47 protein-coding genes and 1 tRNA gene (2 of these 48 cut by a window edge) are annotated in these 57671 nt (G+C 66.7%); 13 read left to right on the top strand and 35 right to left on the bottom strand.

What is annotated here, in order from left to right; all coding sequences use genetic code 11:
* From ACP7AR_RS06725 to ACP7AR_RS06770, 10 genes are all read right to left on the bottom strand, one after another.
* On the bottom strand, nt 1-116 hold the beginning of the coding sequence (locus tag ACP7AR_RS06725; protein ID WP_426184005.1) for a hypothetical protein. Its footprint begins 1369 nt before the window's first position; only the first 116 of its 1485 coding nucleotides appear in the window; the start codon lies at nt 114-116; its stop codon lies beyond the left edge, outside the window.
* Nucleotides 86-784 carry a cytidylyltransferase domain-containing protein gene (locus ACP7AR_RS06730; protein WP_426184007.1) on the bottom strand — a complete coding sequence of 233 codons (699 nt, stop codon included), beginning with the start codon at nt 782-784 and terminating at the stop codon, nt 86-88. The genes ACP7AR_RS06725 and ACP7AR_RS06730 overlap by 31 nt, the downstream gene beginning before the upstream one ends.
* Nucleotides 781-1827 (bottom strand): nucleotidyltransferase family protein, encoded by a 1047-nt coding sequence (locus ACP7AR_RS06735; RefSeq protein WP_426184009.1) that lies wholly within the window; start codon nt 1825-1827, stop codon nt 781-783. Before ACP7AR_RS06735 ends, ACP7AR_RS06730 begins: the two co-directional genes overlap by 4 nt.
* On the bottom strand, nt 1820-2467 hold the full coding sequence (locus ACP7AR_RS06740) for an acetyltransferase (RefSeq protein ID WP_426184011.1): 648 nt from the start codon (nt 2465-2467) through the stop codon (nt 1820-1822). The genes ACP7AR_RS06735 and ACP7AR_RS06740 overlap by 8 nt, the downstream gene beginning before the upstream one ends.
* Nucleotides 2460-3554 carry an N-acetylneuraminate synthase gene (neuB, locus tag ACP7AR_RS06745; RefSeq protein ID WP_426184012.1) on the bottom strand — a complete coding sequence of 365 codons (1095 nt, stop codon included), beginning with the start codon at nt 3552-3554 and terminating at the stop codon, nt 2460-2462. The genes ACP7AR_RS06740 and neuB overlap by 8 nt, the downstream gene beginning before the upstream one ends.
* Nucleotides 3551-4714, bottom strand: coding sequence for a UDP-N-acetylglucosamine 2-epimerase (gene neuC / locus ACP7AR_RS06750; RefSeq protein ID WP_426184014.1), 1164 nt, complete (start codon nt 4712-4714; stop codon nt 3551-3553). Before neuC ends, neuB begins: the two co-directional genes overlap by 4 nt.
* On the bottom strand, nt 4711-5868 hold the full coding sequence (locus tag ACP7AR_RS06755; protein WP_426184016.1) for a LegC family aminotransferase: 1158 nt from the start codon (nt 5866-5868) through the stop codon (nt 4711-4713). The genes neuC and ACP7AR_RS06755 overlap by 4 nt, the downstream gene beginning before the upstream one ends.
* Nucleotides 5865-6860: a GDP-mannose 4,6-dehydratase gene (locus ACP7AR_RS06760; protein ID WP_426184018.1), complete on the bottom strand. Its 996-nt coding sequence runs from the start codon at nt 6858-6860 to the stop codon at nt 5865-5867. The genes ACP7AR_RS06755 and ACP7AR_RS06760 overlap by 4 nt, the downstream gene beginning before the upstream one ends.
* 30 nt (nt 6861-6890) lie before the next feature.
* Complete coding sequence (locus tag ACP7AR_RS06765) at nt 6891-9602, bottom strand: LGFP repeat-containing protein (protein ID WP_426184020.1); 2712 nt, start codon at nt 9600-9602, stop codon at nt 6891-6893.
* 123 nt (nt 9603-9725) lie between these two features.
* On the bottom strand, nt 9726-10799 hold the full coding sequence (locus tag ACP7AR_RS06770) for a glycosyltransferase (protein ID WP_426184022.1): 1074 nt from the start codon (nt 10797-10799) through the stop codon (nt 9726-9728).
* A gap of 66 nt (nt 10800-10865) precedes the next feature.
* On the opposite strand from ACP7AR_RS06770, the gene ACP7AR_RS06775 reads away from it, so the two are divergent.
* Nucleotides 10866-12626 carry a DUF4012 domain-containing protein gene (locus tag ACP7AR_RS06775; RefSeq protein ID WP_426184024.1) on the top strand — a complete coding sequence of 587 codons (1761 nt, stop codon included), beginning with the start codon at nt 10866-10868 and terminating at the stop codon, nt 12624-12626.
* Nucleotides 12627-12775: 149 nt separating this feature from the next.
* Nucleotides 12776-13345, top strand: coding sequence for a hypothetical protein (locus ACP7AR_RS06780; protein ID WP_426184026.1), 570 nt, complete (start codon nt 12776-12778; stop codon nt 13343-13345).
* A 172-nt stretch (nt 13346-13517) separates the two neighbouring features.
* Here the strand turns inward: ACP7AR_RS06780 and ACP7AR_RS06785 are convergent, their stop codons facing one another.
* The 6 genes from ACP7AR_RS06785 to ACP7AR_RS06810 all read right to left on the bottom strand — a co-directional run bounded on the left by ACP7AR_RS06785 (nt 13518) and on the right by ACP7AR_RS06810 (nt 19525).
* Nucleotides 13518-14969 (bottom strand): LCP family protein, encoded by a 1452-nt coding sequence (locus ACP7AR_RS06785; RefSeq protein ID WP_426184028.1) that lies wholly within the window; start codon nt 14967-14969, stop codon nt 13518-13520.
* Nucleotides 14966-15433, bottom strand: a complete 468-nt coding sequence (purE, locus tag ACP7AR_RS06790; protein WP_426187668.1) for a 5-(carboxyamino)imidazole ribonucleotide mutase — start codon at nt 15431-15433, stop codon at nt 14966-14968. The genes ACP7AR_RS06785 and purE overlap by 4 nt, the downstream gene beginning before the upstream one ends.
* 155 nt (nt 15434-15588) lie before the next feature.
* A complete protein-coding gene (locus ACP7AR_RS06795) occupies nt 15589-16728 on the bottom strand; it encodes a 5-(carboxyamino)imidazole ribonucleotide synthase (protein ID WP_426184030.1) in 1140 nt (379 codons plus the stop codon).
* Nucleotides 16729-16795: 67 nt separating this feature from the next.
* Nucleotides 16796-17350, bottom strand: coding sequence for a PH domain-containing protein (locus tag ACP7AR_RS06800; RefSeq protein ID WP_426184032.1), 555 nt, complete (start codon nt 17348-17350; stop codon nt 16796-16798).
* Nucleotides 17351-17436: 86 nt separating this feature from the next.
* The gene (locus ACP7AR_RS06805; protein WP_426184034.1) at nt 17437-18201 is read right to left on the bottom strand and encodes a biotin--[acetyl-CoA-carboxylase] ligase; all 765 of its coding nucleotides are present in this window, start codon (nt 18199-18201) and stop codon (nt 17437-17439) included.
* A 34-nt stretch (nt 18202-18235) separates the two neighbouring features.
* Nucleotides 18236-19525: a CDP-glycerol glycerophosphotransferase family protein gene (locus ACP7AR_RS06810; protein ID WP_426184036.1), complete on the bottom strand. Its 1290-nt coding sequence runs from the start codon at nt 19523-19525 to the stop codon at nt 18236-18238.
* A 97-nt stretch (nt 19526-19622) separates the two neighbouring features.
* Here ACP7AR_RS06810 and ACP7AR_RS06815 point away from each other — a divergent pair, with 97 nt between their 5' ends.
* On the top strand, nt 19623-20648 hold the full coding sequence (locus ACP7AR_RS06815; RefSeq protein WP_426187670.1) for a glycosyltransferase family 2 protein: 1026 nt from the start codon (nt 19623-19625) through the stop codon (nt 20646-20648).
* A gap of 10 nt (nt 20649-20658) precedes the next feature.
* Here ACP7AR_RS06815 and ACP7AR_RS06820 read toward each other — a convergent pair whose 3' ends face one another.
* From ACP7AR_RS06820 to ACP7AR_RS06830, 3 genes are all read right to left on the bottom strand, one after another.
* On the bottom strand, nt 20659-22095 hold the full coding sequence (locus tag ACP7AR_RS06820) for a CDP-glycerol glycerophosphotransferase family protein (RefSeq protein ID WP_426184038.1): 1437 nt from the start codon (nt 22093-22095) through the stop codon (nt 20659-20661).
* A complete protein-coding gene (locus tag ACP7AR_RS06825; RefSeq protein ID WP_426184040.1) occupies nt 22092-23345 on the bottom strand; it encodes a CDP-glycerol glycerophosphotransferase family protein in 1254 nt (417 codons plus the stop codon). Before ACP7AR_RS06825 ends, ACP7AR_RS06820 begins: the two co-directional genes overlap by 4 nt.
* 70 nt (nt 23346-23415) lie before the next feature.
* The gene (locus tag ACP7AR_RS06830; protein ID WP_426184042.1) at nt 23416-24981 is read right to left on the bottom strand and encodes a S1C family serine protease; all 1566 of its coding nucleotides are present in this window, start codon (nt 24979-24981) and stop codon (nt 23416-23418) included.
* A 93-nt stretch (nt 24982-25074) separates the two neighbouring features.
* On the opposite strand from ACP7AR_RS06830, the gene ACP7AR_RS06835 reads away from it, so the two are divergent.
* Together ACP7AR_RS06835 and ACP7AR_RS06840 are read left to right on the top strand one after the other, a co-directional pair.
* On the top strand, nt 25075-26277 hold the full coding sequence (locus ACP7AR_RS06835; protein ID WP_426184044.1) for an aminotransferase class I/II-fold pyridoxal phosphate-dependent enzyme: 1203 nt from the start codon (nt 25075-25077) through the stop codon (nt 26275-26277).
* Nucleotides 26278-26528: 251 nt separating this feature from the next.
* Nucleotides 26529-27455, top strand: coding sequence for a hypothetical protein (locus ACP7AR_RS06840; protein WP_426184046.1), 927 nt, complete (start codon nt 26529-26531; stop codon nt 27453-27455).
* A gap of 116 nt (nt 27456-27571) precedes the next feature.
* On the opposite strand, the gene ACP7AR_RS06845 is transcribed toward ACP7AR_RS06840, so the two are convergent.
* Nucleotides 27572-28375: a carbon-nitrogen hydrolase family protein gene (locus ACP7AR_RS06845; protein WP_426184048.1), complete on the bottom strand. Its 804-nt coding sequence runs from the start codon at nt 28373-28375 to the stop codon at nt 27572-27574.
* A gap of 69 nt (nt 28376-28444) precedes the next feature.
* On the opposite strand from ACP7AR_RS06845, the gene ACP7AR_RS06850 reads away from it, so the two are divergent.
* Nucleotides 28445-28518: transfer RNA gene (locus tag ACP7AR_RS06850), tRNA-Met, on the top strand.
* An 89-nt stretch (nt 28519-28607) separates the two neighbouring features.
* Here ACP7AR_RS06850 and ACP7AR_RS06855 read toward each other — a convergent pair.
* From ACP7AR_RS06855 to ACP7AR_RS06870, 4 genes are all read right to left on the bottom strand, one after another.
* Nucleotides 28608-30272: an alpha-amylase family protein gene (locus ACP7AR_RS06855; RefSeq protein ID WP_426184050.1), complete on the bottom strand. Its 1665-nt coding sequence runs from the start codon at nt 30270-30272 to the stop codon at nt 28608-28610.
* Nucleotides 30269-31234: a TIGR03885 family FMN-dependent LLM class oxidoreductase gene (locus tag ACP7AR_RS06860; RefSeq protein WP_426184052.1), complete on the bottom strand. Its 966-nt coding sequence runs from the start codon at nt 31232-31234 to the stop codon at nt 30269-30271. The genes ACP7AR_RS06855 and ACP7AR_RS06860 overlap by 4 nt, the downstream gene beginning before the upstream one ends.
* Before the next feature lie 151 nt (nt 31235-31385).
* Complete coding sequence (locus ACP7AR_RS06865) at nt 31386-34289, bottom strand: UPF0182 family protein (RefSeq protein WP_426184054.1); 2904 nt, start codon at nt 34287-34289, stop codon at nt 31386-31388.
* Between the two features lie 80 nt (nt 34290-34369).
* A complete protein-coding gene (locus tag ACP7AR_RS06870) occupies nt 34370-35464 on the bottom strand; it encodes a YlbL family protein (protein WP_426184056.1) in 1095 nt (364 codons plus the stop codon).
* 117 nt (nt 35465-35581) lie between these two features.
* Between ACP7AR_RS06870 and ACP7AR_RS06875 the strand changes: the two genes are divergently transcribed.
* The gene (locus tag ACP7AR_RS06875; protein ID WP_426184058.1) at nt 35582-37066 is read left to right on the top strand and encodes a zinc-dependent metalloprotease; all 1485 of its coding nucleotides are present in this window, start codon (nt 35582-35584) and stop codon (nt 37064-37066) included.
* Nucleotides 37067-37924: 858 nt separating this feature from the next.
* Here ACP7AR_RS06875 and ACP7AR_RS06880 read toward each other — a convergent pair.
* Nucleotides 37925-39646 (bottom strand): ATP-dependent helicase, encoded by a 1722-nt coding sequence (locus ACP7AR_RS06880; protein WP_426184060.1) that lies wholly within the window; start codon nt 39644-39646, stop codon nt 37925-37927.
* Nucleotides 39643-40524 (bottom strand): NAD(+) diphosphatase, encoded by an 882-nt coding sequence (nudC, locus tag ACP7AR_RS06885; protein WP_426184062.1) that lies wholly within the window; start codon nt 40522-40524, stop codon nt 39643-39645. The genes ACP7AR_RS06880 and nudC overlap by 4 nt, the downstream gene beginning before the upstream one ends.
* Before the next feature lie 64 nt (nt 40525-40588).
* Here nudC and ACP7AR_RS06890 point away from each other — a divergent pair, with 64 nt between their 5' ends.
* Nucleotides 40589-41905 (top strand): hypothetical protein, encoded by a 1317-nt coding sequence (locus ACP7AR_RS06890; protein WP_426184064.1) that lies wholly within the window; start codon nt 40589-40591, stop codon nt 41903-41905.
* Here the strand turns inward: ACP7AR_RS06890 and ACP7AR_RS06895 are convergent.
* Together ACP7AR_RS06895 and ACP7AR_RS06900 are read right to left on the bottom strand one after the other, a co-directional pair.
* Nucleotides 41851-45312, bottom strand: coding sequence for a UvrD-helicase domain-containing protein (locus tag ACP7AR_RS06895; RefSeq protein ID WP_426184066.1), 3462 nt, complete (start codon nt 45310-45312; stop codon nt 41851-41853). The two genes, ACP7AR_RS06890 and ACP7AR_RS06895, sit on opposite strands and share 55 nt — an antisense overlap.
* Complete coding sequence (locus ACP7AR_RS06900) at nt 45309-48581, bottom strand: ATP-dependent helicase (RefSeq protein WP_426184068.1); 3273 nt, start codon at nt 48579-48581, stop codon at nt 45309-45311. The genes ACP7AR_RS06895 and ACP7AR_RS06900 overlap by 4 nt, the downstream gene beginning before the upstream one ends.
* Before the next feature lie 161 nt (nt 48582-48742).
* Between ACP7AR_RS06900 and ACP7AR_RS06905 the strand changes: the two genes are divergently transcribed.
* Nucleotides 48743-48967 (top strand): DUF3107 domain-containing protein, encoded by a 225-nt coding sequence (locus ACP7AR_RS06905; RefSeq protein WP_426184070.1) that lies wholly within the window; start codon nt 48743-48745, stop codon nt 48965-48967.
* 6 nt (nt 48968-48973) lie between these two features.
* Complete coding sequence (locus tag ACP7AR_RS06910; protein ID WP_426184072.1) at nt 48974-49261, top strand: hypothetical protein; 288 nt, start codon at nt 48974-48976, stop codon at nt 49259-49261.
* Nucleotides 49262-49288: 27 nt separating this feature from the next.
* Here ACP7AR_RS06910 and ACP7AR_RS06915 read toward each other — a convergent pair whose 3' ends face one another.
* The 5 genes from ACP7AR_RS06915 to ACP7AR_RS06935 form a co-directional block, all read right to left on the bottom strand.
* Nucleotides 49289-50044, bottom strand: coding sequence for an ABC transporter permease (locus tag ACP7AR_RS06915; protein ID WP_426184074.1), 756 nt, complete (start codon nt 50042-50044; stop codon nt 49289-49291).
* A gap of 28 nt (nt 50045-50072) precedes the next feature.
* Nucleotides 50073-50822 (bottom strand): ABC transporter ATP-binding protein, encoded by a 750-nt coding sequence (locus ACP7AR_RS06920; protein WP_426184076.1) that lies wholly within the window; start codon nt 50820-50822, stop codon nt 50073-50075.
* Nucleotides 50823-50913: 91 nt separating this feature from the next.
* Nucleotides 50914-51633: a hypothetical protein gene (locus tag ACP7AR_RS06925; RefSeq protein WP_426184078.1), complete on the bottom strand. Its 720-nt coding sequence runs from the start codon at nt 51631-51633 to the stop codon at nt 50914-50916.
* Nucleotides 51630-52091 (bottom strand): hypothetical protein, encoded by a 462-nt coding sequence (locus tag ACP7AR_RS06930; RefSeq protein ID WP_426184080.1) that lies wholly within the window; start codon nt 52089-52091, stop codon nt 51630-51632. The genes ACP7AR_RS06925 and ACP7AR_RS06930 overlap by 4 nt, the downstream gene beginning before the upstream one ends.
* 84 nt (nt 52092-52175) lie before the next feature.
* On the bottom strand, nt 52176-52886 hold the full coding sequence (locus ACP7AR_RS06935) for a ferritin-like fold-containing protein (RefSeq protein WP_426184082.1): 711 nt from the start codon (nt 52884-52886) through the stop codon (nt 52176-52178).
* Nucleotides 52887-53071: 185 nt separating this feature from the next.
* Between ACP7AR_RS06935 and ACP7AR_RS06940 the strand changes: the two genes are divergently transcribed.
* Nucleotides 53072-54586: a DEAD/DEAH box helicase gene (locus ACP7AR_RS06940; RefSeq protein WP_426184084.1), complete on the top strand. Its 1515-nt coding sequence runs from the start codon at nt 53072-53074 to the stop codon at nt 54584-54586.
* A 62-nt stretch (nt 54587-54648) separates the two neighbouring features.
* On the opposite strand, the gene ACP7AR_RS06945 is transcribed toward ACP7AR_RS06940, so the two are convergent.
* Nucleotides 54649-55539, bottom strand: a complete 891-nt coding sequence (locus tag ACP7AR_RS06945; protein WP_426184086.1) for a PHP domain-containing protein — start codon at nt 55537-55539, stop codon at nt 54649-54651.
* Nucleotides 55540-55650: 111 nt separating this feature from the next.
* On the opposite strand from ACP7AR_RS06945, the gene ACP7AR_RS06950 reads away from it, so the two are divergent.
* Nucleotides 55651-56667, top strand: a complete 1017-nt coding sequence (locus ACP7AR_RS06950; RefSeq protein ID WP_426184088.1) for an endonuclease/exonuclease/phosphatase family protein — start codon at nt 55651-55653, stop codon at nt 56665-56667.
* Nucleotides 56668-56765: 98 nt separating this feature from the next.
* Here the strand turns inward: ACP7AR_RS06950 and ACP7AR_RS06955 are convergent, their stop codons facing one another.
* Complete coding sequence (locus ACP7AR_RS06955) at nt 56766-57155, bottom strand: DUF3054 domain-containing protein (RefSeq protein WP_426184090.1); 390 nt, start codon at nt 57153-57155, stop codon at nt 56766-56768.
* A gap of 36 nt (nt 57156-57191) precedes the next feature.
* Between ACP7AR_RS06955 and ACP7AR_RS06960 the strand changes: the two genes are divergently transcribed.
* Nucleotides 57192-57671, top strand: the 5' portion of a protein-coding gene (locus tag ACP7AR_RS06960) for an aminopeptidase P family protein (RefSeq protein ID WP_426184092.1). The gene runs 918 nt beyond the window's last position; only the first 480 of its 1398 coding nucleotides appear in the window; it begins with the start codon at nt 57192-57194; the stop codon falls past the right edge of the window.

A 57671-nucleotide genomic window follows, 5' to 3' on the forward strand; every position in this document is an offset into this window, starting at 1 on the left:
AGAGAGTCGGGCGCCTCATCTTCGAACTCTAGGATCGCCTTAACCGCCTCGGAGGTGCGACCATCGAGGTCTCTGGCGTCACGGTTCACAGATCCTCCCGCTGATTCATCAGCCACTCCACGATGCGGAAGTCGAACTCGCTGTCAACGTCGATCGAGCGATCGGACGGCATCTCGTAGAGAATCGTGGACGGGAAGAAGACGATCTGATCTTCGAGCAGAGCGTCGCGACGCCATACGTAGATCGAGCCGTTCATATCGAAGCAGCGTGGCGCATCTTGCCGCCGTAGGACGGCGTCGTCCGGTGCTTTGCTCACCGCGACCGTGCCGTCTGGCTGTTCTTCCACGAGGTTGAAGTAGGGATTTCGGCGAGCCTCTGCTCCTGTGATGAGCGAGTCGACATCAGCGTCCTCGAACATCCGAACTGCAACCCGGATGTCGTCGACAGTGCGCAGCGGGCTCGTCGCGTCGAGGTCCACGCACACGTCGTACAGAGCACCGGTTCGTTCCTCGGTCGAACGTACGGCATGAGCGATCGCCGGCACCTTCCCCGCTGTGTCCGTCGCCATCTCTGCTGGACGCCGTACGACCCCGGTGGCACCGAACGAGGGTGCCAGGGTAAGAATGTCTTCGGAATCGCTTGACACCACGACTTCGTCGAACAGCCCCGACGCAACTGCCTGCGCCACCGAATGACCGAACAGCGGCCGGCCTGCGACGACCCGCAGGTTCTTTCCCGGCACACCCTTCGAACCGGCTCGCACCGTGATCGTGCAGATCCTCATCGCCGACTCCGTTCCCACGCCTGACGCGCGCGCTCGAGATCCTCCGGGCGTCCTACGTCGATCCACTCCTCGTGAATCTCGAACGCCCCCACCTTTCGGCCGTCATCCATGAGCCGCGCCAGCAGCGTCGGCATGTCGCAGTACTCGTCGGGCGCGAGCAGATCAAGCGCGCGCGGGTCCAGTACGTAGATGCCCGCGCTCACCAGCTCGCTGTGATATGGCTTCTCAGCGAGTGCAGTGACGATGTCACCCTCCCGCCGGATCACCCCGTAGGGGATCTCGAATCCGTACTCCCGTGCCCCGATGGTCGCGGACGCGGCGGCCTCTGTGTGGAATGCGAGCATTCTTCGAAGATCCACCATTGTGAGCAGATCCGAGTTCATCACCACGAAGGGCTCAGCGATCGCGTCGAGAAGCTGCGCCAGTGCACCGGCCGTACCCAGCGGTGCGGGCTCGTGGAGGTACGTGATCTCCAGGCCGCGGGAGCTCCCGTCACCGAGGTGCTCCTCGATGAGGTGACCGAGGTGATTCACAGACACGTGGATCCGGCGGAACCCCTGATCGTGCAGCCGGCCGAGAATGATATCGATCATCGGCACGTCACCGAGGGGCACAAGCGGCTTGGGGATGTCCTTGGTGATCGGATAGAGCCTCTGCCCCCGGCCTCCGGCCATCAGTACCACGGGAGTGTTCAGTGGGGTGGCGATGTGCGCCAGCTCGCCGACCACGTCGACCATTCGGCCGTCGCCGTCCACGACCGCGACCACGCGGATGCCGCGGGTCGCCTTCAGAGCATCCACATCCTCCTGGCTCGCTGTCGGAGAGACCGAAGCAGGGTGGCGATTCATCACCGTATCCACGCGCGCATCCAAAGATGTCCCCGCCAACAATCCTCGACGGATGTCGCCATCGCTGACAGCGCCCACGAGCCGCCCGTCAGCGTCCTCGACGAAGACCACCTGAACAGCACCGCGATCGAGTTGCATGAGCGCGGCGCGAATACTCGTCTCCGGCGCGACGACGAGAATGCCTCTGTCAATCATTCTCTGTCGTCCTCAACTCTTGGAACGGCCGTGCGGGTACGCCCACGACGGTGGCGTCTGCGGGCACCGAGTGGGTGACGACCGCACCCGCGCCGACGACACTCCCCGACCCTACCGTCAGTCCTTGGAGGACCATTGCTCCCATTCCGATGTGGGCGCTCGCCTCGATCACGACGTCCCCGGCCAGGAGGGCGCCGGGAGCGACATGGACGTGCTCGCCTATCGCCGTGTCGTGTTCGACGATCGCGCCCGAATTGATCAGCGCACCCGTTCCGATCTGCGCACCCGCGTTGATGACGGCGCCCGCCATCACCTGCACACCGGCAGGCAAGGACACAGAAGGATCGATGAATGCACGCGGGTGCACGATCGTCACGACGGTGAACCCTCGTGAGGTCGCTGCCAAGTGCAGTCGACGTCGCGCCGCAGTGGATGAGACGGAACCCATGGCGTTGACGATGTCGACCTCGCGTGGGTCGAGTTCGTCGAGAGACTCGTCGCCACCAAGATGAGCAAGCCCAGAGAGTCGCTCCGAAGGTTCGGGGGCGAGGTAACCGTACGCGCTTACGCCTGACATCGCGAGCGCCGCGAGCACCGAGCGCGCGTGCCCTCCTGCGCCGAGAAGTACGAGATCAGCCATCGATGAGCTCACCACGGCGGTAGTCACGGGATGCAGGCGCACCCACCACATCCCAGAAGTCGAACGAGGTACGCCCGCTTGCCGGGCGGAAGCACGCGACGTCGACGTCAGCGATGATCGCCCCCTCTTTGATATCGGTGGTCGCCACCAGGCTACGTCGGACAACCGCACGGTTGCCTTCCTCCACCGGCTGACATCTCTTCTCAGTTGACCCCAGCATCACCGGCACGCGACGGAGGTCGGCGACGTAGTCTCGCAAGCCATCGGGGTCGAGGGACGCCGCATGATCGGGGCCTTCGGCCCGCACGTCGAAGGTGAAGTGCTTCTCGACGACCGTGGCACCGAGCCCGACGGCAAGCACCGACGCGAGCGATCCGAGCGAATGGTCGGAGTAGCCGACCTGATGCCCGAAGGTCGTGGCGATGGTCTGCATCGCGCGTAGGTTCAGATGCTCGTCGGCGGCGGGATACTCCGTCGTGCAATGAAGGATCGTGACATGCTGCGCGAACGCGACTTCGTCGTTGCGGCGCTGCCATGCGTTCTCCAGAACGTCATCCGTGAGCCGTACGGCGTCAAGCTGCCCCTGCGATTGCAACAGCCCCGCGGCGATGAAGCGCAGCGCACGCTCGATCTCGGCCATCTCCGCCATCCCAGTGGACAAGATGACCGGCAACCCGGTCCGACCAGCTGCGACCAGAAGCGGCGCGAAGGTCAGGTCACCGGATGCGATCTTGACCTTGGGGATCCCCAGCTCGGTGACGAGGAAGTCGAGGCCCGCGATGTCGAATGCGGTCGAGAGGAACTCGATACCGCGAGACTCACAGCGATCGCGAAGGCGTCGGAAGTCTGCATGGCTCAGCTCCAGTTGGCGGAGCAGGTCATGCTGCGAACGACGATCATCATCGGACGTGCGCTGGTAGGCGGCCAGCTCGGCGCTCTCAAGCGCGAGGCTGTCTGCCGAGAACGTCTGAAACTTCACCGCATCAGCACCGGCAGACGCCGCGAGGTCTACGAGCTCCTCTGCCGTGGTGACGGAGCCGTTGTGATTCACTCCGGCTTCAGCGATCACGAAAACATGTTCGGTCATGATCCCGATCCCTCCTCGAGGTCGTGGAATTTCTTGCGTGGCGGCGTAGGAATCGTCGCGTCGCGTAGCGTCGCAGCAGTGCGGGCAGCGAATCCGGGGTGACCAAAGATGTCGATGTCCGACTGATCCTGCACCCCCCGGGTCGCATCTCTCAGAGCGGACGCGATGGCAGTGCGGTTGGCGTCCGGCGTGGCGACGCTGGATGCGAGCGGCCGCCCCTTCTGCCGATCTCCGACCAGTACAGACGGAGTGCCGAGTATCGGCGCCTCCAGCACGGTACTGGATGAGTTCCCGGCCACGACGGTCGCCGCTGACATGGCACTCAGATACCCGAGTTGACCGAATGATTCGACGAAGTCCACACGGTCCGCGTTGGACTCCACGAACGCCGCGATGCGCTGACGGACATCCGCGGTGCCGATGTCGGAGTTCGATCCCGTGACGACCACATGCAGCCCGTCCACGTCGAGGAGAGCGACGAGGAGCTCCTCCAACACGACCTCAGGAGCATCGACGTCCATCACAGCAGGGTGGAACGTCACGAGCGCGGTCGGCTGCGGAAGCCGGATGCCGAAGCGCCGCTCCACCTCCTCCCGAGGAAGAAGTTCGAGCGCGCTTAGTGCGTCGACGATCGGTGCCCCGTGGAAAAACACCCGGTCTGGCTGCTCGCCCAGTTGGATCACGCGTCGACGATGGTCTTCGGTCGACGTGAAATGGAGGTAAGCCATCTTGGTTATCGAGTGGCGCAGCGCGTCATCCATTGCGCCCTCGGTGAGTTCTCCACCGTGGATGTGCGCCAGCGGAACCGAAACGATCGTCGCTGCAGCTGCCGCCGCGAATGCCTCGAGACGGTCACCCAGGACGACGAGGATGTCCGGGGCAAGGTCGGTCAGCACACGCGCGTAGCGCGGCAGCGCGTTGCCGACGTCTTCGGCCGCGCTCAACCGGCTGTCGTCTGTTGACCAGATCGGAACGGATGCAGCGACCCTGAGGCCGTCGTCTTCGATCTCCGACTCAGTGCGCCCGAAAGCGTCGCTGAGGTGTGTGCCGGTGACGATGAGTTGCAGCTCGAGCGCTTCGTCCGCCTCGATCTCCTGCAGCAGCCCTCTCAGCAGGCCGTAATCAGCGCGGGTACCGGTGAGAACAGCGATCTTCCTCATGCCGCCGCCAGGGCAGGCGAGCTCGGAATGCACACCACGCTGGCGTGAAGAGCATCAGCCACCGGAGTGGGGGCATGCGGCAGATGGCGATATGGCGCCTGCCGATGGAGAAGATTCCAGAACGGGCGACATTGCAGACCCGCATCGTTCGTGGCCTCGAGCAGCTCATCGCGCCTTTCGACTCCGCCGGTCACGCGCACTGCACAGAGCCAATAGTTGCTTTCGGTGCCGTCCGGCTCGGAGAGAAAATGCACCCCTGACAAGTCCTCAAAAGCATCCCGATAGCGATCGGCGAGCCGTCGCTTGGCCGCAAGGAACTCGGGAAGTCGTTCCAACTGCGCAACTCCGAGTGCCGCGTTGAGATTCGGCATTCGGTAGTTGTAGGCGACCTCATCGTGCTCGAACTCCCACCGGTGCGGCAGCTTGGCTGTCGTGGTGACATGCCGCGCGCGGCGCGCGAGTTCCTCATCACTCGTGAGGATCATTCCCCCGCCACCGGTGGTGAGGATCTTGTTGCCGTTGAAACTGAGGATTCCGAGGGTTCCGAATGTTCCCGTGTGTGCAGTGCCGGCACGGCTGCCGAGCGACTCGGCGGCGTCCTCGACCACTGGAACTCCGTAGGCGTCGGCAAGCGCGACCAGTTCGACGATGCGCATCGGGTGGCCAAGCGTGTGCATCGGGACGATCGCGCCGATTCGACGTCCGGTGACGCTGTTGACGAGACCGTCCGACGTAGATCGCGCGGCGACGAGCACCGCTTCCACAGCCTCGACAGAAAGACCGAGCGTCTCCTCATCGCTGTCCACGAAATACGGGTGGGCACCGGCGTGCGACACCGCGTTCGCAGTGGCGACGAACGACAGCGTAGGCACGATCACGTCGTCGCCCGCTCCGACTCCGGCAAGTTCCAGGGCCACCTGGAGTGCTGAAGTCCCGTTGGACACGGCGACACCGTATCCGGCACCGGTGAGCTCAGCGATTGATTGCTCGAACTCTCCGACGAAACTTCCCACGCTCGACACGAAGGTGGAATCGAGGCACTCCCGCACCTTCTGCTTCTCGACATCGGTGATATCTGGGATATGCAGGCCGACGAACGAGTCCTCGCCGACCACCCCACGAATCGTACGGACGAAGTCCTTGGCGTCACTCATACGACGTAGGCGTCGGTGCGGTAACGAGCCAGATTCGCCGGGTCAGTGAACCACTCGGCGGTCGCGCGCAGACCCTCGCGGAATCCGTCGACACCGTCGTACCGCGGGCTCCAGCCGAGAACCTGCTGCGCCTTCGTGTTGTCCGAGTACAGTCGCTCTACCTCGGAGTTGGCGGGGCGCAATCGGGCCGGGTCTTCGGTCGCGGTGGCGTCGATGCCCATCGCTTCCGCGATGAGATCGAACGTCTGACCGATCGAGACTTCGAACCCGACGCCGAGGTTGATGACTTCGCCCACCCCTGCCTTGCTCGTGAGCGCGGCTGTGAACCCGGACACTGTGTCGGGCACGTAAGTGAAATCGCGTGTGGGGGTGATCGCGCCGAGCTGGATCTCCCGCTTCCCAGCAGCGAGCTGACTGATGATCGTCGGGATCACAGCGCGGGCGGACTGACGCGGCCCGAAAGTATTGAAGGGACGAATCGTCACCGTGGGGAGCCCGAACGACGCATGATACGAGTTGACCATCTGATCGGCGGCGATCTTCGAGGCGGAGTACGGCGACTGGCCCTGGAGTGGGTGCCCCTCATCCATCGGCACGTAACGAGCCGTCCCATACACCTCGCTGGTGGAAGTGTGGATGAAGCGGCTGACGTCCGCGGCACGAGCGGCGTTGAGCAGGTTGAGCGTGCCCTGGATGTTCGTCTGCACGTATAGATCCGGAGCGGCGTACGAGTACGGAATCGCGATCAACGCTGCCAGATGGAGCACCGCGTCGCGGTCTCGGACCGCCGACATCATGAGCGCCGGGTCCCGCACGTCTCCTGGAAGGAACTCGATCTGAGCCGCGACCTCTGGATCGATGCCGTCGAGCCAACCGCGCGAATCGAACGAGTTATAGAGGACGAGCGCTCGGACTTCGTGTCCATCCCGGACGAGCTGCTCCGCGAGGTGTGATCCGATGAATCCGTCAGCTCCTGTGAGCAGTACCTTCATGTCTCCAGTCTATGCGCCACAGTTGAGTGTTCACTTGAACGTGGTCACTGCCGGCTTGCCCGGGGAGTAGGAGATCGTTCCTCCTGTGAAAGTCTGCGAACACGCTCCCCCAGAGCACGTCTCAGCACTGGTGGGCCAGCCGAGTTTGCCACGTAGCCAACCCGCAGCGCTATACGCCTTCATCACTGTGGACGAAGATGCGAACGTGCCTTTCGCGGACGAATGGACCCAACCGCCTTGGAACTGCTGCGCGACGCCGTTGCCGTTTCGATCTGTGACAACCTGCTCCGCCTTCATCGGCCAACCCAGTTCGCCACGGACCCATCCCGCGGCGCTGTATCCAGCCATGATCTTCGATGAAGACGAGAACGTACCCTTCGCAGATGAATGGATCCAGCCGCCTTCGAATTCCTGCGCGACGCCATTGCCCTTCGCATCAGTCACCACCTGCTCAGCCTTCACCGGCCAACCCAGGAATCCGCGGAGCCATCCTGCTGCGCTATAGCCGTTCATGATCTTCGTCGAAGACGAGAACGTTCCCCGATCCGACGCATGCATCCAACCCGCCGCGTACTTGCGCGCGAGCCCGTTCCCGTTGGAATCAGCAACGACTTGGACGCCCGCGCCAGCCGCGCCGAGCGTTCCTGCTTGCGCTGACCTCATCGTCGTCACCGTTGCCGAAGTGATTCCAAGCATCGCGACAGCCGCTTTACCCGGGGTGTACGAGATCGTTCCTCCTTCGAACGGTTGCGAGCATACCGTTCCCGAGCACGTTTCCATCCCCGTCGGCCAGCCGAGCTTGCCCCGTAGCCATCCGGCGGCGCTGTACGCCGTCATGATGGGGGCCGAAGACACGAACGTTCCTGCGTCCGACGAGTGCACCCATCCGTTTGTGAACTTCTGTGCGAGGCCACTTCCGTAGGGATCGGCCACGGTCTGAACCGTCTGCCCGACGCCTAGTGACTTCGTCACACCCGTCTGCGCGGCTGCGGCTGCTTTGATTGCGGCAGGCGTCACGCCCAACGTCATGACGGCGGCCTGACCCTTGATATAGCTGATCATGCCCCCGTTGAAGCCCTGAGCACACACCTGACCAGTGCACGTCTCCGCTCCGGTCGGCCAGCCGAGCTTGCCGCGAATCCACCCCGCAGCGCTGTATGCCTTCATCACGGTCGCCGACGACGAGAACGTCCCCTTCGCCGATGAATGGATCCAGCCGCCCTCGAATTCCTGTGCGACTCCGTTGCCGTTCGGATCAGTCACAACCTGCTCCGCCTTGGCCGGCCAACCCAGATCGCCACGCAGCCATCCTGCCGCGCTGTATCCGGCCATGATCTTCGACGACGACGAGAACGTCCCCTTCGCCGATGAGTGGATCCACCCACCCGTATACTTCCGCGCCAACCCGCTGCCGTTCGGGTCTGACACCAGCTGCACGGCGGCAAGCGGTTTGCCTAGTGCACCGGTCGCTCCCCCACGCGCGGCGTATTCCTTGTCGATCGCCCCAGGCGATACGCCGAAAGTGGTCGTGGCAGCCTCACCGCTCGCGTAGGAGATGACTCCACCTTCGAATGCCTGCGAGCAGATGCCACTCGTGCACCAACCCTGCGTCACGGGCCAGCCGAGGTCCCCGCGTAGCCATCCCGCTGCGCTATAGGCAGTCATGACCTGGGGTCGCGATGAGAAGGTTCCCTTGGCGGACGAGTGAATCCAACCACCGGCGAACTGCTGCGCTTGCCCGTTGCCGTTCGGGTCCGTGACGATCTGCACCGGTGCAGCCGGGTTGCCGAGAGCGCCGGCGGCACCGCCCATTCGCTTCCACTCGGTAGCGATGGCTCCCGTCGGTGTGTAAGCCGGCTTCTGCGTCGACCCGAACCAGTCCGTGAAGTAGTTGTAGAAGTTGCGGTTGCCGTAGCTCGAGCAGCTGTTGCCCTCACCGTATCCGGCACGAAGGGCAGCCGCGTTCGGCTGGTAAGGCGTGTAGTAGTAGAGGGCTGCAGTCGCCTTGTTCGCGACATAGACGTTCCCGCGGCCGCACGAGGCATTCGGGTGGTACAGGATGCCCCAGGTCTTACCCGGCGCGTACCACTGGAACCACTTGCCCTCCATGTAGATCTGCATCTGGCGCGCTGCGCCGTAGATCTGGTGGAAGAAGCCGACGAAGTTCGGGTCGCATGGGGCGGTGTCCGGGCAGCCCTGACCAAGCGCGCTGTCGTAACGCCACGGGCTCGGCCACGTGTGGCTGATGAGTCCCTGCTCCTTCTGGAGCATGACGATCAGCACCTGCGGGTTGATGTTGCACGACTGCGAGACGCGGTAGATGATCCGAGCCGCAGACTCGTTGGCGGCTCCCTTGTAGCCGCTGCAGTATGCGTCTGCGGGGCGAGTCACCGAGGTGATCTTGAAGTCCTTCAGACAGGTGTAGCCCGACTGGCATCGCGAGACCTTGCCGTTGAAGAAGCTCTGGATCTGCGCCTCGGTCATGGTGCTCTTGTTGGTGAACACCGCATCACTGATGATGTTTCCCGCGCTGAAGCCGGCGAGCGAAGTCTTGACGATTCCCGTCTGCGCTGGGTCGCCTGCGGTGCGCGCGAGGCTGGCGGTCGTGCTCTGCGAGGCGGATGCCGTGGCCACTGCCACCGGTGCGACAGTGCCGACCACGACAGCCGTCACAGCAACGAGGACGGTGAGGAATCGCGCGATATTGAGCGCGTTTCGAGAGCGTGGGGCAGGTCGAGACATGTGACTAGTGTGGCGGAAGTTACGGGATGATGCCACTGAGGCCAGAGAATCCACCTAAGAATGCGGCGTGTCGCGCGAATTCGCAGGCCTTCGCCAGGCTCACGGATCGCCCGTGCGGAGAGATCAGAGATCTGCGTGCAGCGACCAGACGCGCTCGGCCGAACTCGCCCACGAGAACGCACGTGCCCTGTCCCCCGCCAGCACGCCGAGGCGTTCCGCCCCGGTTCCCACGGCATCCGTCAGCGCATCAGAGAGCTCCTCCGACGCGACCAGCGCACCACCTTCGGCGATGACATCGCGGTGCACACCGCTGTCGACCGCCAGAAGCGGAACGCTCAACGTCATCGCCTCCATCGCACGCCACGGCCAGGCGGAAAGGTCACTCGTCGCCACGAGAGCAGTCGCCCCGGCAAGCAGAGCCGCACGATCCTCAGGGCCGAGCTTGCCTCGAATGTGCGCTCTGCGCTCGGGCAGGCCGACGGCGGATGCGACCTCAGCAAGCTGCGGCTCCGCGCCTTCGGCGGCATCGACCACGACAGCATCGACATCAGCTGCTGCAGCGGCCCGGAAACCGTGCTCGAGACTCTTCGCCGAGCCGGTGAGCACGACGTAACGCTCCGGCAGGGTAAGAGTGGCTCTCCGCTCAGTGGCGTCGACCGGGACTGCGAATCCTTCTGGCGCTGCGCCGGCGATCACGCGCACCCGATCCCCGAGCTTCGCGAACGACATGATCCGCTCCGCCATCGCGTGGGACGGGACGACCACGACATCCGCGTGCCTGGCCGCGCGACGCAGCATCCCGCGTTGCCAGGCGACGGTGCCTTTCGACAGCAGCTCTGGCGCCTCCCACGCACGCAGATCCCATATGGTGACAGCGACCTGGTCATCGTCGTGCAGGCGATCGTGCTTCACCAACGGCGCCATGAGCGTCGGCGCGTGAATGAGGCCGCCGCCTACGCCAGGAACGATCCCCAGCTGCCACGATCCCGCGAGCTCGCGCCGCGCCAGCGGCAGCACGCGCGTACCTGCGAGCCCGGGCAGATCTGCCGCTCCCCCGGCGGGAACGATGGCCTCGACGGTGCAGTCCGTCGGCGTGGTGGCGATCAGTCCGGTGGCCAGGTCCAGAGCTGCGGCTGCCTGATCCGCGTCGACGATCTGCGTGATCTGGTCGAGAACGACACGCAACTTGGCACCCATATCCAAAGAGTAACCTCGGCGGCGAAAAAACCCGTGAGTGACGCCGGTCCATGCTTGAATGCTGGGGTGAGCGACGGTCGACTTCCAGTGCAGCGTCGGTGGATCCGATGGGTCATCGGCGCGCTTGTCGCCTTCCTCGTGCTCGCGACCGGGTGGGTGGTCATCCGAGGCGTCAGCGCAGTGAGCGAACTGCAGAGCGTCGCGAACTCGGCCTCTCAGATGCGCTCCTCGATCGCGGACGGCGACCTCGAGCGTGCCGCTCTGATCGCTCCCCGCGTTGCCCAGCACGCCGCTTCGGCCCGCGATCTCACCTCTGACCCTGTCTGGCGCGGATTCGAGTTCGTCCCGTGGTTGGGCGCGAACTTCACCGCGGTGCGTGAAGTCGCCGAGGTCGCGGACGACATCGCATCGGATGCCGTCAGTCCTGTCCTCGCGATAGCGGGTGACATCGACCTCGCGAGTTTCGGCTTCACGGGTTCGACGATCGACCTGGCTCCCCTCGCAGGCGTGGAGGCGCCGCTCGCTGCCGCGAGCGCGACGCTCAGCGCTGCAGAGACGCAGGCGCAGCAGATCGATGCCGACGCAGCGCTCCCTCCGTTGGCGGATGCTGTCCGCGAGATGCGTGACGTCGTGACAGAAGCCGCAACGGTCGTCGGCGCTCTCCACGGCGCCGCCGTCCTGCTGCCTCCGATGCTCGGCGCCGACGAGCCTCGCACGTACGTCCTCGCGATGCAGAACAGCGCCGAACTGCGATCCGACGGTGGCATCGTGGGATCCCTTGCGCTGCTTCGCGCCGACGAGGGCTCGATCAGCATCGTCAAGCAGGCCTTCACCGGCGACTTCCCTGCGCTGGCAGAGCCACTGCCGCTGAGTGACTCGACGATCGCGCTCTTCGGAGACGGCCCGGGCCGTCACATCCAGAACATCACGAGCATCCCCGACTTCACCGAGGCCGGGGCGATGATCGCCCTGCGCTGGGAGCAGCAGTTCGGAGAGAGTGTCGACGGCGTCGTCGCGGTCGACGCCGTCGTCGCCGAGCATCTGATCGATGCCACCGGCGACTTGACGTTCGGCCCGTTCACGGCGACCTCCGACACGATCCTGCCGATCCTGCTGTCCGAGATCTATGCGACGTACGCGGACCCCCTGCAGCAGGACGTCGTGTTCGCGGAAGCCGCGAACGCGCTCTTCGCTGCCGCGCTCAGCAGCGGACAGCCTCAGCAGCTGATCGGGGCGATCGCAGCGTCCTCAGACGAGGATCGCATCCGGATCTGGAGCGCGCACCCCGAAGAAGAAGAGATGCTCGCAGCGTCGACGCTCGGCGGAGCGCTTCCGGTGGACGGTCCGCGGGGCCCGTACGTGGGCGTGCTCTTCAACGACACGACCGGCGGAAAGATGAACTTCTACACGGACGCCGTCATCCGCACCGCCGTCGGCGAGTGCCGAGGCGAGCCGACGACCCAGGTGCGAGTGACCTGGACGAACGATGCGCCCGCAGACGCCGCAGAGACCCTACCCGCCTATGTGACCGGGAACGGGGTCTTCGGAGTCGAAGCCGGCAGCGTGCGCACGCTGATCGCGATCTACGGCCCAGAGGGCGCCACAGTGCAGGCGGTCGACCGTGATGGTGAGGAAGAAGGCGTCCAGACCGCCCTTCTCGGCACCCGCAACGTCGTGCAGCACGACGTGCTCCTCGCGCCAGGCGAGTCCACCACGGTCACGGTCTCCTTCATCGGCACAGGGGCGGGCGACCGCCTGACCAGAGTGCAGCACACCCCCATGATCGACACCCCTGAGACGGCACGCGCGGAATTCACCTGCGACTAGTGACAAATCGTTCGACCATGAGCTAATGTCATCTTCACTGGGGAATATCGGACTCTGCATTTCTGCCGTGGGGGCAGGAAGAGTCCACGCAGTCGAACGCAGGGGTGTGTTCGGATGCGATTCCGCGTGTATCTCTCTGGGGGAGAATCATGCTGAAGAAACTGGCTGCAATCAGCCTGACCGCTGGCGCGCTGGTGCTTGCCGCACCGGCTGCCGCCTCTGCTGCACCGGGAGACTCGTACGCCGAGCCTCCGAGTGTGCTCGTCGATACTCCTGTCGTCGACGTCTGTGGAGAATCGACCGTCGTGTTCGAGCCCGGCTACTTCCAGCCAGGCGAGAACGTGTCTGTCGGAGTCTCCGGCGCGAAAGCGGCGGACGCATCGTACTCGGGCAATGTCGCGAGCGCCGAAGGTGCGATGGAGCTGTCGTTCAGTCCACCCGCCGATGGGGAGGGCAACTACTCCATCGCATTCAGCGGCACGCGCTCGTACACCGCGGTGATCACGGTGGCGCACGCGCATGACGCTGCTGCGGGCTGCGACCACGACCACGACCCCGCGGCTGCGCCCGCGGGCGCCGAGGCGCCGCAGACCGGCGAACTCGCGCTCGCAGCCACCGGCGGCGCAGTGCCGCCGGTGGTGATCGGCGGCGGCCTTGTCGCCCTTGCAGCCGGGGGACTGCTCGTGGCGACGGGGGTGGCGCGCCGCAGGCGGTCGTAGATCGGGTCACCGCATCTCGCGGTGATCTACTCGCCGGGCGGCGGCGGTCCCTCCCCCTCCGACTGTCGTCGTCCGGTGTCAGCCGGTGCAGACCGGCGGGCCCGCTGCCCATCACCACACTCGTGTGTGATGGGCAGTGAGCCGCTCCGCATGCGGTCCGTCCGGTGGCCGATCAGGGCGTGGGCGCTGGCGTCTCGGTCGGAGGATGCAGCGTCTGCTGCGCAAGATCGCGGACGAACGCGTAGTCGGGCTCGAACTCGTCGACGCCGGTCTCCGGCACGAGCTCGATCGACGTGACCGTCTGCTCCTTGGCCTTCAACATCAGATCGAAGAACTCCGAGAGCTTGTCCTTGGGCAGGTCGGTGTCGACGAGCACCGTTCCCGCAGAGGCGATGTCGTTGAACCTGGTGAGCACATTCTCGGGGGTGAACTGATCGAGGATCGCGATCTGGAGCTGCCGCTGGCGCTCCATGCGATCCCAGTCGCTGGTCGTGTACCGCGAGCGGGCGTACCACTGGGCGGTGTCGCCGTTCATGTGCTGCTGTCCGGGCTCGATCCACCCGATCGCCCATTCGTTGACGTCACTGCCGGTCCAGCCCTCAGGAGGTCCGCCCTTCGGCAGCCGCTCGGTGACGTTGATGTCGATCCCGCCGAGCGCATCGATCATCGCGGCGAAGCCGTTCATATCGATGAAGATGTAATACGGGATCTCGATGCCGAGAATCCCTTCCGCAGCATCCTTCGTCGCCTCGATGCCCGGCGCGGAGCCATGCGCCGCGGCATCCGGATACAGCTCGGCACCCTCGTCATCGCGACAGACCTCGGCCGCATAGCGGATGTGGTTCATCCAGCCGTTCCACCCGCACGTCGACGACGAGTGCCCCTCGAATCCATTCGGGTACAGCGCCTGCATCGGGCTGCCCTCGCTGAACGGCGCATTGGGGAGCTCCCGCGGAATCCCGAATATCGTCGTCGCGCCGGTTGTGGCGTTGACAGACACCACCGAGAGGCTGTCGAACCGCATCGAGTCGCGCCCATCGCCGCTGTCTGCGCCGAGCAGCAGGATGTTGTAGTAGCCCTCGCTGGGCTCGACGCTCGGTCCACTCTGACCGAAGATGTCATCGATCGCGCCCTTGCTGGAGCCTGCGACCGTGGCCGCGTAGCCGGCGCCACCGCCGAGCAGCCCCACGATGATCAGCGCGACGACCGGAATCGCCAGGCGAGAGATCGGGGGAACCTTGACCAGGCGCACGAGGCGCAGCGTATCGAAGGTCAAAACGATCCACAGCACCGCGTACGCGACGAACAGGACCTGGAGCAGGGTCAACGCGAACCAGTTCGTCACCACCGAGATGAGCATGGGACGCAGGAACAGCGCGGAACCGACCGCGACCACGACGAGGAACCAGCTGAGCAGCGTCGCGCCCAGGCCGATGCGGCCCAGTCGGCGATTACCGCCTGCGAGCACCTGAGCTGAACCGGGAACCAGCACGTTCATCAGGACGAGCCACCAGCCGCGGCGGCCCATGAAAGCGGGGTCAGCCGCATCAGGGTGACGCAGCGGGCGGGTCTCGATCACCCGGCGTCCGCTCCGCTTCACCGCGCTCGGAGCGGCGATCGTCACAGGGAGTCCTTCAGCCGTTCGTTCTTCTCAGCGACCTGGGACTCGAGCGTCCTGGCATAGTCCTCGAGTCGATCGGCTATCGCGGGATCCGACGCGCCGAGAATGCGCGTGGCGAGGATGCCGGCGTTGCGAGCGCCGCCGATGGACACGGTGGCGACCGGGATGCCGGCCGGCATCTGCACGATCGAGAGCAGCGAGTCCATCCCGTCGAGGTATGCGAGCGGCACGGGCACTCCGACAACGGGGAGCGGAGTCATCGATGCGAGCATGCCGGGCAGGTGCGCTGCTCCCCCCGCACCTGCGATGATGACGCGAATGCCCCTGCTCCGCGCTTCGCGCGCGTACTGCATCATCTTGTCGGGTGTGCGGTGCGCTGAGACCACCTCGACCTCGTGGGCGACACCGAATTCGGTGAGGGCCTGCGAGGCATCGCTCATCACGCGCCAGTCGGAGTCGGATCCCATCACGACGCCGACGACGGGCGCAGCGGAAGAGTGCAGAGGCTCAGTCACCACACCAGGGTACTTTCTGCTCCCCTGAGTTCTGCTGAACGGCGCGCCCTTCGACCTGCTGCCCGGGCGGAGTCACGGTCCTCAGCCGGACAGCCGAGCATGGCTCCTCAGGCGAAGTGCGCCGCCGCGGCGCGCGCGATGTAGACCACGTCGTCAAGGTCATCCCCTGCCACGTTCACGTGCCCGACCTTGCGACCTGGGCGTGCCGCTTTGCCGTAGGTGTGGATCTTCGCCGCGGGCTGCTCGGTCATCGCCGCATCGAAGCGGTCTTCGAACGTGCCTTCGGTCGGGCCACCGAGGATGTTCACCATCACCGACCACGGCGCGCGCGGCGACACGTCGCCGAGCGGGAGATCTGCCACGGCGCGCAGATGCTGCTCGAACTGCCCCGTGACAGCGCCGTCCTGGCTCCAGTGGCCGCTGTTGTGCGGGCGCATCGCGAGTTCGTTGACCAGGATGCGATCGTCGTCGGTCTCGAACAGCTCGACCGCCAGCATCCCGGTCACACCGAGGCCCTCTGCGATCTCTCGTCCGATCTCCTCCGCCACGCGCGAGAGCCGCTCGCTCGCGCCTGGCGCCGGGGCGAGCACCTCGGCGCAGACCCCGTCGCGCTGCACGGTCTCGACGACCGGGTACGCGACCATCTGTCCGCTCGGGCGGCGTGCGACCTGCTGGGCGAGCTCCCGTGCGAATGAGACGAGTTCTTCGACGAGCAGCGCATCGCCACCGGACGCCGACTCGGCTGCGACGGCGTCGAACCAGTCCGATGCGTCCTCCGCACTGCGTACGACACGCACACCCTTGCCGTCGTAACCGCCGCGCGGAGTCTTCACGACAGCCCTGCCGCCGTGGTCGTCCAGGAACGCCTGCAGTTCGTCGACGTTGCGAACAGCGGCCCAATCCGGCTGCGGCACCCCGAGCTCGGTGAGACGCTTACGCATCACCAGCTTGTCCTGCGCGAACTGCAGAGCATCCGGCCCCGGGTGCACGGCGACGCCTTCCTCGACGAGCGCCCGCAGGACCTCCTGCGGCACGTGCTCGTGGTCGAAAGTCACGACGTCGACGTCTTTCGCGAACGCGCGCACGGTGTCGAGATCGCGGTAATCCCCCACCGCGGTCGCCGCCAGGCGCGCCGACATGCCCTCGTCCTCGGCGAGCACTCGAAGTTCGAGGCCGAGCTCGACCGCCGGAGCGATCATCATCCGCGCCAGCTGTCCGCCACCGATCACGCCCACACGCAACGCCATAGAGATCTCCGTTCGTTGCATCCATTCTCGCGCATGGCGTGGACGTTTCGACTCGCCTACGGCGCGGTCAACGATCGGCGTCGTGCTCAGACATCGACTGCGCATCACGGTGAGCCAGGATCTGGTTCACCTCGATCTGATCGGCGAGCGCCTCGTGTATGAGCGTGACGTTGGGTACGTTCACGAGGCGCAGGGGTGTGTCGACCCCGTTCGAGAGCGTGATGGTCCCCGCGCCCCACATGCGCTGCACCATGCCGCGGCGGACGCCGATGGTGTACCCGCGCACGTGCGACATCTCTCGACTCTTGCGCGCGCCGATCCCCTCGCGCACGACCACGCGCCTGGTCGTGACGGTGTAGCTCCGTGACGCCCAGATCATGAAGGGAATCAGCACGCCGAACAGCACCAATGCCGCAGCGGCGGCGAGAAGCATCCAGTTCTCGAATTCGGGGGGCAGATTCCCATAGAAGAAGGCCGTGCCTCCCGAAACGACGATGAGCAGCAGCGCCGACCAGAACAGCGCGCGGGCGTGCCCACGAAAACGCGCGATGAGGAGCTCTTCGGCTGGTGAGCCTGGCGGCGGCATCATCGGCCGGCCTCCGAGTGTCACGGGCTGGGTCACACCTCCATTGTGCCTGGCACCTCGGACATCGCCTGCCAAGAGGCGGCGTGTCCGCCTGGCGTCCGCTCAGCGTGTCGGGCAGCCGCTCACGTCAATCGCGCGTGGACCACATCGCCTGCGGCGATCAGATGTTCCGTGCCCTCGCTGACGACGCAGAGTCGGCCGTCTGGTTCGAGACGCAGCGCAGTGCCGTGCAGCACCTCGCCGTCCGGCAGCGACACGTCGACCTCTCGCCCGAGACTGGCGCACTGCGCCGAGACGGCGGCGTGCACGCCGCTGCGCACGGCATCCCCCCATGTCGCGAGGGACGACACGAGATCGTCCAGCCGCCGCACGTACGCGGCGACGAGCAGATCGGCATCGGCCTCCTCGCCGAGCACCGCGAACGACGTGGCCGTGGGCACCGGAAGCTGCTGATGCGTCATCGCGGTGTTGACGCCGGCGCCGACGATCACGGCGGTTCCGGTCGATTCGGCGAGGATGCCGCAGATCTTCCGCCCGTCCACCAGAACATCGTTCGGCCACTTCACGCAGACTTCTTGCTCCGGGAGCTGAGCGGCGACGGCGTGCGACATCGCCACTCCGGCGATGAGCGGAATCCAGCCGGTCAGCTCGGAAGCGGTCGGCAGCTCGCGCAGCAGAACCGAGATCGCCAGGGCAGAGCCGGCCGGCGCCACCCACGAGCGATCCAGTCTCCCCCGGCCCGCGGTCTGATTGTCGGTGAGGAGCACCGACAGGTGCGGCCACGCCACCGAGTCAGAGGAAAGCGCACGCAACGCCGCATTCGTCGATGCGGACTCGTCGAGCACCTCGAAGCGGGATGCCACGGTTTCGGCCTGTGGGAAGTGCATGCCGGCCAGTCTACGGAGCAGCACCGATCAGGGCTCAGCCGTGCAGCTCTTCGTCCTTGTCTTCTTCGTCGTCGTCGTCCTCATCGGGCTTGATCGCGCCCATCTCGCGAATGCGCCACTCGTCCCACTCACCCATCAGCTGCTCGATCGCAGCGTGGAATTTCGCAGTGGCGACGCCGGGCGTCGTATCCCCGAAGTAGTGCTGCACCCACATGTGCAGCCGTTTGACGGCATCAGAGTCGCCGCGGACGCGCGCGATCTCGCGTACGACATCTGCCGCAGCATCCGCCGTCAGCCACTCGCAGTCGGAGAGATATCCGCTCCTGTCGACCGATGCCTGCTCGTCGACCGGGCGGGTGATCATGAGCGGCTTCCCCGCTGCGAGACGGTCGTAGACCATCGCCGAGATGTCGACGATGGCGACGTCGGCGGCTGCGAGCTGCCAGCCGAGCTCCGGACCGTCGTCGTAGACGTGTGTCGCGCCGGGATCCGCATTGTTGGCCGCTGCGATCGCAGCGATGATGCGTCGATGGGCGGCACCGTACTCGTCATCCACCACGCCGCTGCGCGGGTGGGGGCGATAGATCACCCGATGCGTTCCGGTGGAGAGCAGCGCATTCACGAGGGTTTCGCCGTGCGTGACGATCGACCCGTAGTGCGCGCTGGGGCGATCGCCCTCCCACGTCGGCGCGTACAGCACGACAGTGCGCTCGTCAGGCGTGTACGGCAACGTGCCTGAGAAGTGATCGGCCTGCGGGCGGCCGATCTCGATGGTACGGCGGTCGATGTCGAAGTCCCACAGCGTGCGAGACAGCCGGTCACGCGCTGCCTGACCGGCCACCAGCGCGTAGTCGTACGCCTTGTATTGGTTGGTGGTCATGTACATCTTGTCGGACTCGCCGTGGTTGATGAACACGTGCCAGCGGCGACCGTAGCGGAACATCTGGAAGTTGCGAGTGTTCTGGTTCACGTACAGAACGATGCGGATGTCCTGATCCCGGATGAAGTGCTCGAGGTCTCGCACCGTCGGGACGAAGGCGACCGGTGGTGCATCCTCGGCGATCAGCTTCTCTGCGCCGATCGCGTTGCGGGCGAGCACGACCACTGGCCAGAGCTTCTCGAGTTCGGCGAGCGGCCGGTACCACTGGCGCATCTGATACATGTTGACCGCGCCGTCGGCGAAGTACACGGCGATCTTGTAGTGCCCCTCGGGATGCGGAGGACGCGTCTCGAGGGTGCGCCTGACGCGCTGCACCGCCGAGCGTGAGCGCATCGCCTTGCGCAGCATGCGATACGCCTTCTTGACATCTTTTACAGCACCCACATGTCAAGAGTACGCAGGCGCCCCCGTTTCACCGTGACATGATCGGGGGGTGGTAGAGAACGATTCGGCAACGCCTGCAGACGGAGTGTCTTTCGTGATGCCCGTGCTGAACGAGCGCGCCTATCTCGAACACGCCATCGCCTCCGTGTTGGAGCAGCAGTTGGACGGTCCTGCCGAGCTCGTCCTCGCACTCGGCCCTTCGACAGACGGGACCACCGAGCTCGCTCGGCGTCTCGCAGCGGACGACGACCGCATCCGTCTGGTGGACAACCCCGACGCCCACATCCCCGTCGGTCTCAACGCCGCGATCCGCGCCAGCCGGTACCCGACCATCGTGCGCGTGGATGCGCACTCCGAACTGTCTCCCGGCTATGCGCAGCGCGCGCTCGCGACGCTGAGGCGCACCGGTGCCGCCAATGTCGGAGGCGTCATGCGCGCCGACGGCCGAACGCCCTTCCAGAAGTCGGTGGCCAGGGCGTACAACTCACCCATCGGGCTCGGAGGCGGCGCCTACCACGGCACCACCCACGAGGGTGAGGCCGAGTCCGCATACCTCGGCGTCATGCGCCGCTCCGTGCTCGAAGAGGTGGGCTTCTTCGACGAGTCGATCCGTCGCGGAGAGGATTGGGAGCTCAACCTGCGCATCAGGCAGGCAGGGCACAAGGTCTGGCTCGATCCGCAGCTTTCGGTGACCTACTGGCCGCGCGAGAGCTGGTGGCGTCTGGCGCGTCAGTTCCGTGCCACGGGAGCCTGGCGCGGCGAACTCGTGCGGCGGTACGGGCGCAGCAACGGCGTTCGGTTCTTCGCGCCGCCCGCGCTGGTGCTGAACGTCACTCTCGCGCTGATCGTGGCTGCGCTGCAGCTGACCGGTGTGCTGGCCGGCATCGCTTCTGCCGTGGCATCCGTCGTCTATCTGCCGCTCATCGCCTACGTTCTTCTCGTGATCGCGATGGCACTTCAGCCGGGAGACGGCAGGTCAGCGCGCGAGCGGATCTGGACTCTCGCCGTACTGCCGACGATGCATCTGGCTTGGGGCGCAGGGTTCCTCGTCGGTGTGCTGCGTGGAGCCCGCGGGACGGTCGACGCCTCGCGCCTCGGCACTCAGAACACGCCGCTTCCCTAGGCGCAGTGCGTCACGCGTCGACGAATCCGAGATCCAGCAGCCGGGAGACGACGCGCTCCGCAGCGCGGCCATCGTCGCGACCGTTGAACTGCTTCCGCCACGCGCCATAGCGCTCCGCGAAGAAACCGGGCAGCGTGTCATCCATCAGAGCATCGGCGAGCTCGTCCTGCGTCGTCACCAGCGGACCGGGCGCGCGCTCGGCGAGGTCGAAGTAGAACCCGCGGAGCTCTCCACGGTAGTGATCCAGATCGGGAACCATGAAGTACATCGGCTTGCCGGTCACGCTGTAGTCGAACATCACCGAGGAGTAGTCGGTGATGAGAGCATCAGCGACGAGCAGCAGTCGCGCTGTATCCGGGTACCCCGTGACATCGATCACTCTCGCACCCGAGTGGTCGCGTCCAGGACGCAGCGTGCGCGAGTGACCGCGGACCAGCACCACGGCATCCGTCTGCTCTGCGAGCAGCTGCGGATCGACGAAGTCCACGATCTCACTGCGGTCATCGCGCCAGGTCGGCGCGTACAGCAGCACCCGTTCATCGGCGCCGATGCCCAGCGCCTTGCGCGTCGCCGATCCGTCATCCGTGGTGAGCACATCGTTACGCGGATAACCGTCGGTCCAGATCGGCTTGCCGAAGAACGCGTAGGCCTTCTTCAGGATGCGCTCGGAATAGGTGTTCTGCGCGAGCAGGACGTCCCACCGACGCGATTCCTTCACCACAGCGGCCATGCGTCGCGGATCGAAGCCGCGGCGGTGCAGCGCGAGGCGCTTCAGCGGCGTCCCGTGCCAGGTCTGCAGCACCTTCTGCCCGCTCTTGCGCGCGAAGCGCCGACGCATCCAGTCGTTCACGACGAGCAGCCGTGCGGCACCTCGGGCGCGCCACCACTCCGGGCTGCCCTCGATCACCGCGATCGCACCCTCGGGAACGGCGATCGACAGGTCGACCACACTCCAGTATCTGGTGACGCTGGGTGCCCTGGTCGCGAGCTCGCGGTCGATCGCGCGCGGATTGCAGCCGACACTCTGCCCGTAGAAGCTCTCGAAGAACACGGCGTTCTCGTCACCGCCGGACTGCGAGACGTAGCGCTCCTCGAGAGTCGACTGGCCCTCGCTCGTCTCATAGATCGGTGCGACCGGCGCTGCGATCTCGACGTGGCCGCCGTGCAGCGCGATGCGCATGCTCGCGAGCAGGGCGGAGCCTATTTCGATGTCGTCGAGTTCGACGCCATCGATGTTCAGGGCATAGGACCCCGAAGGCAATGGCAGAGCATCTCCCGTCCAACGGATGCCGCGAAGCGGAACGACCGCCTTCCAGGTCTTGCCCCCGCCTGTCACCTTTCCCGACACACGCGCCCGGGCACCCTCGAGGGTCGCCGAGCCCGGCTTGGGACCGGTGCCTGCGATGATCAGCGTCTCCGCCTGCTCATCGATCCGGGCAGTCGTCATCGTGCTCCCTTCGGCGCGGGGATCCCCCGCGTACGGATTGCCTTGTACACACGACGGGTGTTGTGTCCGTCGCGGTATTCGTGCACCTGTGCGCTGAGCGTACTGGAGCGCGCCGAGCGTGCGGTGAACACCTCGTCGTCCGTGAGCAGCGTCTCGAGCTGGCGGAGAAGAGCAGGCCAGTCGTGCGCCGCGTCATCGCCTGCCACGTCTTCGTATCTTCCGTAGAACCCACGTGTGCGGGCGTACTCTTCTGCGTCAGGCGCGAGGTACAGCACCGGCATTCCCAGAAGCCCGACGTCGTATGCCAATGACGAGTAGTCGGTGATGAGCGCGTCGACACCCGGCAGCGCAGGGGTGATGTCGGTGATCAGATCGGATCCGAGCATCCGCACCCGGCCGCTGGGAAGCGGCGGCTGGTAGGCGCCGGCTCCGAGCGGATGCGACCGCACGAAGAGCACTGCGTTCCGGCTCTCGAGCAGGGCGATGATGCCGACCCACTGCGCCGCGGTCGGCACGGCGACGTCATCGGCACCGTCACGCCACGTCGGTGCGTACAGAAGCGCGCGGGCCCCATCGGGCAGGGCGCCAGTCGCATCGACGAGCAGAGCGGATGCCGCCTGCCGCCGCCCTTCCTCGGTGCCGGCTGACAGCACGTCCACGCGCGGCTCGCCGGTGACGATCACGCGCGCATCTCCCAGTGCGAATGCGGATTCGAGCCGCCCGCGCGAACGATCCGACGCGGCCGGCAGCACCTTGATGCGCTGAGCGGCGCGGCGGTACAGCAAGCCGACCAGACGGCGCAGAAGCGCCGCCCCGGGGATGTTCGGGACCTGCGTGGTCGCGGGCGAATCGAGTCCGATGCGCTTGAGCGGAATACCGTGCCACAGTTGCACGATGAATCCACCGGAGACGGCATAACGGTTCACATCTCCGAGGCCGTGCGTCACGACGAGGACCTCGGCCCGCGCAGTCGCCCACCAGCCGCGCAGCGACGACTTCGAGATCGTGGGGATGCCGAGTGCCGCAGCATCCGCTCGCTCACGGGCTGACGAGGTCAGCCACACCGCGTCGTGCCCCTCGGCCGTCGCGACCCGCCAGAGGGCCAGTGCACCGTCGCCGACCCCCGCGCCGCAGCCGAACACCCAGCGGCGCCCACGAGGCAGCAACAGCGTGCCTATTCCTCCGACGGCATACAACGGGATGCGCATGAGCTTGGCCGCATTGCCGGAGCCGAAAGAGAAGGACGCCACTCCGCGAGCCTATCGCGGGGTGGCGTCCTTCTCTGTGAATCCGGTAACGCATGCCGGCTCGGGAGTTCGGTCAGAGGCTGAGCTCTCCCAATGTCACTTCGATGTCGTACGACTTGCCGTCACGGACATACGTGAGTGTCGCGTCGCTGCCTGCGGCCGCCGCACGAACCTGTGCAGTGAGGTCGGTCGCGCTTGCGATGGGTGCGCCGTTGAATGCCGTGACGATGTCACCCTCGCGCAGGCCGGCGGCTTCCGCCGCGCCGCCGTCGACGGGAGCATCGGCGATGTACGCACCGGCGACCTCCGCGCCCTCGACCGTGGAGGCGTTGCTCACAGAAGCGCCGAGCAGGCCGTGCGTCGCCGCGCCGTCTTCGATGATCTCCTCAGAGATGCGCTTTGCCACGTTCGACGGGATCGCGAAGCCGACGCCGATCGAGCCCGACTCCTCTGAACTGCCCGCAGTCGCGATGGCGACGTTGATGCCGATGAGCTTGCCCTCGCTGTCGACGAGCGCACCGCCGGAGTTTCCGGGGTTGATCGCTGCATCCGTCTGGATCACTGCGATCGAGATCGACTCCGTGGCACCCTGCGTCTCGGTGCCGGGAAGGTCGAACTGGAAGGGCCCGCCCTCCTGCTCGGACTCGCCCCCGTCCTCCTGGCTGTCCTGCTCTGCCGAGTCCGGCAGGGCGGACGACGCGATCTGAATGCTGCGGTTGAGCGCACTCACGATGCCGGTGGTCACCGAGTTCGACAGACCGAGCGGTGCCCCCACGGCGACAGCGGTGGAGCCGACGTTGAGGTCGGACGAGTCCGCGAAGTCGATCGGAGTCAGGTCTTCCGCACCCTCGAGCTTGATGACCGCGAGGTCGTAGATCGGGTCGGTGCCCACGATCGTGGCGTCGTAGATACGGCCGTCGGATGCTGTCACCCTGATCGCGGGATCAGCGGCAGCACCACCGAGGGTGACCACGTGGGTGTTCGTGAGCACGTAGCCGTCCTTGCTGAGAACGACGCCCGAGCCGCTGCCGGATCCGTCCTGGGCGGCGACCTCGATCGTCACGACCGATGGCAGCACCGTGGTCGCGATCGCCGTGGTCTCGTTCACCGAGCCGGGGTTGTTCACAGTGATCGTGTCGGTGCCGGCCGCCGTGGTACCGGTCGGCTGCGCCCAGAGGTTGTTGCCGAGGTAGCTGCCGCCGAGACCCGCAGCGCCGCCGACGAGCGATGCCGCGACGATGAGTGCCGCGACTTTGCCTGCGCCGAACGGCTTCTTCTCTTTGGCCTTCGTCTCGATCGGCGTGACGGGTGCGGTGGGACCGTGGGTGCCGGCATCGTGTGCTGCGCCTGCGCCATATGCTGCACCTGCGCCGCTCTCGCTGAAGACCGGCCGGGTCTCGTCTGTGCTGTGCACCGGGTACGTCGGTGCCGGGATGCCGAATGCAGCACCCTGCGGCGAGGTGCGCTGCGGTTCCTGGGGCGACGTGCTCTGCGGTTCCTGAGGGGACGACTGCGTCGGCGCCTGATGATGCGACGCGAACGACGCGGGCATGTCGTGGCCGGCTCCAGTGCCGACCGGCCCCTGCGGCGCAGGCTGCTCGGGCGACGCGGACTCGTTGGTGTTCTTGTCTTCGTTCATGGTCTGCTCCTTCAACAAGTTCAGAGTGCCGGTCGTAGCTGTGCGTTCGTTATGGTCACGGTGAGTGTCGGCTATGGCCTTAGCCTGGTTTGCATGAGTGCTATTCCCGGCGCCTGGCGGCGCACTGCTGCAGGGGCAGGCCTGCTTTCGCCTGACGGTGCGGTCGCGCCCACCATCTTCGCAGAGATGTCTGCGGCCGCGATGAGAACGGGCGCCATCAACCTCGGCCAGGGCTTCCCCGATGAGGACGGCCCTGTCGAAGTGCTCGAGGCCGCGCGAGAGGCGATCTCGCAAGGGATGAACCAGTACCCGCCCGGGCGGGGGTACGCCGACCTGCTCGATGCGATCAGCGAACACCAGCGCCGGTTCTACGGGCTTTCGGTCGACCCTGCGACAGAGGTGATCGTGACCGCCGGCGCGACGGAGGCGCTGACGGCGACGCTGCTCGCATTGATCGACTCGCCCGATGACGAGGTCGTCGTTTTCGAGCCGTACTACGACTCGTATGCGGCTGCGGTGGCACTCGCCGGTGCGCGGCTGCGCACCGTTCCTCTGCGTCTGCCCGATTTCCAGCCGGATCTCGAGGTGCTCGCGGCATCCGTCACCGATCGCACGCGGATCATTCTCGTGAACGATCCGCACAACCCGACCGGAGTCGTCTTCTCGCCGGAGGTCAAGGCCGAAGTGGTCCGCCTCGCCCACCGGCATGATGCGGTCATCGTCACCGATGAGGTGTACGAGCACCTCACGTTCACCGCTCCCCACGTACCGATCGCGACGCTGCCAGGGGCGGCAGGACGCACACTGACCATCTCTTCAGGAGGCAAGACGTTCTCGGCCACAGGTTGGAAGATCGGCTGGATTCACGGCCCCGCTGATCTCATCACCGCTGTGCTGACCGTCAAGCAGTACCTCACGTACGTGAACGGATCGGCGTTTCAACCGGCGATCGCCGTTGGTCTGCGGATGCCTGACGCATTCTTCGCGGATGCCTCGGCTGCTATGGCCCGCAAGCACGCGATCCTCGGCGCAGGGCTGCGCGACGCGGGATTCGAGGTGATCCCACCACAGGGTGGATACTTCACGGTTGCGGACGCATCGGCTCTGGGCGGAGCGGATGCTGCCGCCTTCTGCCGTGCGTTGCCGGACAGGGCCTGCGTCGTCGCGATCCCGTTGGATGCGTTCGTCAGCGCGGAGCACCGCGGCGCCTACTCCGGCCTGGTGCGCTTCGCCGCCTGCAAGCGCGTCGAGGTGCTCGAGGAGGCTGCGGGGCGGTTGGCCGCTGCGCAGTTCTGAGGCTGCGGCCCGTTCGCACTCGGCCCGCTCGGCTGGGCTGCTTGCCCTGGGCCCTGTTCACCCTCGGCCTGCTTGCCCTGGGCCTGCTTGCCCTGGGATGAGATCGATGGGAGTTTCTCGCACGTTGTCAGGCGTTCGGCGATGCGAAAAGCTCCCATGACTCTGTCTGCACAGATGCGGTGACAGAGTGGTTCTCCCCCGAACTCGCGCACGCGGCATCCAGCGGATCGTCTCGCGGTGAGTATGGCCCTATGCGCCACCGCACGCCCCTGCCCCGTCGCCTTGGCGGCGTCTTCCACGTGTCGGATGCCGCGGCAGCCGGCGTCGGCAGAGGCCGGGCGAATGCCGCCGATCTGCATCGCCCGTTCCTCGGCATCCGCGCTGTGGAGATTCCGGCGACCTTCCTCCAGAGCGCCGAGAGCTTCGCCCCGCGAATGCGCGAAACGCATCGGTACTGCGCAGTGTCAGCCGCTCGGGTGTGGGGACTTCCGCTGCCCTGGCATTGGACGGCGAGCGAACTGTTGCAGGTGGCGGTTCCGACAGATGCCTCGCCGCCACGTGTGCGGGGCGTGAGCGGTCGGCGCGTCGCCGCAGACCGCGGGTACACCTACTCGGTCGGCGGCCTGAAGACGATGGATCCGGTGTCAACGGTCGCCCTTCTCGCGCCTCGGCTGAATGTCGAGCAGATCATCGTGATGCTGGACGCGATCATCACCCCGTCGCAGCGATACCCCGGTCTGCGGATGGTGCGTCCGTTCTGTTCGGTCGACAGCATCCGCTCGCAGATCGAAGCGCTCGGCGCGTTCCGCGGAGTGCGGAAGATGCGCGACGCGCTCGAACTCGCGAGAGCTGGGGTCGATTCTCCGAAAGAGACGCAGACGCGACTCGCGATCATCGGCGCAGGTTTGCCCGAGCCCGTCGTGCAACACGCCGTTGACGATGCTGGCGGGCTCGTGGCGACCGTGGACCTGGCGTACCCCGAACTGAAGATCGCGATGGAGTACGAAGGCGACGGGCATCGCACCGACCGCGATCAGTGGCGCATCGACATCCAGCGTCAACGCAGGTTGGAAGAGCTCGGATGGGTCGTGATCCGGCTGACCGAACTCGACCTGACGACCGGCCGCAGCGCGTTCCTGGGCCTCCTCACCCGCACCGTTCACGCTCGCCGCAGCTGATCCGGGGCCCGAGGCGCGGTCGATGGGAGCTTTTCGCACGTGACAGCGGGTACTGGGATGCGAAAAGCTCCCATCGGCGGCTGTCGCGGCGGCGGGCGATCACCGCGGCGGCGGGGTCAGCGCGGGGTGACGCCGTAGCGGCGAAGCCGCAGTACGGGGTTCACTTCGCGCACACGAGTGACGGCATCCTTCGTGAGCTCGGCCACGGCGAGCCCCTCTCCGGTGCCCACACCTGCGAGCACGACCCCCTGCGGATCGATGATCTGCGAGTGCCCGACACCGATCGGCGTCGGATGATCGGCAGCGACGACGTAGACCGTGTTCTCTATCGCGCGTGCCGCGAGCAGAGTCGTCCAGTGGTGCTCCTTGAGTGGGCCGCGCACCCACTCCGCGGGAACGACGATGACATCGGCGCCGGCATCCACGAGCGTGCGGGCGACCTCGGGGAAGCGCAGGTCGTAGCAGGTCATCATCGCGACGCGCAGGCCGCCGATCTCGAGCGTCTCGGGAGCACCCAGCTCCCCCGCCTCGATCCAGTCGGACTCGGTCTGTCCGAACGCGTCGTACAGGTGCTGCTTCCGGTAGGTGGCGCGGACGCCATCGGCATCCACCGCCACGAGCGTGTTGCGCACCCGCTCCCCTGCCGCCTCCACGAGTCCGGCGATGATCGTGACGCCGTGAGCGGATGCCGTCGCCTGCAGCGTACGGACGAATTCTCCATCGAGCGACTCCGAGTTCTCGATCAGCGTCGCATCCATCGGATCGACGAAGTAGCTGGAGTACTCCGGGAACACGACAAGGCGTGCTCCCCTGGCAGCAGCATCCGCCGTCTGCTGCGCGACCCGGGCACGATTCTCGTCGCGCGACGCCGTGGGGCGGAATTGACAGACGGCGACGGGGAATGCGGCGGTCTCGGACATGTCTCCATCCTCGCGCAGTTTGCCCGTGGTTAACCAGCGCCGAATCCCGTGTTAGGCTAGTAGACGTGCCGCGGGGTGGAGCAGTTCGGTAGCTCGCCGGGCTCATAACCCGGAGGTCGCAGGTTCAAATCCTGTCCCCGCAACAAGTAAGGCCCCGAGATCCTTGAGATCTCGGGGCCTTCTCCTTTTCAGCCGCGTCCGACTCGGCAGGGTCGTGCAGCAGCAACGCCGCTCATGTCACACGACCATCCCCGGGCCGCGATACTCGAAGCCAGCGATAGCCGTAGGCCGGGACCTCCAGTTCGACCGTCCCATCGGAACCGAGCGCCGTGTGCGAGGGCTCGAGGAGGTCGAGGAGGGTCGTACCCTCCGGCTCACCCGACACACGGAAAGAGGTGGCCACCGGCACCTCCGCGAAGTTGTGGAGCGCGATGACACGGCCGACGTCAGCGGAAAGCGAATGCGCGAGAAGTGATTCGGCGGGCTGGTCGATCACCTCGGTACTGCCCCACCCCAGCTCGGGTGAGGTGCGGTACCTCGACGTGAGAGCGCGAATGAAATGCAGCAGCGATCCGTGATCCTCGAGCTGTGCGGCGACGTTGACGTGCTCGGGTGCGTATCCGTCCGACGGGGGCCGCGCCACGAGTCTGCTCTGCGCGGCATCCGAGAATCCTCCGTTGCGGTCCGCAGACCACTGCATCGGAGTCCGCACGGCCTCGCGGCCGGAGACCTCGACGTTCTCCCCCATGCCGATCTCTTCGCCGTAGAACAGCACCGGAGTCCCCGGCAGAGTGAAGAGCAGGCTGTAGGCCATGCGGATCCTGCGCGGATCGCCGTCGAGCATCGGAGGAAGGCGCCGCGTGATCCCTCGACCGAACACGCGCTGTCGTTCGTCCGGCGCGAACGCATCGAACACCTCTTCCCGTTCGCTGTCGCTGAGCTTGTCGAGGGTCAGCTCATCGTGGTTGCGGAGGAAGTTCGCCCACTGGACCTCTGACCCGAGCACGGGCCGGGCACGCAGCGCAGCGATCAGAGGGGCTGGATTCTTGCGCGCGAACGACAGGTACATCGCCTGCATCCCGACGAAATCGAACTGCATGGTGAGCTCGTCACCGTCTTCGCCGCCGAAATACTGCACCTGCTTCTCGTACGGCAGGTTCACTTCGCCGAGCAGTATCGCCTCGCTTGAACGACGCTGCAGGAACCGACGGATGTCGCGCAGCAGATCGTGCGGCTCGGGAATGCCGACCCCCTCAGGGATCTCGAGGAGGAACGGCACCGCGTCGACGCGGAAGCCCGAGATGCCCAGCTGCAACCAGAACCCGATGACTTTTGCGATCTCGTCGCGCACGCGCGGATTGGCGATGTTCAGGTCAGGCTGGTGCTCGTAGAAACTGTGCTGGTACCACTGCCCTGACTTCTCGTCCTTGCCCCAGATTCCATTCGCCTGACCGGGGAAGACCGCATTCTTCTGGCCTTTCGGAGGGGCATCATCGCGCCACACGTAGTAGTCCCTGAAAGGAGAGCTGACGCTGCGTTTGGCCGCGAGAAACCACGGATGCCGGTCGGAGGTGTGATTGATGACCAGGTCGACGATCACCCTCATCCCGCGATCACGGGCGGTGCGGATCACCTCGACGAGATCGCCGTGGCTGCCCAGACGGGAGTCGATGCCGTAGAAATCGCTGACGTCATAACCGTCGTCGCGATCCGGCGTCGGATAGAACGGCATCATCCACAGGCAGGTGACGCCCAGCTGCGACAGGTAATCGATCCGTTGGGCGAGTCCTTGCAGGTCGCCGACACCGTCGCCGTTCGAATCGAGGTACGTCTCGACATCGAGGCAATAGACGACTGCGGTCTTCCACCAGAGGTCGCTCGTGTCAGTGATCTTCACAGTCGCTCCTTCAACGCAGGGATCAGCTCGGATGCTGAGACGTCCAGGAACCGCGACTGCTCGGTGCCGACGTGGTGCAGGTACACACGCTCGAATCCGATGTCCACCAGATCCGCGATGCGGCCGGCCAACGAGGACGCGTCGTGGTCGACCAGGACGGCTTTTCGCAGATCCTTCTCATCGAGCGCCGCGGTCGCCGCATCGAACTCCTCCGGCTGCTCGAGGTCCCAGGTGACCGGGGGCGACAGCAGACCGTTGCGCCACTGGTCGCGGGCGATCGCGAACGCCTCGTCGTCGCTCTCCGCCAGGCTGAGGTGCACCTGCAGGATGCAGGGTCCGGTGCCTCCCGCATCACGGTAACCGTCGACGACTCGACGCAAAGCCGCGGGTTCCTGAGCGACAGTCGCAAGACCCTGCGCCCACGATGCGGCCCAGGCCGCGGTCTCGGTGCTCACGGCGGTCGCGAACAGCGGGGGCGGCTTCGCCGGCAGGCTCCAGACTCTGGCGCGGTGAACACGCACCAGACCGTCGTGGTCGACCTCTTCACCGTCCATCAGGCGATGGATCACGTCGACGCTCTCACGCAGCCGCTCGTTGCGGATGTGTTTGGCGGGCCAGCCATCCCCCGTCACGTGCTCGTTGATCGCCTCGCCGCTGCCCATCGCCGCCCAGAAACGCGCGGGGAACATCTCCTCCAGAGTGGAGAACGCCTGAGCGATCATCACCGGGTGATAGCGCTGTCCCGGCGCATTGACCATGCCGATCGAGAAACGGGTGCGGGCGAGCGCAGCGGCGATCCAGCTCAGCGCGAAACCCGAGTGGCCTTGGGCCGGACTCCACGGCGCGAGGTGGTCCGAGCACATCGCGCCATCGAAACCGGCACGCTCAGCTCCGACGACGGCGTCGAGTAGCACGCTCGGTGCGATCTGCTCGTGCGACGCATGGAAACCGATGAACACCATGCGCCGAGTCTCGCAAGAATCGAGGACGTTCGGGAGAGGTGGACACCGCATCGCGGGTCTGGGATGATGCACCCCATGCCCCGCCGGGCATCGCGCCCGGGGGCACGAAAACGGGCGCCCCTCGCGGGACGCCCGTTTCGTTGTGTCAGGCTTACTCGGCCGTCTCCAGGGCCAGAAGCTCTGTGATCGCGGTCGTGAGTCGCTTGTCGGCCTCTGCGAACGCCGTGAGGTCGCCGTCCTTGAGCGCTGCCTCGCGGTCGCTCAGCGCCTGCTGCGCGTCAGCAAGGGCCGCAGCGCGGGCATCCTCATCGCTCGGCGGCTCTGTCGTGCCCTCATCGGGCGGAGTCGTGCCGTCACCTGGGTCGACCGGCTCCACCTCTTCGTCTCCACCGCTCGCGCCGGAGTCGCCGCCGAAGATCACGTCGAGCGCCGCTGTGAGCGTGTCCTCGAATGCGACGCTGTCACCGAAGGTGACGAGCACCTTCTGCAGCAACGGCAGCTGCGTGCCTTCAGACGACTGCACGTACACCGGCTGCACGTACAGCAGACCACCGCCGACGGGCAGCGTCAGCAGGTTGCCGTATTTCACCTGCGACTCGCCCTGCTGCAGCAGGTTCAGCTGCTGCACGACTGCCGGGTCGGAGTTGAACGTGTTCTGCACCTGGCCCGGGCCGGGCACAGTGGTGTCGGCGTCGATCTCCAGCAGATTTAGCTGGCCGTATCCTTCCGCCTTCTCACCCGCAGTGGATCCGGCGTCCGAATCGACAGCCAGGTACCCCATCAGCACGTTACGGCTGGTCGTCCCCTGCGCGGACGAGGGGATGAACGTCGAGAACATCGAGAACCGCGGTGAATCCTGGCCGGGCATCTGCATCGACAGGTAGTACGGCGGCTGCAGCTGGTTGTCGTTTCGCGGGTCGTTCGGCGTCTGCCAGCGGTTGTCCTGCTGAGCGAAGGAACCCGCAGTGTCGACGTGGTACACGCCCAGGACCTCGCGCTGCACCTTGAAGAGGTCCGTCGGGTAGCGCACGTGACTCATCAGATCGGCTGACATCTCGCTGATCGGCTCGACCGTGGACGGGTAGACGTTCTGCCACGCCTTGAGGATCGGATCCTCGTCGTCCCACGCGTAGAGGGTCACCGAGCCGTCGTAGGCGTCGACGGTGGCCTTCACCGAGTTGCGGATGTAGTTGATGTCGTCGATGGCGAAGTTCGGCGCGGCCGTGTTCGAATCGGCGATCGCGTCGGAAAGACTCACGCTCGTCGAGTACGGGTACGTCGAACTGGTCGTGTAGCCGTCGACGATCCAGACGACTCGACCATCGACGACGCTCGGGTAGGCGTCGCTGTCGAGCTCGAGATACGGGGCCGCCTTCTGCACGCGGTCGACCGGGTTGCGATCGTAGAGGATCTGGGAGTCGGCGTTCACCAGGTCGGAGAACAGGATCTCCGCCTCCTGGAACTTGAGCGCGTACAGCAGCTTGTTGAAGGTGTTGCCGATCGCCGGCCCACCTTCACCGGTGAACGTGGTCTTCGTCTCGTTGGCGCCGTCCTCACCACGCGGGTAGTCGATCTCCACCGGGTCGGTGCCCTCGGGCGCTCCGACGATCGAGTACAGCGGCGAGTCCTCGCCGAAGTAGACGCGCGGCTCGAACTGCTCGCTCTCGGTCAGGAAGCCTGACGTCGGGATGCCGCGCTCGAGGAACACTGGCTCGCCTTCGCTGGTGCGCTGGTTGCCTGCGGCCACCACCAGACCGTAGCCGTGGGTGTAGACGGCCGTGCGGTTGTTCCAGTTGTTGCTGTCGCCGAGTCGGTTCACATCGAGCTCGCGAACGGCGACGACCGTGTCCTGCGTCTCGCCGTCGATCTCGTATCGGTCGACGTCGAGCGTCTCCTTGAACTGGTAGTAGCCACGGAACTGCTCGAGCTGCTGCACTGTCGGGCTGATGATGCTCGGGTCGAGGATGCGGATCGACGCAGTGGTCTCGGCATCTTCACGGAGCTGCCCGGCCTCGGCATCGGTGACGGCCTTGAACGGCGTGACCTCGAGGTTGGCGATGTCATACGCCTGCTTGGTGCCGTCGATGTTGCGCTGGTAGTACTCGGCTTGGAAGCTGTTCTGGTTGGGTCGCACCTGGAAGGTGGTCACGACCCACGGGTATCCGATCCCCACGACGAGAGAGGCCACGATCAGCAGTCCGGTCGCGACGAGCGGGAAGCGCCAGCGACCGATGACGGCCGTGACGAAGAAGAGGATCGCGACGAGAGCGGCGAGGATCGCGAGGATCGCCATGCCGGGAATCGTCGCATTGACGCCGGTGTAGGCGGCACCGGTGATGCGGTCTTCCTCGGTGACGAGGGTCCGGTACCGATCGAGCCAGAGACTCGCGGCCTGCACCAGAAGGTAGAGACCGGCGAGCACGGCGAGCTGGATGCGGGCGGCCTTCGAGATGCGCAGTTCGCCCTGGCCGATGCGCACCGAGCCGTACAGGTACGACACGAGCGCGGTGACGATCAGGCACAGCAGGATGACAGCCGAGACGAACGCGAGAAGGATCGAGTAGAACGGCATCGCGAAGAGGTAGAAGCCGGTGTCCATGCCGAATTCGGGGTCGATCTGACCCGTGGCGCCACCGTTGAACCAGAGCCAGACGGTCTCCCAGTTTCCGGCGGCGGCGAAGCCCGCGAACAGGCCGAAGAAGATCGGCATGCCCCACATCGCCAGTCGGCGCAGCGGCTCGATGACCTCCTGGTAGCGGTCCAACTGCGAACTCAGCCGCACGTAGACCGGGCGAAGCCGGTACGCCAACTGGATCACGATGAACAGTGGCACCGCCATTCCAAGGAAGCCCACGACGAACATCACCGCGGTGGCGAGCCACTGTGTGGTGAGGACGTTCGCGAACTGCAACTGGTCGAACCAGAGGAAGTCCGTGTAGAGCGCGGCGAAGACGAAGAACGCAGCGATGATCGCTGCGATGATCACCAGCGATATCGTGATGATTCGTCGTGAGGTGCGGGGCGTGGCCGGATTCGGCGCCGAGGTCGTGGTCACCCCTCCATCCTATGCACGTCGAGTGTGCGCAGGCTGTGCCTGGTGTGACGGTGAGGTCACGGTCCGCTCTCAGCGCAATGTCATTCCGCGGCGGCCGTGCACGTCGGCAATGCCTCGACGTCGCCGTCGTTCGCGATCACCTCGAGCGCATCGATGGACTCTTCGAGCGTCGCCGTGCTGATCACCTGCAGCCCATCCGGGACGTGCCCCACCACTTCATCGCAATTGGACTCAGGAGCGAGGAAGTAGTCAGCGCCCGCGTCCACCGCTCCGTACAGCTTCTGCCGGATGCCGCCGATCGGACCGACCGTGCCTGCGGCGTCGATCGTGCCGGTGCCGGCGATGTCGTTGCCGCCGGTCATCGCCCCCGGCGTGAGTTCGTCGACGATGCCGAGCGCGAACATCATCCCGGCACTCGGGCCGCCCACGTTGTCGAGTTGGATCGTCACATCGATCGGGAAGTCGTACTCGGTGGTCAGGGTGATGCCGATGAGCCACGTGTCCACGCCGTCAGTGGTGTCGAGCTCCGGAGTGATCTCGACTCCCATCTGCTGGTCGCCGTCACGAATCACGGTGAGTTCGACGGGCGTTCCCTCGCCTTCCTGGATCGCCTCGCGCAGCTCCGCGGCGCTGGTGACCTTCACGCCGTCGATCTCGGTGATGACGTCGTTCTCTTCGAGCACTCCTGCGGCAGGTGAACCTTCGACGGCGTCGACGACCTTGACCTCGGCGCCGGTGTCGTAGCCCAGTTCGTTGAGCGCCGCGGCCGTCGCCTCGTGCTGCGAATCGACCATCAGCGCCGCGTTGCGCTCGTCTCGATCCTCACTCGTCACGCCCTCGGGGAACACGGCGTCGATCGGCACCACCGCGCGAGACGAGTTCATCCAGGCGAGCGCCAGTTCGAACCAGGACGGCGTGCGCTCGCGGTTTCCGACGACCTGCACCGTCAGCAGGTTGAGGCTTCCCGTGGTCTCGAAGGTCTCGGCGCCCTCGATCGCGATGAGCGGTACATCCTCACCGTCCTCACCCGCTGCGGTGCCGAGCGTGTCGTAGACGGGACCGGGGCGCTGGATCACATACGGCGTAGGCAGGAAGGTGAGCACGACGAGAGCCACGAGCGCGATGATGAGCGCCCAGACGCCCAGGCCGACCCTGGGTGTGCGCGTGTGTGCCAAGTGGATCCTCCGTCGTTCGCGACCGGCGTACAGCGATCTGCCCGCGTCGGGGTCGCGTGCAGAATCCTGCAACTAGCGTAGATGTCACGGCTAGCGACGTGCTGAGAGGCGACCGACATGGCAGACAACGATCCGAACCCCGAGGACTTCCAAGAGTTCCTGCGGAAGATGATGTCCGGAGCGGGCGGAGGCGATTTCGATCTGAGTGCTCTGCAGAACGCGCTCGGCGGTGCGGAGGGCTTCGAAATCGATCCGGCGATGATGGCCGGGCTCATGCGACAGCTGCAGGGCGCATTCGGTGGTGACCCCTGGGAGAACACTCTTCGTCAGGCTCTGCACATCGCGAACCGCGAGGGCCAGAGCATCACCGACGGCTCGCGACACTCTCTCGTCGACGCCTTCGCGCTTGCGAACCTCTGGCTGGGCGAGGCGACGACGATCTCGGAGCTCGCCGAGAATCCTCAGGCGATGACACGCGGTGAGTGGGTCGAGAAGACCCTGCCGGTGTGGAAGGAGATCGCCGGCCCCGTGTCCACGAGCATCGCGGATGCACTCACCAGTGCACTCGACACTCAGGTGCCCGACGACATGCGCGAGGCCATCCAAGGTGCCGGTCAGCTCATGCGCGGACTCGGCTCGTCCGTGTTCGCGGCGCAGTTCGGGCAGGTGCTCGGAAATCTCTCGCTCGAGGTCGTCTCCGGCGGGGACGTCGGCATCCCGGTGCTCCCGGCTGGTACAGCCGCTCTGATCCCCCAGAACATCACCGCCTTCGGCGAGGGACTCGAGATTCCCGACGACCAGATCACGCTGTACCTCGCCACCCGCGAGTTGGCGTACGCACGCCTCTACCGCCATGCGAAATGGCTGCACCTGCACGTGATGTCGCAGATCACCGACTTCGCGCGCGGCGTGACCGTGGACGTCGAGGCGCTCGAAGACGTCGCAAGCCGTCTCGACCCGTCGAACCCGGAAGAGCTGCGAGCGGCTATCGAGGGCGGAGCGCTGCTTCCCGCGCAGACCGAGGCGCAGCGAGAGGCACTCTCCCGCCTGGAGAACATCATCGCCATGATCGACGGTTGGGTGGATGTCGTCACAGCCGAAGCCACCTCGCGACTGCCCGACAGCGTGCGACTGGCTGAGGCCGCCCGACGTCGCCGCGCAGTCGGCGGCCCGGCGGAAGACGCACTCGGTGCACTCGTCGGTCTCAAGCTTCGACCGCGTCGGATGCGGGAGGCGTCGGCGATGTGGCAGAAGGTGACGGATGCTGTCGGCATCGCCGCTCGCGATTCGCTGTGGGACTACCCCGACCTGCAGCCGACGGCCGACGACATCGACGACCCGACCGCACTGATCGAGCGCCTGCAGGCCCGCGCCCGAGGGGAAGCCCCAGTGGCGGACGAGTTCGACGAGGCCTTGACCCGTCTGCTGGCGGGCGACGACTTCTCCGAAGAGAAGCCGGACGACGCTGAATCGAGCGACGCCGAATCGAGCGACGAATCGCCGGGCGACGCTGGATCGAACGACGCTGAATCAAGCGAGGCTGAATCGAGCGACGAAGAGCCGGGAGACGGGAAGAACCAGGGCGGCGAGACTCCGGTCTGAGCCGCGCCAGGCACTTCTGGCGGCCCTGAGCGATTCTGGGCCGCTGAAGCCGTGCCGACTCGCACTGCACATCGAGTGCAGACACGGACTTTTCCACTGATACCGGTTGTGCTGTCCCACGCTGTGAGCGACGTGGGCAGAATCGGGGCATGTCACCGATCACGCCGCCGACGCTGACGCGTCTCGACCCTGCCTATCCGCTGCTGTGGCGTGACGTCGACACCGTGCAGTTCGGATTGGAGGGAATCGTACGGGTCGAGGTATCAGCGCCCTGGGTGGACAAGCTGCTGCAGTCGCTGCGTGACGGATTCCGACCGAGTGCCTTCGACGTGATCGCGCACAGCGCCGGTGCTCCGCGTGAGGCAGCTCGCGAATTGCTCTCAGCGCTGAAGCCCGTGCTGCGTGTGGACGAGCCGCCACTGCCGCCGGTGTGGATCGAGAGCCTCAACATGAGCGATTCCCGGATAGCGGCCCGAACCGAGATCGCTCTCGTCGACGAAGGCTTCAGCGTGACTGAGCGCGGCGCCACAGGTTCGGTGGCGGTCGTGCTCGTCGAGGGCGTCGCATCCGCTCGCCAGTTCGCTGACCATCTGCGAGACGATGTCGCGCACCTGCCGATCGCCTTCGAAGTGGGCGGCACGAGCGTCGGTCCGCTCGTCGTCCCGGGCAGAACGCCGTGTCTGTCCTGCCGCGACGGTCACGAGCGCGATCGCGACCCGGCGTGGCCGATGCTGCATGCGCAGCTGGTCGGCGCGGTGTCCGGACGGATCACCGCCGCGCGCACGGCGGAGGCGGCGGCCCTCGCCGCGCGTGTGCTCGCCGAACCGGGGCGCTCGAGCGCTGTGAAGTCGGTGCGGATCAGCCCCGACGGCCGCCGCGTGTGGGGTTCGGTGCGCTTTCACGCAGAATGCCGGTGCCGCGAGCAGTCGTTCCGATCTCCTGAAGGAATCGTGAAGGCTGCCGCTCTCCGCGCCCCGCGGCATGAGACCACGACAGCGCAAGAGTTCGAGCGGCGCGCGTGATGCCCACGTAGGCGAGACGCCGTTCTTCGTCGATCGCATCGAAGCCGGTCGCGTATGAGATCGGGAGCGCACCTTCCGTCCACCCCGCGAGATGCACGTGCGGCCATTCGAGGCCCTTGGCCGCATGCAAGGTCGACAGTGTCACCGTCTCGATCGTCGGCTCATGCTGGTCTTTCGCCCTCGCCATCAGCGTCTCGCTGAACGAGCGGAGCGTGGTCTCGCTCGGCGCCTCCTCCGCGAGGCGCAGGATGGCGCGCCGCGCCTCCCAACCGTCGCGCTGGGCACCGCCCGCGTGGGGCGGATCGTCGCTGAGGCCGAGCTCGCGCAGCACCTTCTGCACGTTCGAGAGGAAGCCCCGTTCGGTCGGTGCGACGGATGCGCCTCGCAGCGCGAGCACGGCCTGGCGAACTTCCGGCATATCGAAGAATCTCTTGCCGCCGAGCACGCGTGACGCGATGCCGGCCTCGCCGAGAGCCTGCTGGATCACGCCCGACTGCGAGTGGGCCCGGTACAGCACCGCGATCTCGGACGGCGAGGCTCCGGCAGCGATCCGAGCCGCGATCGACGCGGCGATGCCTGCCGCCTCCTCCGTCTCAGTGCTGTACGCGGTGACGGTCGGTGTCTCTGCGGTGAGCGACTCGCGCGCGGCGACGAGTTCGAGCGCTCCCGCCCGTCCGTTCATGAGGGCGTTCGCGGCGGCGAGGATCGGCGGCTGAGAGCGGTAGTTGGTCTCCAGACGCACGACAGTGGCGTCTGGATAACGGCGACCGAACTCGAGGAGGTACTTCTGGTCGGCGCCGGCGAACGAGTAGATCGTCTGGCTGGCATCGCCGACCACGCAGATGTCGCGCCGGTCGCCGAGCCACAGTTCCAGCAGACGGTTCTGCAGCGGGGAGACGTCCTGGTACTCGTCCACGGTGAAGTGCCGGTACTGCTCGTGTACAGATGCTGCGACGCGCGGCTCCGCCTCCAGCATCCCCGCGCACGCGAGCAGCACGTCTTCGAAGTCGAGCTGTCGACGTTCGTCCTTGAGAACCTCGTAGCCCTGTTGCAGTGCCGCGAGCTGCTCCGTGTTGATCCGCCCCACCGAACGTCCCAGAGCGGCGTGCTGCTCTATCGAGAGCATGGATACCTTGCGCCATTCGATCTCGCTGGCGACGTCGCGAAGCGTCGCGGTATCGGGGCGCAGCCGCAACTGCTCGGCAGCCTGGCCGAGCACCCGCACCTTGTTGTCGATGATGCTCGGCGCCGGAGAGCCGGCCAGGGTCGGCCAGAAGAAGTTCAGTTGTGCGAGCGCGGCGGCGTGGAAGGTGCGGGCCGCCACCCCTTCGATACCGAGGGCGCGCAGACGTCCACGAAGCTCACCTGCGGCCTTGGCCGTGAAGGTGACGGCCATGACGCGACTGGGCGAGTACGCGCCGGTGTCGACGCCGTGCGCGATGCGATGCGTGATGACACGGGTCTTCCCGGTGCCCGCACCGGCGAGCACGGCAACGGGGCCCCGCAGCACTGACGCCGCTTCCCGCTGTCGTTCGTCGAGGTGATCGAGCGCGCTCACGCCCGATCCTCGTACCAGCCCTGGATGAGCGCTCTCGCGATGGACGCCGGTCCCGGCAGACCGACAGGGCCGTCACCATCGAGCGCGCTGCCGATCTCCTCACGCGTGAACCAGCGCACGTCGATGATCTCCTCGCCATCGGGGCGCGCGCGGCGTTCGTTCGATGCCGTCGCCCGGAACCCGACCATGAGGGAACGCGGGTACGGCCAGGGCTGCGACCCGACGTAGCGGACCGAGTCCAACCGCACCCCGGCCTCTTCCTCGATCTCACGATGCACCGTGAGCTCGAGCGATTCACCCGCTTCGACGAATCCCGCGAAACAGGAGTACATCCGGCCATGCCAGTTCGCGTTCGCGCCTAGCAGCAGCTTCTCGCCGTCCTCACTCTCGACGGCGACGATAACCGCGGGGTCGGTCCGGGGAAAGATGTCGAGCTCGCAGACGTGGCATCTGCGCGACCAGCCACCCTGGCGCAGCTCGGTCTCAGATCCGCATCTCGCGCAGAAGCGCGCCTCGCTCAACCAGCCCGCGAGGGCGATCGACTCGACGAGGAGCTCGGTGTTCTCGGGGTCGAGCAGCCCACCGGCGTCACGCAGCCCCAGCCAGGTCTCCGCCGGTGCCGCATCGATCGAGTCCGTCGATACGGCCTCCACTGCGAGAAGCAGGGGGCCGGTGTCACTGTGCCTTCCGAGCAGAGCCCATTGCGCATCTGCCACTTCGTCCGCGGCCACGGTGACCAGCGCGCCGTCGGCGATGCGGACGCGGCCCTCACGCGCCACGATCACGCGGACATCACCGGATGCGCGCAGCGCCTCGAGGATCCCCGGCTCATCGCGCAGATGTGCGGCGCGGTCGAACAAGGCACGGCGGACAGTCATCGACTCCCTCTCTCGCAGGCGTGGCGTAGGCGCAACCGCACCCGAGCGGACCTAACCTGGGGGCATGGCACGGTCTCCCTTTACTCTAGCGGCGGCGGTCACAGCCGCACTGTCCGGGGCGGAGGTCGTCGGCGCACGAACTCTGACGGCCGACGGCGACGGTCGGTTCGATTCCGCGGTCGTCACTCTCGCCGACGGCCGCGAACTCGTCATCCGTGTCGGCGACGACGACGACACCGCTCGTGAGCTCGCTGCGGAATCGCTCGCTCTGCGGGCATTGACCGCCGGGGCACGCGCCATGCTGCCCTTCCGAGCGCCCGAGTACATCGGCGAGACGCGTCTCTCCGATGGCCGTGCGCTCGTGACGGAACTGCTCCCGGGATTCCAGATCGAGGCCGGACACGTTCCTGCGGGCCGCGGAGCGGCCGAGTCGATGGGGACGTCGATCGCGGCGGTGCACGCACTGCCGGCATCCGTCGTACGCAGCGCCGGGCTCGCCGCACGAAGCGCAGAGGAAGCACGGGAGGAGATCCGTCAGCTCGTCGATCGCGCGGCCGCGACCGGCCGCGTTCCCGCGCGACTCACCGTGCGCTGGCGTGAGGCAGTCGACGACGACGAGTTGTGGCGCTTCGAGTCGGCGGTGACGCTCGGCGGTGTGCAGTCCACGTCGTTCCTGTTCGACGACGACGACGAGCTCGGTCCGCAGGTCGTCGGCGTCGTGCACTGGCACGGCCTTTCGCTCGGGGATCCCGCAGTGGATCTTGCCTGGCTCTCCTCCGCCACGGATGCCGCAGGCGACGTGCACGCGGCATACGCGCAGGCGTCCGATCGCACACCCGATGGCGCCCTGGCTCTGCGAGCGCGACTGCTGGCCGAGCTGGAGTTCGCCCGTTGGCTCGTGCATGGAGACGCGATGCATCGCACAGACATCATGGATGACGCGGCCGGGCTGCTCGAGGCTCTGGCCGAGGGCCTTCGCCACGACGATCTCTCCGTCATCGCTCAGCACGGCGACGGTGTCGACTCCGCCCTGGATGCACTCGGGCGAGTGCCGGAGACGGCGGCGACGAGAGTCAACACCGCGATGGAGACGGACGCATACAACCCGCATGATCTGCTGCCGGGCGAGGACGACCCCGAGTCGGATGGACGCGACGATTCCGCCGCCGGAGCGCGCGACGACGCGGAGTTCGTGGGCGATCCGACCGCCGATCTCAGCGAGATAGAGAAGTCGGACCTGCTGCCCCGGGACGCCCCTGCCCCGACCTCTGAGCCGGTCAACGCATCAGACCACGATTCCGACGGAGCCGATCCCGCGGACGAGGCTCAGCGTGCGGCGCGCGCTGCGCTCCAGCGCTGGACGAGTTCCTCCTCCGAGTAAACCCGGTCACCGCGGATGACGAGATCATCCGCGACATAGTAGAGCGCGACGTCGATATCGTCGAGTGGCACACCGAATCGACGGTGGTAGGCGAGGCGATACAGCGCGAGCTGCAGCATCCGCTCTTCGCGCTCTGCGGCGTTGCGCGGTGCTTTGCCGGTCTTCCAGTCGACGATCTCGATTCGTCCGCCGCGATCCTCTCGGCGGTACACGGCGTCCAACTTGCAGATGACGATATGCCCTTCGCCTGAGTCGCCGGCGGCAGCGTCTGCTTCCGTGACGGCTCCGAGCGCGAAGTCGATCTCGATCTCGACCGCGACGGGCCGTAGGGTGGCCCACTCACTCTGCTCGAAGATCTCGCGCAGGCGCTCGAGGTCGGCCTCGTCGGCGGCAGAGACGCTCCACGGATCGGGCTGTTCTTCGTCCGAGTCCCACAGTGCGTTCTCCGGGCCCCCACCGGTCCCGACGAGACCGGAACGGTGCTCGACCCAGGCGTGGAACAGCGTTCCGAGGCGGGTCTGCCGGTACGGTCGCTCCGGCATCGGCCTGCCGAGCGCTCGCACTGTGCCGTCGAAGTCGGTCACATAGTCCTTGAACCTCGACGCGGGCACGCGAGTCGGCGGAGCTGCACGGATGCCGCGCTGACGTTCGGCGCGCTCGGCCAGCAGTCGCTCGAGCTGCGGCGTGGGGGCGGGCTCGCCGTCGACAGCGCGAACGAGCCCGGCGGATGATTCGACCACCGTGCGCCGACCGCCCAGCGGGTCGAGCGGCCATACGCTGGTCTTCCCCTCCCCCGCATACGGGTTCTCGTCATCGTCGACTGCCTCGATCGGGTCGAGGCCGAGCACCTCGATCGCCTCACGCAGGTAGGGGCTCGCCTCCCGAGGACTCTTCTGCCCCGCCCAGTGCGCGCCGGTCAGCAGCAGATCGGTGCGCGCACGGGTGACCGCCACATACGCCAGGCGACGCTCCTCCTGCTGCTGGTAGTCGCGGTACGCGTCCTTGAACACCGTGAGCGCCCCGGGTGCGGCCTTGCTCCTGCTGGTCAGCGAGGCCACACCGGCTTTGACTCTCTTCACCGGGTCGGACTCGTCACCCGCGGGCGGTTCCCACTCGAAGTGCGGCAGCGCGGCTCTGTCGCCTCGCAGCTCGAAAGGCAGCACGCCGAATCCGAACCAGCCCGACGTGTCAGTGGGCCGGGAGGGAAGCTCGCCCTCCACGAGACGCACCACTGCGACCGCATCCCACTCGAGCCCCTTGGATCCATGGATCGTGAGCAGTTGGACCACCCCTGGTTCGGGGGGCTCCGGCCTGGGCATCAGCTCATCCGTGCTCTCGGCCTTGTCGAGCCAGGCGAGCAGTGACCCTATCGTGCCGCGATCGTCGGCCGAGAGGAACGCCCGCACTTCGTCGGCGAACGCACGCAGCTGCGTCGCGGCGACGCGCGCAGGCCCGCGAGTCTCATTGGCCGCGAGCTCGATGTCGAGACGGAGCTCGACCTCGATCAGGCGGATGAGCTCGGGAATGGGTTGACCGGATGCCCGCCGCAGTCGCTCGAGCATCTCACCGGCCGCACGTATCCGCATCCGACCCTCAGCGGTGATGCCGTCGATGAGCCGGTAGTCATCACGGAGACCGCGCACGACATCGACAGCATCGATGATCGACACGGCCTCGTCGGCGCCGCGTGAGGAACGGATGCGGGCGCGCAGCTCGTCCGGCAGCGGCAACAGTCCGCTGTCGCGCTTGGACAATTCGGAGGCGAGGTCGTACAGGGCGCCCATGTCGGCGAGACCGACGCCGAACCGTGGCCCCACGAGCAGTCGGATGAGCGCGGAGCCGGCGTTCGGATCGTGGATCACCCGAAGTGCGGAGACGACGTCGACGACCTCCGGCGTGGTCAGCAGACCGCCGAGGCCGAGGATCCGGTGCGGGATGCCCCTCGCTGCGAGAGCCTCTGCGAAGGTCTGCATGTGGCGCTTGGACCGGAACAGGATCGCCCCCGCGTGAGGCGTCGACGCGGCATCGGCCGCCGCCGCATGCGCGCGGCGCCGATCAGCGAACCACTCCGCCACCTCCGCTGCCTCTTCGTGCACCGTGAGCGGATACCGAATGCCGACGGCGCCCTTCCCTGCACCGGGCCGAGGCTCTAGCGGGGGCACCTCGAGGCCTGGGCGTCGAAGCGGCTCGAGCACGCGGTTCGCCACACCGAGGATCGCGCTGTCGTTGCGCCAGCTCGTCATGAGAGAGAAATTCTGCGACGGCGCGTCTGCCGCGAAGGTGCGTGAGAACGCGTACAGGTTGTCGGCGCTCGCACCGCGCCAGCCGTAGATCGACTGGTGGGGGTCGCCGACCGCCATCACGGCCGAGTCTCGGAACACTTCGGCGAGGAACTGCGTCTGGATCACAGAAGTGTCCTGATACTCGTCCAGCAGAACCACGCGGTGCTGCTCGCGCAGGTCGGAGCGAACGTCGGGCGATGCTTCGACGATGTCATAGGCACCGCTCACCTGGTCTGCGAAGTCGAGCACGCCTCGGCGCTGCTTCTCGGCGATGTACGTGCGCACGAGCGATGCGAGGGTCGGTAGGGAGAGCAGGTTGTCGGCGGCCTTGGCGATGTCGGTGTTGCTGCGGTACGGCTCGAAGGCGGCCGCGTACTCGAGGGCGATCCGCTCCGCCCGCGCCAAATCGGCGCGGTGATCGAGTGCGTCACCTGCGAGGCGCTGCACCGCATCCACGACAGTGCCGACGGCGTACTCGATGCCCTCCAGCTCTGGCAGGTCGGCACGCAGCACGACCTCGCGTGCCAGCATCCAGGACGCGGCCTGACTGAGCATCGCGACGTCGGGGTCGCGGCCGATCCGCGCTGCGTGTTCACGCACGATCGAGTCGGCGAACGCGTTGTACGTCGAGACGCGAGGACGGATCATGAGATCTTCTGACGTCCGCGGCGATGTCGGATCCCATCCGGTGCCGAACCGTTGGGCGAGCTCGCCCAGTACGTGCGTGCGCACCAGCACTCGCTGCGCGCCGGTCGATGCTTCCGCGACCCGATTCAGCAGCCCAGAGGCAACGATCTCAGGAACATGCGGCAGCAGCCCGCGCTGGCCGTACTCGTCGATCACTGCGAGCCGCGCGGCGATGCGTTCGGACAGCTCACCCGCTGCCTTGCGGGTGAAGGTCAGCCCGAGGATCTCATCGCGACGCACATGACCGTTCGCGACGAGCCATACGACGCGGCCGGACATGGTCTCGGTCTTCCCGCTGCCTGCGCCGGCGATGACGAGGGCCGGGGTCGGAGGTGCCTCGATGACGCGCTGCTGTGCCACGGTGGGCGGTGGCTGTCCGAGCGCCGCCGCCACATCGAGCGCAGAGAGACGTGGGCCCTGCTCGTTCCACGAGGTCATGCGCTGACCGCCGGCACAGTGTGGATGCGGCACGGATGCACACGCCACTGCACATCGGCGCAGTGCGCCTCGACGTGAGCGGTGAAGCTGTCTCCCGACATCCCCCTGGCCGCATCCGAGAGCCGGTGGAGAAAACGCGTGCGTGCGTCTCCTGCGAGAGTGTGCTGATGCGCGACGCGGTAGTGGCTGCCGGACAGCGTGTTGGCGACCAGCAGAAGTCGCGCACCGGCGAGCGCACCGGCGTCTGCGCCGGCGATCAAGCCCTGTTCCACAGCGATCTGATAAGCGGCCAGCTGCGCGTGCTCCTCGCATTTGGCGTCGGTCGTCGGCTCGTTCTTCCCCGTCTTCAGGTCGACGACGACGACGCGCTCTCCGTTCAGTCCTTCAGCCATGTCGGTCCAGCCGCGCCCACGCGCGGCAGCATGCTCTCCTGCACCGCTGGGGTATGCCTCGACCCGGTCGATGAAGCCATGCACCATGGCACGATGAGGGCCGTTGACATCGTCGCCGACGTGCACGGCGGGTACGACCACCCGGTCATCCTCCGCATCGGACACCTTCTCGGCAGTGGCGACGTCGACGGCGAAGCGGAACTCCACCTCGCTTGCGAGCACCCGTCCGCGATCGCTCGCGACCTCACCGAGGTATGAGTGCAGGCGTTCGATGTAGAGGTCGGCGCGGCGCCGCTCCTTGCGCCCGATCCACTCGGTCTCGAAATCGAGCTCCGGCCAATGCTCCGCCACCACCGCGCGCAGCTTCTCGAGATCCCCATCCGGGACCGTCTCCATCGCCTCATGGATGATCGTGCCCATCCCTGCCGACGGAGGGAGCACCGTGTCACCGCCGAGCGCTGAGATCGCCCAGTTCAGCTCGCATTCCTCGAACGACTCCATCTTCGAGGGCGAGACCCGCGCCGCTCCGTTGGACAGATCGTGCAATGGGGCCGTCGTCGACGGGGCGGCGATGCCGTACCACTCCCCAGGGTCGGCACCGGGGACCCCTTCGCGCGCCAGCACCGCAAGCTGGCCTGCGGCATCCGCGCGGGTGCGGGAGTCGGTGGAGCTCGTGAGTGTGCGACGGTGACGAGCGACGAGGCCGCGCAGGGTGAGTGGATGCTCGGCTGCCGGGTGCGCGGATGCGGGTGGCGGTTCCGGCAGGAATCCGAAGAACGGGCTGGGTCCGGTGGCGTCGTCGTCCACCGCGGTGACGACGATGCGCGAGCGCGCGCGCGAGAGCGCCCTCACGAAGAGGCGCAGCTCGTCGTGGAGGGCGTCGCGACGTCGGTCGAGGATTCCGGGCGCCGTCTCCGGCTCCCCGGTGCGCGCGGCGGCGACGGCATCGCCAAGACGCCACGTCTCCAGGAGGCCTCCGCGAAGCCGCACGTTCGGCCACACTCCGTCTTGCACCCCGGCGATGATGACGGCGTCGAACTGCGTGCCCAGCGCCGTGGCAGGTGTCAGCAGCGTCACGAGTCCTGGTCGTTCAGGAGTGGAGAGCGTGTCTTCCGGCACCTCGCTGTCGAGGATGTCCCGCACGAACACCTGCGGGTGCTCGTTCGGGGTGCGCTCGACGAACCGCTTCGCCGCGTCGAACAGCGCGACGAGTGCGTCCAGGGCTCGTGCGGTCTCTCCGCCGCCGGGCTGCTCGGACACCGAACGCCAGTACTGCTGCAGTCTGGAGCCGTCCAGCGCACGCGCGTCATCCCAGATGCGCCAGAGCAGTTCGTGGATCGTCGCCCCCGCTTCTGCCGCTGCGGCCGTCTCTGCGAGCGTCGTGGCGAAACGTGAGGCGACTCTGGCCTCCGGGGCGTCGACGAACGTGAAGTGCGCGGGAAAGGCCATGGCCTGGCGCAGCAGTTCGGAGGCCGGCGTCGATCCGCCGTCGGCGAGTTCGACATGACGCAGACGCGCGCGCAGGCGACGGAGGCCGACGGCATCCATTCCGCCGAACGGTGAGCGCAGGGCGTCGACGAGCATCTCCGCTTCACGATCCGCGACCGGGGTGAGCGCGAGGCGGACTATTCCGACGATGTCACGCACGACGCCCTCGCTGCCGAGCGGTCGCTGCACGCCGGCAGCACGTGTCGGCACCTCGCGCGCCGCGAGCTCGGTCTCGAGCGACGTGACCTGTCTGGTGTCATGTGCGATCACAGCCATGTCGCCCCACGGGATGCCATGAGAGAGGTGCCAGTCGCGGAGCGTGCCGGCGATCCGGTCGGCCTCCTCGTACGGCGACGGGGCGAGGAAGGCCTGCACGGGCGCATCCGACGTCGCGGACTCCTGGAACTCGGCCGCGGGGCCCGGGGCACGGCGGTGCTCGACGCGACCTGCGACGCCGATCGCCTGTGTGACGGTGCGGGTCAGATCGGTGAGGGCCGGCCGCTGCCGATGCGGGGTCTCCAGCACGAACACCCGCTCGAGCACCCCGGACAGTTCGTGGAACCGTTGAGGGCTCGCGCCCCGGAAGGCGCCGGAAGAGATGTCAGGATCTCCGAAGGCGAGGACGGCGATCCCTCTGGCGCGAAGCGCGCGCACCATGGTCAGACCGCCCCGGGTGATCTCCTGCGCGTCATCGATCAGGACGACACGAAGCGGGGCGAGCGGCCCGAGCACCGCGGCATCCGCATCACGAAGGATCGCGGCCGCCTCGCTCAGCAGATCCGCCGCGTCGCGGTAGGCGGTGCGCATGCCCGCGAGCACTGCACGGTACTCGTCTATGAAGGTGCCGGCTGCGCGCCATACCGGCCGCTGCGATGCCTGCAGTTCGTGCGGCTGCACTCCGAGCTCAGTGCACTCCGCGAGGAATGCGCGCAGCTCGGATCGGAACCCCTTGGATGCGCGCACACCGGCGCTCAGCGATTCGGGCCAGCGCGACGGATGGCCCGATGCCTCGTCTTCTAGGTCGCCGGCGAGCAGATCGGCGATGATGCGGTCCTGATCCGCTCCGGTGAGGAGCGCCGGCGGCTCGCCTGCAGCGTGGACCATCGCGCCTCGGACCAGTTGGAACGCGAACGATCCAAGGGAACGAGCCAGCGGACCGGGTGTCGCCTGACCGATACGCACGCCGATCCGATCGCGCAGCACGGTCGCGGCCTGACGGTTGGGGGTCAGCACCAGCACCTCTTCGGGCACGAGCGCGTGCGCGCCGAGGAGCGCAGCCACCCGGTCGATCAGAGTCTGCGTCTTGCCTGTGCCCGGTGCTCCGATGATGACTCCGGATGCTCCGACGGCCGCCTCCACGACTGCGCGCTGCCCGGCATCATCTGTCATGGCATCCACGCTATCCCCCGGTCCGGACACTGCCGAACGTCGACACCGACAGGCCGTGACGACGCGTGTGCGCCCAGGGCGAAACCGGCCGCCACGGCCGCTCCGGGTATGTCTGGCCGGGGTAGAGTTGGGCGCAGTCCCCGAATCTTCAAGGAGCACGCGTGGAAATCCGCATCGGCATCATCAACACCGGCCGCGAACTGAACTTCGAGACGTCCACCAGCGCGGACGATGTCCGTGCGCAGGTGACCGCCGCCCTCGAACAGAGCGCAACGCAGGTCGGTTTCACCGATGTGAAGGGGAACTCCTACATCGTCCCGACGGCGAACCTCGCCTACATCGAGCTGGGCACGGAAGAGTCTCGTCGCGTCGGTTTCGTCGCCTGACCCGCGATGTACATCCTCCTCGCACTCATCGCCGCGTGTGCGCTGGGCATCGCCGTGCACTATGTGCTGCCGCACCGCGCACTGCGCGGCGTCGCGGTCGTGCCGGCGATCTCGGCGGCGGTAGCTGCCGTCGTGTACACGCTGATGCAGTGGTCGGGCGTCGGTGAGGACAGCGGCTGGCTGTGGCTGGCGAGCATAGGCGGCGGCGTCGTCCTCTCCGCCGTGACCGGGTACGCGATCACCGCATCGCGACACCGCGCCGATGCCGAGGAGAAGGTCGCGCTCGGTATCTGAAGCGGCGCCGTCGCAGTACTCGCGTCCTCACCGCCATCGGAAGGTGCGCACGGCGAGGATGAGCAGCGGAACGGTCCATGCCACCATCACGATGATCGGGACCACTGTCATCGGTTGCCCGTACCACGCTGCCGTCAGAGACTGCGATGCGGCGCCGAGAGGTGTGAACCCCGAGATCAGGCGCAGCGCCTCCGGCATCGTGGGGCCGGGCGTCCAGACACCGGCGGTGAGCAGGCAGGCGAAGAAGATGAGCATGCCGATGCCGTTGGCACGCTGGGCGTTCGCAGCTCGGGCAGCGATGAGCGAACCCAGACTCAGCATCTGAACAGCGGCGAGCAAGAAGATCCCGACGACCAGGAGCACCGACCGCGGCGCCTGAGCGTTCAGCAGCAGCATGGCTGAGATGACAGCGATCGCGCCGCCGAGAAGCAGTGACAGACTGCTGATGACCACCTGCGCGATGAGGATCCGCTGAGGGCCGACCGGAGTCGTGGCGAGCCGCCTGAGAACACCCTTCTCCCGATAGCCGCCGATCGCGGACGGGAAGTTCGTGAGCGTCACGCTCCCGAGCGCGACCGTCAGGGCGATCGGGATGAACAGATCGATCGCGCGAAGATCCGCGAACGCGGGATCGTCTCCGCCGAAGGTCTCGTCGGTCCCGGGGATGACGAGGCCCTGCAGGAGCAGCAGCGCGGTGGGAAACAGCAAGGCCATGAAGACCGCTGTCGGATTGCGCGTCAGGAGAGTGGCTTCGCTTCGGATCAGTGCGGTGAGAGTGTTCATTGCTGGTCCTTTCAGGATGCAGTGGGATTCAAGATGCTGCGTGATGCAGCTTGTTGTCGTCGATGATCGCCAGATAGGCGTCTTCGAGGGTGGGGCGCGGCTCACCGGCCGGCCGCGGTAGGCGATCGATGAGCTCGGACGGCGTGCCGGTCGCGATGTCGCGACCGCGGTCTATGACCGTGAGTCGATCGCAGAGCGCCGCGGCCTCGTCCAGGAAGTGCGTGACGAGCACGATCGTCACGCCGCCGGCTCTGACCTTCCTGATCAGCTCCCAGATGTCACGTCGCCCCTGCGGGTCGAGCCCGGTCGTCAGCTCGTCGAGCACCGCGACGCGCGGGCCGCCGACGAGAGCGAGAGCGATCGAAAGCCGCTGCTTCTGCCCGCCCGACAGCGTACTGAACGCCCGGTTGCGGTGATCAGACAGACCGACTGTGTCCATCAACTCGTCGACGTCCGCGGGCTCGGGATAGAAGGAGGCGAACAGCCTCATCGCCTCACCGACGCGCATCGCATCGGGCAGCTCGCTCGCCTGGAGTTGGTAACCGACGATGCGCCGAAGTTCGACTGCATCGGTCACGGGGTCCAACCCGAGCACCCGGATGTGACCGCTGTCGGGACGGATCATTCCCGTGAGGCACTCAACCGTCGTCGTCTTCCCCGCACCGTTCGGGCCGAGGACCCCGAAGATCTCACCCTCCTCTATGCGGATGCTCACATCGTCGACGGCGCGGTGGCGATCGAACGTCTTGCGGATGCTGCGAAGCTCTATGGCGGACATGATGCCTTCTTTCGGGCAGGACGAAGCCCCGGAGGGTCTCCGGATCGAACGGGGGGTGTGGCGGAGCCGGCATGGTGCCGGCGGGCGAAAGCTAGTCGGTGACGACCGATGACGCGGGCACAGCGCTCTTGCGGAGGGCGAAGAGCCACCAGACGACCTGGATGACGACGATGACGATCGCGCCGGTGAGGACATCGGAGAGACTCAGAGTCGCCATGTCGTATCGCGTGGTGATCAGCAGGTATCCGATGACGACGGCGCCGAGGACGGCGACGAGCCGTGCGCACTGCGCGAGCGGGCCGCCCAGTGACGCACTCGGTCGGCCGGGGACGAGCAGCGTCCACACCAGCCCCGCAGCGATCAGCAGGACGATGCCTGCGCCGGTGCCCAGGATGTAACCGACGACACTGATGCCCACCCCGTTGCCGATGATCCAGAAGGCGAGCAGTACCAGCCCGACGAGGAGCGCAACGGTCGAGATCGCTGCACCGAGAACGGACCAGATCCTCGGCACCGGCCTCGAGGTGTCCTGTCGACGTCGGGGAACATACGCCCATGCTTCGCGTGCGAGGATGCGGGCGAGGTAGGTCGCTCCTACGCCGATGCCCACGGGGATCAGCACGGGGGTGATGTAGTTGTTGCTCACCGTCCACAGCACTGCCGCGAGGAGGAAGAGGACCGTCGGCGTCGACAACTGTGACAGCCACCAGGAGACGACGAACGGCTTGCGTGCCTCGACGAGGTCAAGAGGGTGCACGAGCAGCTGCTCCGCAGCATCCGGCAGGTCCACGGTCTCTTGGATGTTCTTCATGGCGCCCTCCAGGGGACTGTCTCGATGTACGGCGGCCGCAGGCCGCCTTTGGCGATGTCGTAGACCTTCTGACGCGAGACGCCGAGGGCCGAGGCGACGGCGACGGCGCTGAACTCGTCCATCAGCCCGTCGACCGCGAGAGAGCGGATCCCGGATGCGCGCCCGTTCAGGTGCGCTGACATGGCTCCGACCTCGGCCGCCAGCAGTGCCACTGCGAGGGCCCCGCCGAACGCGTCCCACCAGTCGGCGTCTCCCGACCGCGCTGCGGCGTAGAGGGCGTCTCCCCCGTCGGACAGCACGGCGTGCACATCGTCGGGTGTGAGGCCGCTCTCGATGAAGCGCGAGCGGACGATCTCGAGTTCCGACTGATCCGCGACTCGGTGTGCGAGCACGGTGTCCCAGCTGGCGGCGTCACGAGCGTCGACGCCCCTGCTGTCACCCCCGGGGTTACTTTCCATGCCCCCAGTGTTGCGCGCGTCGGTGAGGTTGTCAACCCGAGGGTGACAAATGGTCTCGACGATGCGAGATCATCGCTGCGGGGTCTAGGCGGCGAGGCCCATCGCGTCCATGCGACGCGCGTGCGCACCCATGAGTTCGGTGTAGACGGGTTCCACGCGGTCCTCGTCTTCAGCCAGCCGCTCCGGCCGAAGTGCTTGACGGGCCACGAGAACGGTGTCGCCGACGAGCCTGCGCGCCCACATCGACAGCAGCGAACGCCACTCGTCGTCGGACTCGATGGTGCGCTTGAGGATCTCGACGATCTCTCCGGTGTCGTCGTCTTCTCGGAGGATGTCCGCGATGCGGCGTCCCGTCTCGCCGTAGCTCGAGGCCAGTGCGAGATAGAAGTCGTCCAGCATTCCGGCCGTGATGTAGACAGCCAGCAGAGTCTCGCGCGGTCGAACGCCGATCGTCTTGCGACGGAAGGCGTCGAGATGCTCGCGGAACGGCAGCATCAGCTCCGTCGAGTCCTCTCCCAGCCCGCGGATGACATCGACGATGCCGCGGTGCTTGCTGAGGGCGGCGCCGGCCGCCCGTGTGATCGCGGCCTTCTCTTCGAGCTCTGGAGTCGCCCTGATCAGCCGGGTCAGCGTCTCGAAGTATCCGAGCTGCAGATAAGCGGCCTGGCCGAGGAACCGGTTCAGCTCTGGGGCGAGCTCGGCGAAGTCGACCCGCATCGCTCCGCCGACATCTCCACGAGTGCGGAGTGTGAGCGTGCGCCTGGGGGCATCACGTTGCCAGAACCACTTCACCACGGATTCAGACTACCCGCGCCGCCGCCCGGAACACGGGTCTTCCGGCCGTTTCGCTCTGCTCGGGTAGGCTGAAGGGGTCCTGCCATTGGAGCAGGGCCCCGCGCCTGTGGCACAAGAGACGGCGTGGATCCGTTACGTGGCGCTCTCTTCCTTCCCGAAGGCCCGCCGGACAGGCAACATAACAAGTGACAACTTTCGCTGATCTCGGTGTCGATCAGGACATCGTGGACGCAATCGCAGCCAAGGGCATCGTCGATGCCTTCCCGATTCAGGAGCAGACCATCCCCCTCGGCCTTCCCGGCCAGGACATCATCGGCCAGGCGAAGACGGGCACGGGCAAGACCTTCGGTTTCGGTGTCCCCGTCGTCCAGCGCCTGGGCAAGAACCCGGAACCCGGCGTCAAGGCGCTCATCGTCGTCCCGACGCGCGAGCTGGCGGTGCAGGTGTACGAGGACATCGACCTGCTCACCAGCAATCGGTCCACGAGCGTCGTCGCGATCTACGGCGGCAAGGCGTACGAGGGGCAGATCGACCAGCTGAAGGCGGGCGCCCAGATCGTCGTCGGCACGCCGGGCCGCCTGATCGACCTCGCCGGCCAGCGTCTGCTCGATCTGTCGAACGCGACCGAGGTCGTGCTCGATGAGGCAGACAAGATGCTCGACCTCGGCTTCCTCGCCGACATCGAGAAGATCTTCCAGAAGGTTCCCGCAGTCCGGCACACGCAGCTGTTCTCGGCGACCATGCCTGGGCCGATCGTTGCACTGGCCCGTCGGTTCATGTCGAACCCGATCCACATCCGCGCCAACGACCCTGATGAGGGGCTGACGCAGGCGAACATCAAGCACCTGGTGTACCGCGCGCACTCGCTCGACAAGGACGAGGTGATCGCCCGTATCCTCCAGGCCGAAGGCCGCGGCAAGACCGTGATCTTCACCCGCACCAAGCGCGCCGCGCAGCGCCTGGTCGACGAACTCGGCGACCGCGGCTTCAACGTCGGCGGCGTGCACGGCGACATGGGCCAGGAGCAGCGCGAGCGTTCGATGGCGGCGTTCAAGGCGGGCAAGCGCGACGTGCTCGTCGCCACCGACGTCGCCGCGCGAGGCATCGACGTCGACGACGTCACGCACGTGATCAACCACACGATCCCTGACGAGGACAAGACGTACCTGCACCGCGCGGGCCGCACCGGCCGCGCGGGCAAGACGGGTATCGCAGTCACGTTCGTGGACTGGGAGGACCTGCACAAGTGGGCCCTCATCAACCGCGCTCTCGAATTCGGTCAGCCCGAGCCGGTCGAGACGTACTCGTCGAGCCCGCACCTGTTCGAGGATCTGAACATCCCCGAGGGCACCAAGGGTCGCCTGACGACGGCCCCCAAGACGCAGTCGGTCAAGACTCAGCGCGCGCCGCGTCCAGAGCGTGCGGCGGATGTCGCCGCGGAGCAGGGCTCTGGAGAGGGCTCGACACGTCGCCGCCGTCGCCGCCGCGGCGGTTCGGACGACAAGGTGGGTTCGACGTTCGCCGAGGGCGCCGCGTCGGGCACCGCTTCATCATCGGATGCCGCTCCCGCAGTGGACCGCGACGCCGAAGGCGCGGGCACGCACGACGGCAAGGGCGGCGAGCACCACGACGGCAAGTCCGCTCCGCAGCGTCGGCGTCGCCGTCGCCGCTCGGGTGGCGCCGCGCCGGCAGGCGCGTAAGTTCTTTCGACTGTGGGGCGGATGCTGCGGCATCCGCCCCACAGTCGTCTCCGGTCAGTACGTCAGGCGTAGCTCGGGTCGGATCCGGTCGCGCGTTCGATGATGCGAGCGACCATCGCGTCGGAGGTGGTGTTCTCACCCGGCAGGTTCGGCTTGCCCGCACCGTGGTAGTCGCTGGAGCCGGTCACGATGAGATCGTGCTTCGCGGCCAGTTTCCGCAGGATCTTCTTACCCTGTTCGGTGTTCTCACGGTGATCGATCTCGAAGCCGCCGAGACCCGCATCGACGAGTCGCTCGATGAAGGGGATCGGCATCATCCGATCACGCCCGGTGGTCACCGGGTGCGCGATCACGGCCACTCCCCCTGCGCCGGTGATCAGGTTCACTGCGCTGAGTGGATCGGGGGCGTAGTGCGGCTCGTAATACCCCTCCCGAGGATGCAGGATGCCGTCGAACGCCGCGCTGCGATCGCGGACGATGCCGCGTGCGACGAGAGCATCCGCGATGTGCGGGCGTCCGACAGTGGCATCGCCGACGGTCTGCGCGACCACGTCATCCCACACGAGGTCGTAGTCGCGGCCGATGTTGCGCACGATGCGCTCGGCCCGGCCGATGCGGTCGTCCCGGATCCGATCGGTCTCGGCCCGCAGAGCACTGTCATCCGGGTCGAACAGATATCCGAGGACGTGCACACTGCGCCACTCGTACTTCGCCGACAGCTCCATGCCAGGGAGGAAGGTCATGCCGAGGGATGCCGATGCCTCGGCCGCCTCGTTCCACCCGGTGCTGCGGTCATGGTCCGTGAGGGCGAGGGTGCGGACGCCGTGACCGTGAGCCTGTCGGACCACCTCTGCAGGGGACTCGGTGCCGTCCGAGTGGTTGGAGTGCAGGTGCAGGTCGTTGGGTCCAGAGAACCTGTGCGCACCGGTGCCCTGCACCGAGTCATCCGTCATCCTCTGAGCGTATCGCGGCGCCATGGTGCGGGCCGGTGCCGCGGCGAACAGGTGCGACGCGCGGGCGTGCGAACCAGACGTTTCACAGCGTGCGGTCATAGGCTCGAAGAGATGTTTCGACTCCTGGGGATCCTGCTGACGGTGCTGTTCGCGATCGCGACGGCGATCATGCTGTGGCCGCAGTTCTTCCATCTCGAACAGACCTTCCCGTTCGCGCAGCTCGTCGCCGTCCGCGGCGCGGTTCTGGCCGGCCTCCTCGCGATCGCAGTGATCTCCCTGCTCCTGCTGTTCGCCAGGCCCCTGCGGGGATTCGCCGCCTCGATCCTCATCGTCGCCCTGCTGGGAGCAGCGGCGACCGGCGGGATCGGCGTCCTTCGGGGCTTCGGCACCGGCGAGCTTCCGCAGAAGACCGAAGACAGCGTTCGGGTGCTCACCTGGAACACCGCAGGTGAGGCCGTCTCCGCGGAGACCATCGCCGACGCGATCCTGTCGCAGGAGGTCGACGTCGTCACCCTGCCGGAGACCGCCGAATCGGTCGGTGAGCGCATCGCGGTCATGCTGCGCGAGCAGGGGCATCCGATGTGGGTGCACCACGTGCAGTTCGGTGATGTCGCCAATGGACCACAGGCGTGGGAGACCACGATCCTCATCTCTCCTGAACTGGGCGACTATTCGGTGATCGGATCCTCGACCGACGGCACGAGCAACACGAGCTCCGTGCCGAGCGCCGTCGTGATGCCGGTGAACGGTTCCGGGCCGACGATCGTCGCCGTGCACGCGGTCGCGCCGCGCGTGGAGGCGATGCAGCGCTGGCAGTCCGACCTGCAGTGGATCGCCGATCAGTGCCCCGCGGGCGATTTCATCCTCGCCGGTGACTTCAACGCGACGATCGACCACATGGCCTCGCTCGGAGTGAACGGCGGCGACATGGGCTACTGCCGTGACGCAGCCATCCGCACCGGAACCGGCTTCACCGGTACATGGCCGGAGTCGTTCCCCGAGTTGCTCGGCGCGCCGATCGACCACGTGATGGCCAGCCAGAACTGGGATCCGACGGGGTCGCTCGTGCTGGATGCGGCGGGCAGTGACCACCGCGCGCTCGTCGTGCAGCTCGAGCCGACCGGCTGACGCCGGCGACTCTCGTTCGCCCGCGCAACCCCGGAGAAACGTCCTGAAACCGCCCGCGGCGGAGTCGATCGAACCGGATCCGCCGAGAATCTCCGGAGTTATGCGGCCCGCCGTCGCCGCATCCGACGTGCAAGCGCCACCACCGCGCGCCATCCGATCAGGAAGAGCGCGAGCGTCAGCGTCGCGACGATCATGAACGCGAGTGCGGTGCCCTGCCCGCTCAGCGCGCGAAGCGACAAGCCGACCACGACGGTGACAGCCCAGATGACCGCGCCAGGCAGCATCCGATCGGCGGGAGTGCGGCGGATCAGCATCACGGCGTGTGCGACGAGGAGCGCGACCAGGAACGGCCACGTCGTGTTGAGGAGCCCGGGAATGTCGCTCAGCACTCCCTCGGCATGACTGAGTCGACCGATCGTGCAGAACACCGACACCAGGATCACGTCGATGATGACGACGAGGGCGACGGGGATGCGGGTGTCAGTCATGTTCCCCAGCCTAGGTCGGAGTGAGAGACTGGGTGAATGAGCACCGGAGAGAGCGACACGATCGCCGAGACCCCCGTCACGAACCGCAAGCAGCCCTTCCCCCGTGGATTCCTCGACACGATCTCCACCGGCTGGGCCGAGCGAACCGAGTCGATGCCTGCCGCCCGCCCGCAAGCGGCGTATGCGGCCGCGCGGCGCGCGAAGGTCTCCGAATCGTTCCCTGGCAAGCGCCTCGTGATCGAGGCCGGATCGCTCAAGCAGCGCAGCAACGACACCGACTACCCGTTCCGTGCGCATTCGGCGTTCGCGCACCTCACCGGGTGGGCCGCTGACGCCGAGCCGGATTCCGTGCTCGTCTTCGAACCGACGGATGCCGGGCACGATGTCACCCTGTACTTCCGTGAGCGCGCGGATCGCACCACCACCGAGTTCTATGCCGATGCCACGGTCGGCGAGTTCTGGATCGGCCCTCGACCGTCGCTGGCCGGCGTCGCCGCCGATCTGGCTGTCGCGACC

This window comes from Microbacterium sp. TWP3-1-2b2 (assembly GCF_049896145.1).
Lineage (GTDB): Bacteria > Actinomycetota > Actinomycetes > Actinomycetales > Microbacteriaceae > Microbacterium.

Bases quoted from the DNA above. Each gene is read 5' to 3' on its own strand.
- ACP7AR_RS06730 (WP_426184007.1), bottom strand. From the start codon at position 784: ATGAGGATCTGCACGATCACGGTGCGAGCCGGTTCGAAGGGTGTGCCG.
- ACP7AR_RS06735 (WP_426184009.1), bottom strand. From the start codon at position 1,827: ATGATTGACAGAGGCATTCTCGTCGTCGCGCCGGAGACGAGTATTCGC.
- ACP7AR_RS06740 (WP_426184011.1), bottom strand. From the start codon at position 2,467: ATGGCTGATCTCGTACTTCTCGGCGCAGGAGGGCACGCGCGCTCGGTG.
- neuB (WP_426184012.1), bottom strand. From the start codon at position 3,554: ATGACCGAACATGTTTTCGTGATCGCTGAAGCCGGAGTGAATCACAAC.
- neuC (WP_426184014.1), bottom strand. From the start codon at position 4,714: ATGAGGAAGATCGCTGTTCTCACCGGTACCCGCGCTGATTACGGCCTG.
- ACP7AR_RS06755 (WP_426184016.1), bottom strand. From the start codon at position 5,868: ATGAGTGACGCCAAGGACTTCGTCCGTACGATTCGTGGGGTGGTCGGC.
- ACP7AR_RS06760 (WP_426184018.1), bottom strand. From the start codon at position 6,860: ATGAAGGTACTGCTCACAGGAGCTGACGGATTCATCGGATCACACCTC.
- ACP7AR_RS06765 (WP_426184020.1), bottom strand. From the start codon at position 9,602: ATGTCTCGACCTGCCCCACGCTCTCGAAACGCGCTCAATATCGCGCGA.
- ACP7AR_RS06770 (WP_426184022.1), bottom strand. From the start codon at position 10,799: ATGGGTGCCAAGTTGCGTGTCGTTCTCGACCAGATCACGCAGATCGTC.
- ACP7AR_RS06780 (WP_426184026.1), top strand. From the start codon at position 12,776: ATGCTGAAGAAACTGGCTGCAATCAGCCTGACCGCTGGCGCGCTGGTG.
- purE (WP_426187668.1), bottom strand. From the start codon at position 15,433: ATGGGATCCGACTCCGACTGGCGCGTGATGAGCGATGCCTCGCAGGCC.
- ACP7AR_RS06795 (WP_426184030.1), bottom strand. From the start codon at position 16,728: ATGGCGTTGCGTGTGGGCGTGATCGGTGGCGGACAGCTGGCGCGGATG.
- ACP7AR_RS06805 (WP_426184034.1), bottom strand. From the start codon at position 18,201: ATGCACTTCCCACAGGCCGAAACCGTGGCATCCCGCTTCGAGGTGCTC.
- ACP7AR_RS06815 (WP_426187670.1), top strand. From the start codon at position 19,623: ATGCCCGTGCTGAACGAGCGCGCCTATCTCGAACACGCCATCGCCTCC.
- ACP7AR_RS06820 (WP_426184038.1), bottom strand. From the start codon at position 22,095: ATGACGACTGCCCGGATCGATGAGCAGGCGGAGACGCTGATCATCGCA.
- ACP7AR_RS06830 (WP_426184042.1), bottom strand. From the start codon at position 24,981: ATGAACGAAGACAAGAACACCAACGAGTCCGCGTCGCCCGAGCAGCCT.
- ACP7AR_RS06835 (WP_426184044.1), top strand. From the start codon at position 25,075: ATGAGTGCTATTCCCGGCGCCTGGCGGCGCACTGCTGCAGGGGCAGGC.
- ACP7AR_RS06840 (WP_426184046.1), top strand. From the start codon at position 26,529: ATGCGCCACCGCACGCCCCTGCCCCGTCGCCTTGGCGGCGTCTTCCAC.
- ACP7AR_RS06845 (WP_426184048.1), bottom strand. From the start codon at position 28,375: ATGTCCGAGACCGCCGCATTCCCCGTCGCCGTCTGTCAATTCCGCCCC.
- ACP7AR_RS06860 (WP_426184052.1), bottom strand. From the start codon at position 31,234: ATGGTGTTCATCGGTTTCCATGCGTCGCACGAGCAGATCGCACCGAGC.
- ACP7AR_RS06875 (WP_426184058.1), top strand. From the start codon at position 35,582: ATGGCAGACAACGATCCGAACCCCGAGGACTTCCAAGAGTTCCTGCGG.
- nudC (WP_426184062.1), bottom strand. From the start codon at position 40,524: ATGACTGTCCGCCGTGCCTTGTTCGACCGCGCCGCACATCTGCGCGAT.
- ACP7AR_RS06890 (WP_426184064.1), top strand. From the start codon at position 40,589: ATGGCACGGTCTCCCTTTACTCTAGCGGCGGCGGTCACAGCCGCACTG.
- ACP7AR_RS06895 (WP_426184066.1), bottom strand. From the start codon at position 45,312: ATGACCTCGTGGAACGAGCAGGGCCCACGTCTCTCTGCGCTCGATGTG.
- ACP7AR_RS06900 (WP_426184068.1), bottom strand. From the start codon at position 48,581: ATGACAGATGATGCCGGGCAGCGCGCAGTCGTGGAGGCGGCCGTCGGA.
- ACP7AR_RS06910 (WP_426184072.1), top strand. From the start codon at position 48,974: ATGTACATCCTCCTCGCACTCATCGCCGCGTGTGCGCTGGGCATCGCC.
- ACP7AR_RS06915 (WP_426184074.1), bottom strand. From the start codon at position 50,044: ATGAACACTCTCACCGCACTGATCCGAAGCGAAGCCACTCTCCTGACG.
- ACP7AR_RS06920 (WP_426184076.1), bottom strand. From the start codon at position 50,822: ATGTCCGCCATAGAGCTTCGCAGCATCCGCAAGACGTTCGATCGCCAC.
- ACP7AR_RS06925 (WP_426184078.1), bottom strand. From the start codon at position 51,633: ATGAAGAACATCCAAGAGACCGTGGACCTGCCGGATGCTGCGGAGCAG.
- ACP7AR_RS06930 (WP_426184080.1), bottom strand. From the start codon at position 52,091: ATGGAAAGTAACCCCGGGGGTGACAGCAGGGGCGTCGACGCTCGTGAC.
- ACP7AR_RS06945 (WP_426184086.1), bottom strand. From the start codon at position 55,539: ATGACGGATGACTCGGTGCAGGGCACCGGTGCGCACAGGTTCTCTGGA.
- ACP7AR_RS06950 (WP_426184088.1), top strand. From the start codon at position 55,651: ATGTTTCGACTCCTGGGGATCCTGCTGACGGTGCTGTTCGCGATCGCG.
- ACP7AR_RS06955 (WP_426184090.1), bottom strand. From the start codon at position 57,155: ATGACTGACACCCGCATCCCCGTCGCCCTCGTCGTCATCATCGACGTG.